This window comes from Pedobacter sp. CFBP9032, from assembly GCF_034045265.1.
Lineage (GTDB): Bacteria > Bacteroidota > Bacteroidia > Sphingobacteriales > Sphingobacteriaceae > Pedobacter.
Map to the genome: position 1 here is coordinate 1 of NZ_JAXCWE010000010.1, position 57,671 is coordinate 57,671.

General features: G+C 37.5%; 52 protein-coding genes (1 of these 52 running past the window's edge). 26 read left to right on the forward strand and 26 right to left on the reverse strand.

The genetic code is table 11. From position 1 onward, the window contains the following. The first annotated feature begins 530 nt into the window (after positions 1-530). Entirely contained in the window at positions 531-845 is a 315-nt protein-coding gene (locus SOM16_RS17025) for a hypothetical protein (protein ID WP_320465200.1), read from the forward strand. A 196-nt stretch (positions 846-1,041) separates the two neighbouring features. After that, positions 1,042-1,362, forward strand: coding sequence for a hypothetical protein (locus tag SOM16_RS17030; RefSeq protein WP_320465201.1), 321 nt, complete (start codon positions 1,042-1,044; stop codon positions 1,360-1,362). A gap of 559 nt (positions 1,363-1,921) precedes the next feature. Here the strand turns inward: SOM16_RS17030 and SOM16_RS17035 are convergent. The 4 genes from SOM16_RS17035 to pyrR all read right to left on the reverse strand — a co-directional run bounded on the left by SOM16_RS17035 (position 1,922) and on the right by pyrR (position 8,507). Then, positions 1,922-3,622 carry a hypothetical protein gene (locus tag SOM16_RS17035; protein ID WP_320465202.1) on the reverse strand — a complete coding sequence of 567 codons (1,701 nt, stop codon included), beginning with the start codon at positions 3,620-3,622 and terminating at the stop codon, positions 1,922-1,924. 1 nt (position 3,623) lies between these two features. Beyond that, on the reverse strand, positions 3,624-6,647 hold the full coding sequence (locus SOM16_RS17040) for a tetratricopeptide repeat protein (RefSeq protein ID WP_320465203.1): 3,024 nt from the start codon (positions 6,645-6,647) through the stop codon (positions 3,624-3,626). A gap of 285 nt (positions 6,648-6,932) precedes the next feature. Then, a complete protein-coding gene (locus SOM16_RS17045) occupies positions 6,933-7,862 on the reverse strand; it encodes an aspartate carbamoyltransferase catalytic subunit (RefSeq protein ID WP_320465204.1) in 930 nt (309 codons plus the stop codon). 90 nt (positions 7,863-7,952) lie between these two features. Beyond that, positions 7,953-8,507, reverse strand: coding sequence for a bifunctional pyr operon transcriptional regulator/uracil phosphoribosyltransferase PyrR (gene pyrR, locus SOM16_RS17050; protein WP_320465205.1), 555 nt, complete (start codon positions 8,505-8,507; stop codon positions 7,953-7,955). A gap of 356 nt (positions 8,508-8,863) precedes the next feature. Here pyrR and SOM16_RS17055 point away from each other — a divergent pair, with 356 nt between their 5' ends. Then, entirely contained in the window at positions 8,864-9,718 is an 855-nt protein-coding gene (locus SOM16_RS17055) for a PPC domain-containing protein (RefSeq protein ID WP_320465206.1), read from the forward strand. Positions 9,719-9,762: 44 nt separating this feature from the next. Here the strand turns inward: SOM16_RS17055 and SOM16_RS17060 are convergent, their stop codons facing one another. The 3 genes from SOM16_RS17060 to SOM16_RS17070 all read right to left on the reverse strand — a co-directional run bounded on the left by SOM16_RS17060 (position 9,763) and on the right by SOM16_RS17070 (position 12,062). Beyond that, entirely contained in the window at positions 9,763-9,975 is a 213-nt protein-coding gene (locus SOM16_RS17060) for a hypothetical protein (RefSeq protein WP_320465207.1), read from the reverse strand. 104 nt (positions 9,976-10,079) lie between these two features. Beyond that, positions 10,080-10,454 carry a DUF779 domain-containing protein gene (locus SOM16_RS17065; protein WP_320465208.1) on the reverse strand — a complete coding sequence of 125 codons (375 nt, stop codon included), beginning with the start codon at positions 10,452-10,454 and terminating at the stop codon, positions 10,080-10,082. 102 nt (positions 10,455-10,556) lie between these two features. After that, on the reverse strand, positions 10,557-12,062 hold the full coding sequence (locus SOM16_RS17070; protein WP_320465209.1) for an aldehyde dehydrogenase family protein: 1,506 nt from the start codon (positions 12,060-12,062) through the stop codon (positions 10,557-10,559). A gap of 242 nt (positions 12,063-12,304) precedes the next feature. On the opposite strand from SOM16_RS17070, the gene SOM16_RS17075 reads away from it, so the two are divergent. Continuing rightward, complete coding sequence (locus tag SOM16_RS17075; RefSeq protein WP_320465210.1) at positions 12,305-13,231, forward strand: AraC family transcriptional regulator; 927 nt, start codon at positions 12,305-12,307, stop codon at positions 13,229-13,231. Here SOM16_RS17075 and SOM16_RS17080 read toward each other — a convergent pair. The 6 genes from SOM16_RS17080 to cmk form a co-directional block, all read right to left on the reverse strand. After that, positions 13,228-14,898, reverse strand: a complete 1,671-nt coding sequence (locus tag SOM16_RS17080) for a beta-N-acetylhexosaminidase (RefSeq protein WP_320465211.1) — start codon at positions 14,896-14,898, stop codon at positions 13,228-13,230. The genes SOM16_RS17075 and SOM16_RS17080 overlap by 4 nt on opposite strands. 417 nt (positions 14,899-15,315) lie before the next feature. Then, complete coding sequence (gene rpsA / locus SOM16_RS17085) at positions 15,316-17,250, reverse strand: 30S ribosomal protein S1 (RefSeq protein WP_320465212.1); 1,935 nt, start codon at positions 17,248-17,250, stop codon at positions 15,316-15,318. A 507-nt stretch (positions 17,251-17,757) separates the two neighbouring features. Further along, on the reverse strand, positions 17,758-18,729 hold the full coding sequence (locus SOM16_RS17090; RefSeq protein WP_320465213.1) for an SH3 domain-containing protein: 972 nt from the start codon (positions 18,727-18,729) through the stop codon (positions 17,758-17,760). Positions 18,730-18,857: 128 nt separating this feature from the next. Then, the gene (locus tag SOM16_RS17095; RefSeq protein ID WP_320465214.1) at positions 18,858-20,354 is read right to left on the reverse strand and encodes a TPM domain-containing protein; all 1,497 of its coding nucleotides are present in this window, start codon (positions 20,352-20,354) and stop codon (positions 18,858-18,860) included. Between the two features lie 43 nt (positions 20,355-20,397). Next, a complete protein-coding gene (locus tag SOM16_RS17100) occupies positions 20,398-21,234 on the reverse strand; it encodes a DUF1080 domain-containing protein (protein ID WP_320465215.1) in 837 nt (278 codons plus the stop codon). 60 nt (positions 21,235-21,294) lie between these two features. Beyond that, positions 21,295-21,975 (reverse strand): (d)CMP kinase, encoded by a 681-nt coding sequence (cmk, locus tag SOM16_RS17105; RefSeq protein ID WP_320465216.1) that lies wholly within the window; start codon positions 21,973-21,975, stop codon positions 21,295-21,297. 74 nt (positions 21,976-22,049) lie between these two features. On the opposite strand from cmk, the gene arfB reads away from it, so the two are divergent. Then, positions 22,050-22,457: an alternative ribosome rescue aminoacyl-tRNA hydrolase ArfB gene (gene arfB, locus SOM16_RS17110; RefSeq protein ID WP_320465217.1), complete on the forward strand. Its 408-nt coding sequence runs from the start codon at positions 22,050-22,052 to the stop codon at positions 22,455-22,457. Positions 22,458-22,570: 113 nt separating this feature from the next. Beyond that, positions 22,571-23,605, forward strand: a complete 1,035-nt coding sequence (locus SOM16_RS17115; RefSeq protein WP_320465218.1) for an MAC/perforin domain-containing protein — start codon at positions 22,571-22,573, stop codon at positions 23,603-23,605. A gap of 45 nt (positions 23,606-23,650) precedes the next feature. Here SOM16_RS17115 and SOM16_RS17120 read toward each other — a convergent pair whose 3' ends face one another. Together SOM16_RS17120 and lon are read right to left on the reverse strand one after the other, a co-directional pair. Continuing rightward, the gene (locus tag SOM16_RS17120) at positions 23,651-24,598 is read right to left on the reverse strand and encodes a lipid A deacylase LpxR family protein (RefSeq protein ID WP_320465219.1); all 948 of its coding nucleotides are present in this window, start codon (positions 24,596-24,598) and stop codon (positions 23,651-23,653) included. Between the two features lie 83 nt (positions 24,599-24,681). Further along, complete coding sequence (lon, locus tag SOM16_RS17125) at positions 24,682-27,153, reverse strand: endopeptidase La (protein WP_320465220.1); 2,472 nt, start codon at positions 27,151-27,153, stop codon at positions 24,682-24,684. Positions 27,154-27,460: 307 nt separating this feature from the next. On the opposite strand from lon, the gene SOM16_RS17130 reads away from it, so the two are divergent. Continuing rightward, positions 27,461-28,081 (forward strand): tetratricopeptide repeat protein, encoded by a 621-nt coding sequence (locus SOM16_RS17130; protein ID WP_320465221.1) that lies wholly within the window; start codon positions 27,461-27,463, stop codon positions 28,079-28,081. Between the two features lie 49 nt (positions 28,082-28,130). Here the strand turns inward: SOM16_RS17130 and SOM16_RS17135 are convergent, their stop codons facing one another. Beyond that, positions 28,131-28,664 (reverse strand): hypothetical protein, encoded by a 534-nt coding sequence (locus SOM16_RS17135; RefSeq protein WP_320465222.1) that lies wholly within the window; start codon positions 28,662-28,664, stop codon positions 28,131-28,133. Beyond that, on the reverse strand, positions 28,664-30,187 hold the full coding sequence (gene gpmI / locus SOM16_RS17140; protein WP_320465223.1) for a 2,3-bisphosphoglycerate-independent phosphoglycerate mutase: 1,524 nt from the start codon (positions 30,185-30,187) through the stop codon (positions 28,664-28,666). The genes SOM16_RS17135 and gpmI overlap by 1 nt, the downstream gene beginning before the upstream one ends. Before the next feature lie 205 nt (positions 30,188-30,392). Here gpmI and SOM16_RS17145 point away from each other — a divergent pair, with 205 nt between their 5' ends. The 4 genes from SOM16_RS17145 (at position 30,393) to SOM16_RS17160 (ending at position 33,303) form a co-directional block, all read left to right on the forward strand. Continuing rightward, the gene (locus SOM16_RS17145; RefSeq protein WP_320465224.1) at positions 30,393-30,758 is read left to right on the forward strand and encodes a DUF4783 domain-containing protein; all 366 of its coding nucleotides are present in this window, start codon (positions 30,393-30,395) and stop codon (positions 30,756-30,758) included. A gap of 110 nt (positions 30,759-30,868) precedes the next feature. Next, entirely contained in the window at positions 30,869-31,711 is an 843-nt protein-coding gene (gene nadC, locus SOM16_RS17150) for a carboxylating nicotinate-nucleotide diphosphorylase (RefSeq protein ID WP_320465225.1), read from the forward strand. Between the two features lie 50 nt (positions 31,712-31,761). After that, positions 31,762-32,409, forward strand: a complete 648-nt coding sequence (plsY, locus tag SOM16_RS17155) for a glycerol-3-phosphate 1-O-acyltransferase PlsY (RefSeq protein WP_320465226.1) — start codon at positions 31,762-31,764, stop codon at positions 32,407-32,409. A gap of 87 nt (positions 32,410-32,496) precedes the next feature. Continuing rightward, positions 32,497-33,303 (forward strand): M48 family metallopeptidase, encoded by an 807-nt coding sequence (locus SOM16_RS17160; RefSeq protein ID WP_320465227.1) that lies wholly within the window; start codon positions 32,497-32,499, stop codon positions 33,301-33,303. Between the two features lie 425 nt (positions 33,304-33,728). On the opposite strand, the gene SOM16_RS17165 is transcribed toward SOM16_RS17160, so the two are convergent. The 5 genes from SOM16_RS17165 to SOM16_RS17185 all read right to left on the reverse strand — a co-directional run bounded on the left by SOM16_RS17165 (position 33,729) and on the right by SOM16_RS17185 (position 40,162). After that, positions 33,729-34,985 carry an anthranilate synthase component I family protein gene (locus SOM16_RS17165; RefSeq protein WP_320465228.1) on the reverse strand — a complete coding sequence of 419 codons (1,257 nt, stop codon included), beginning with the start codon at positions 34,983-34,985 and terminating at the stop codon, positions 33,729-33,731. 32 nt (positions 34,986-35,017) lie between these two features. Further along, a complete protein-coding gene (locus tag SOM16_RS17170; RefSeq protein ID WP_320465229.1) occupies positions 35,018-35,854 on the reverse strand; it encodes a Bro-N domain-containing protein in 837 nt (278 codons plus the stop codon). 163 nt (positions 35,855-36,017) lie between these two features. Continuing rightward, positions 36,018-37,298, reverse strand: a complete 1,281-nt coding sequence (locus SOM16_RS17175) for an adenylosuccinate synthase (RefSeq protein ID WP_320465230.1) — start codon at positions 37,296-37,298, stop codon at positions 36,018-36,020. A gap of 34 nt (positions 37,299-37,332) precedes the next feature. After that, positions 37,333-37,830: a transcriptional repressor gene (locus tag SOM16_RS17180; protein WP_320465231.1), complete on the reverse strand. Its 498-nt coding sequence runs from the start codon at positions 37,828-37,830 to the stop codon at positions 37,333-37,335. A 124-nt stretch (positions 37,831-37,954) separates the two neighbouring features. Continuing rightward, positions 37,955-40,162 carry a bifunctional (p)ppGpp synthetase/guanosine-3',5'-bis(diphosphate) 3'-pyrophosphohydrolase gene (locus SOM16_RS17185; protein ID WP_320465232.1) on the reverse strand — a complete coding sequence of 736 codons (2,208 nt, stop codon included), beginning with the start codon at positions 40,160-40,162 and terminating at the stop codon, positions 37,955-37,957. 110 nt (positions 40,163-40,272) lie between these two features. Here SOM16_RS17185 and SOM16_RS17190 point away from each other — a divergent pair, with 110 nt between their 5' ends. The 4 genes from SOM16_RS17190 (at position 40,273) to SOM16_RS17205 (ending at position 43,753) form a co-directional block, all read left to right on the forward strand. Further along, positions 40,273-40,887, forward strand: a complete 615-nt coding sequence (locus tag SOM16_RS17190) for a DUF4294 domain-containing protein (protein ID WP_320465233.1) — start codon at positions 40,273-40,275, stop codon at positions 40,885-40,887. A 5-nt stretch (positions 40,888-40,892) separates the two neighbouring features. Beyond that, positions 40,893-41,408: a glutathione peroxidase gene (locus SOM16_RS17195; protein ID WP_320465234.1), complete on the forward strand. Its 516-nt coding sequence runs from the start codon at positions 40,893-40,895 to the stop codon at positions 41,406-41,408. Between the two features lie 2 nt (positions 41,409-41,410). Next, entirely contained in the window at positions 41,411-42,127 is a 717-nt protein-coding gene (gene bshB1 / locus SOM16_RS17200) for a bacillithiol biosynthesis deacetylase BshB1 (RefSeq protein ID WP_320465235.1), read from the forward strand. A 264-nt stretch (positions 42,128-42,391) separates the two neighbouring features. Continuing rightward, on the forward strand, positions 42,392-43,753 hold the full coding sequence (locus SOM16_RS17205; RefSeq protein ID WP_320465236.1) for an acyl-CoA dehydrogenase family protein: 1,362 nt from the start codon (positions 42,392-42,394) through the stop codon (positions 43,751-43,753). Between the two features lie 35 nt (positions 43,754-43,788). Here the strand turns inward: SOM16_RS17205 and SOM16_RS17210 are convergent, their stop codons facing one another. After that, positions 43,789-44,190 carry a hypothetical protein gene (locus tag SOM16_RS17210; protein WP_320465237.1) on the reverse strand — a complete coding sequence of 134 codons (402 nt, stop codon included), beginning with the start codon at positions 44,188-44,190 and terminating at the stop codon, positions 43,789-43,791. A gap of 2 nt (positions 44,191-44,192) precedes the next feature. Continuing rightward, the gene (gene lat / locus SOM16_RS17215; protein ID WP_320465238.1) at positions 44,193-45,524 is read right to left on the reverse strand and encodes an L-lysine 6-transaminase; all 1,332 of its coding nucleotides are present in this window, start codon (positions 45,522-45,524) and stop codon (positions 44,193-44,195) included. A gap of 278 nt (positions 45,525-45,802) precedes the next feature. Here lat and SOM16_RS17220 point away from each other — a divergent pair, with 278 nt between their 5' ends. The 7 genes from SOM16_RS17220 to SOM16_RS17250 all read left to right on the forward strand — a co-directional run bounded on the left by SOM16_RS17220 (position 45,803) and on the right by SOM16_RS17250 (position 51,639). Further along, the gene (locus SOM16_RS17220) at positions 45,803-46,006 is read left to right on the forward strand and encodes a hypothetical protein (protein ID WP_320465239.1); all 204 of its coding nucleotides are present in this window, start codon (positions 45,803-45,805) and stop codon (positions 46,004-46,006) included. Positions 46,007-46,394: 388 nt separating this feature from the next. Next, a complete protein-coding gene (locus SOM16_RS17225; RefSeq protein WP_320465240.1) occupies positions 46,395-47,054 on the forward strand; it encodes a hypothetical protein in 660 nt (219 codons plus the stop codon). 3 nt (positions 47,055-47,057) lie between these two features. After that, positions 47,058-47,258: a hypothetical protein gene (locus SOM16_RS17230; protein ID WP_320465241.1), complete on the forward strand. Its 201-nt coding sequence runs from the start codon at positions 47,058-47,060 to the stop codon at positions 47,256-47,258. 330 nt (positions 47,259-47,588) lie between these two features. Further along, the gene (locus SOM16_RS17235; RefSeq protein ID WP_320465242.1) at positions 47,589-47,978 is read left to right on the forward strand and encodes a transposase; all 390 of its coding nucleotides are present in this window, start codon (positions 47,589-47,591) and stop codon (positions 47,976-47,978) included. A gap of 214 nt (positions 47,979-48,192) precedes the next feature. Continuing rightward, positions 48,193-48,555 carry a hypothetical protein gene (locus SOM16_RS17240; protein ID WP_320465243.1) on the forward strand — a complete coding sequence of 121 codons (363 nt, stop codon included), beginning with the start codon at positions 48,193-48,195 and terminating at the stop codon, positions 48,553-48,555. A 573-nt stretch (positions 48,556-49,128) separates the two neighbouring features. Further along, positions 49,129-49,611: a hypothetical protein gene (locus tag SOM16_RS17245; RefSeq protein ID WP_320465244.1), complete on the forward strand. Its 483-nt coding sequence runs from the start codon at positions 49,129-49,131 to the stop codon at positions 49,609-49,611. A gap of 516 nt (positions 49,612-50,127) precedes the next feature. After that, positions 50,128-51,639 carry a glycoside hydrolase family 32 protein gene (locus SOM16_RS17250; RefSeq protein ID WP_320465245.1) on the forward strand — a complete coding sequence of 504 codons (1,512 nt, stop codon included), beginning with the start codon at positions 50,128-50,130 and terminating at the stop codon, positions 51,637-51,639. A 35-nt stretch (positions 51,640-51,674) separates the two neighbouring features. Here the strand turns inward: SOM16_RS17250 and SOM16_RS17255 are convergent, their stop codons facing one another. Both SOM16_RS17255 and SOM16_RS17260 read right to left on the reverse strand, forming a co-directional pair. After that, positions 51,675-52,553: a 1-aminocyclopropane-1-carboxylate deaminase/D-cysteine desulfhydrase gene (locus SOM16_RS17255; RefSeq protein WP_320465246.1), complete on the reverse strand. Its 879-nt coding sequence runs from the start codon at positions 52,551-52,553 to the stop codon at positions 51,675-51,677. A 63-nt stretch (positions 52,554-52,616) separates the two neighbouring features. Further along, positions 52,617-53,642 (reverse strand): DUF6588 family protein, encoded by a 1,026-nt coding sequence (locus SOM16_RS17260; protein WP_320465247.1) that lies wholly within the window; start codon positions 53,640-53,642, stop codon positions 52,617-52,619. Between the two features lie 101 nt (positions 53,643-53,743). On the opposite strand from SOM16_RS17260, the gene SOM16_RS17265 reads away from it, so the two are divergent. From SOM16_RS17265 to SOM16_RS17280, 4 genes are all read left to right on the forward strand, one after another. Next, positions 53,744-54,772 carry an RluA family pseudouridine synthase gene (locus SOM16_RS17265; protein ID WP_320465248.1) on the forward strand — a complete coding sequence of 343 codons (1,029 nt, stop codon included), beginning with the start codon at positions 53,744-53,746 and terminating at the stop codon, positions 54,770-54,772. 3 nt (positions 54,773-54,775) lie between these two features. After that, positions 54,776-55,615: an aminotransferase class IV gene (locus SOM16_RS17270; RefSeq protein ID WP_320465249.1), complete on the forward strand. Its 840-nt coding sequence runs from the start codon at positions 54,776-54,778 to the stop codon at positions 55,613-55,615. Between the two features lie 317 nt (positions 55,616-55,932). Next, on the forward strand, positions 55,933-57,273 hold the full coding sequence (locus SOM16_RS17275) for a hypothetical protein (RefSeq protein ID WP_320465250.1): 1,341 nt from the start codon (positions 55,933-55,935) through the stop codon (positions 57,271-57,273). Continuing rightward, positions 57,270-57,671, forward strand: the 5' portion of a protein-coding gene (locus tag SOM16_RS17280; protein ID WP_320465251.1) for a hypothetical protein. Its footprint extends 69 nt past the window's final position; only the first 402 of its 471 coding nucleotides appear in the window; it begins with the start codon at positions 57,270-57,272; its stop codon lies beyond the right edge, outside the window. Before SOM16_RS17275 ends, SOM16_RS17280 begins: the two co-directional genes overlap by 4 nt.

Consider the following 57,671-nt stretch of genomic DNA (forward strand, 5'->3'; position numbering starts at 1 on the left):
GGACTAACTTTTGCATTATGTTGGAAGAATGTTCACACCCCAGCGATCGACCTTCTGCTCGCTTAAATAATTTTCCCGCAGATTAAAAAGATTTACGCATAATCACGATGGTAAAAATCTGCGGTAATCATTTAGATTTGCGGGACTAACTTTTGCATTATGTTGGAAGAATGTTCACACCCCAGCGATCGACCTTCTGCTCGCTTAAATAATTTTCCCGCAGATTAAAAAGATTTACGCAGAATCGAGTGGTAAAAATCTGCGGTAATCATTTAGATCTGCGGGAGCAACTTTTGCATTATGCTGGAAGAAGGTTCACACCCTAACGATCGCCACCCTGCTCGCTTAAATAATTTTCCCGCAGATTAAAAAGATTTACGCAGAAGCATGGTGGTAAAAATCTGCAGTGATCATTTAGATTTGCGGGACTAACTTTGCATTTGCATTGTGCTGGAAGAAGGTTCACACCCCAGCGATTGATACCCTGCTATGACCACATGCTATTGCCACCCTGCTATCCGGCCTAGGAGATGATGGAAGGAGAAGCCGTTGAAATTTTTGCACCAACGTTCAAATACCTCCAACTCAAGGTAGCGCGAACGGCTCTTAAGATAAATCTTTTAATAAAAAGAATCGAGCCCTTGTGCTACCGCCATCAAAATTTCGACGCGCTAATCCAACATCAGATCCAAGCCTTGAGTTTTGCTTCTTTTTGTCAAGAAAAAGAAGAGAGCCCTTCGGTGGCCAGCCGAGGCAAGCCAGCGCAGAGGAAAAACAGCCAGTTCAAAAACCACCCCGCCCTGCGGGCACCCCTCCAATGGAGGGGAATTGCAATCGCAGCCTAGCTATCACCACCCTGCTCGCTTAAATAATTTTCCCTCAGATTAAAAAGATTTACGCTGAAGCGAGGGGTAAAAATCTGCGGTGATCATTTAGATCTGCGGGACTAACTTTGCATTATGCTGGAAGAAGGTTCAACCCCAGCGATTGATACCCTGCTATGACCACATGCTATTGCCATCCTGCTCTCCGGCCTGGGAGATGATGGAAGGAGAAGCCGTTGAAATTTTTGCACCAACGTTCAAATACCTCCAACCCAAGGTAGCGCGAACGGCTCTTAAGATAAATCCTTTATTAAAAAAACATCGAGCCCTTGTGCTACCGGCATCAAAATTTCGACGCGCTAATCCGACATCAGATCCAAGCCTTGATTTTTTTGTTACTTTTTTGATCAAGCAAAAAAGTAAGAGCCCTTCGGCGGCCAGCCGAGGCAAGCCAGCGCAGAGGAAAAACAGCCAGTTCAAAAACCACCCCGCCCTGCGGGCACCCCTCCAATGGAGGGGAATTGCAATCGCAGCCTAGCGATCGCCACCCTGCTCGCTTAAATAGTTTCCCGCAGATTAAGAACATTTACGCAGAATCGAGCGGTCAAAATCTGCGGTAATCATTTAGATCTGCGGGACCAAATTTGCATTATGCCGTAGGACGGTTCACACTCCAGCGATTGATACCCTGCTATTACCACATGCTATTGCCATCCTGCTTTCCGGCCTGGGAGATGATGGAAGGAGAAGCCGTTGAAATTTTTACATCTCCATTCAAAGTTCCCTACAACCCAAGGTAGCACGAACGGCTCTTAAGATAAATCCTTTATTAAAAACGAATCGAGCCCTTGCGATACCGCCATTTAAATTTCGACGCGCTAATCCGACATCAGATCCAAGCCTTGATTTTTTTGTTACTTTTTTGATCAAGCAAAAAAGTAAGAGCCCTTCGGCGGCAGCCGAGGAAAGCCAGCGCAGCAGGAAAAAACGGCACCTTTCCCAGCTACGCAGAACGCTTTCAAATACAAGCCAGGGGCTAACAAAAAAGAGGCGATATCGTAATGATACCGCCTCTTTTTGATAAATTCTAATGTTATTTAAAACGAATAAGTCAATCCGCCAAACACATTTAATCCGTTTACCTGGTAATATAAAAACCTGTTGTATTTACTATTTAATAGGTTATTCGCTTTTGCAAAAACAGAGAACTTGTTATTGATTCTATAATCTGCACCAATACCTAAATCAACAAAACCTTTAACGGTTTCAATCCTTTCGATTCCGGTATTAGGCACCAAATATTGCAATGGATTAACTGGAGTTTGAACGTTTACTTTTGCTTTAACATCATCCTGAATCACAACTGCTGCATTGAAACTTAATTTCTTGTTGTAGGTGTAAACGAAGTTAGAGCTAACTTTTAAACCTGGTTTAAACCAAGAGTAAGTTTCCTGCGCTGGTTTCCAGTCATCTAGATTTAATTTACCTGTCCATTTCAATGCATCACTCACTTGTACGGAAAGTTCTCCCTCAATACCAGTCAATTTTGTTTTACCGAAATCGTAGATCACATCAAATTTATTCAGGTTATCAAAGTTATTAATAAACAAAGGCATGTCATCAAATTGCTTAACATAAACCCTTGCTTTATAACCAAAACCCGGACCACCAGTACCTTTAATACCAGCACTGAAACTCAATTTTTCAACCGTGTTTTTAATCAGGATATTGCTATTTAACCATGGGTTTTCTTCTGTGAAACCTCTTAATGAATTACGGTTTACATCCCCTTTAACTTCTCCAAAAACTTGTAAATAATCAGGAATCAATGTGAAGTCGGCAGTTACTGCAGGGAAAATTCTGGTGCTGCTGAAAGCGCCAAATTCCTGAACGAAGTTTACACCAGCAGTTACTTTTGCACCTTTAACCTGCAAGCGGATGTATGGATTTAAACGAAGTAAGTTATTACCAACACTGGTCAGCGCATCTTTAGTATTTCCGAATTCCGTAGATGCTGCCAAACCTAAGTTAAAAGAACTGATTCTTTTATTTAAGTAACCATTTAGGGTTAAATAGTTCTCTTTTGCCTCAAACTTATCCGACCAGATGTAACCATTGGCTTTCAGGGCATAACTCAATGCATCCGGATCTTCGGTGAAGTTTTTCACCAATTCACCTTCCAGTTCAACGAAAGTTAATGCTTGTTTTTGTGGATCTGTATTAAATGTTGGTCTGTCGGTATCAATTCCGTAAAAGTTTGTGCCATGACGTTGAACATTAATACGGCCACTTACGGTGTGCTGGTCTAAGATGCTGCGGCCAAAAACACTTAATTGCTGGTCGCTACTGTTTTGCTTATTTAGTTTTCCTTCCTGACTAAAGTGCCTGAAATATCCACCAAACTGCAAACCCTCATCTTTTCCATTGTTGAAATAAGCTTCACCAAAAATAGTAGCCAGGTTACCTACGCCACCTTTTACATAATTATTAATCAGGATACTTTCCTTTTCATCGGCTACTGCTTGTGCCTGTAGTTTTTGGATATCGCTATTCAATTCCAGCTTTCTATCTGTAATGCTGTAATTAAGTTTTGCTTTGTAAATTTTAACATCATCCAAATTCGGACTTCTTCTCAACTTTACTGCTTCTGCAAGGATGGGTTTGTAGGGGCGAACCACTTCAATTTCCTCATTAACTACTGCTTTCTCTTCTGCCTTTTTCTCCTGCGCCTGAGCAGTCATTAAACCAGCAGCTAAAAAAAATAGTGAACTATATATATATTTAATCGACTTCATCATACTACTTCTTCTGGTTTAGTTTTTCTAGTTTTTCTTTGGCGGTAGGGATGATATCATCTTTGCCTTCATAATTATCAATGATACTTAACAGCGTACTTTTCGCCTGTAAGTTATCTTTCAATGCAACATAGTTATCAGATAAGAGGATAAACGCTTTTGCTACCCAATAATCATAAGAAGCCATGTTGTTAACCAGGTCGAAACAGGTTTTCGAAGATGTTTTGTAATCGCCTTTGTTATATTCTACCAGCGCAAGGTTGTATTTCGCTTCTGCTGCGGCAATTGTTTTGGTTTTAGCCACCACATTTTTGAATTCTTTTACAGCAGTAGTGGTATCGCCTTTTAATAGATAAGCTTTACCAGAAAATAAACCAGAACTATTTTTTTCCTCTTCCGAAGCTTTTTCTGATTCTTTAGTCAACTGCGCATATTTAATCATGTCATCGGGCATGTTCAGGGCAGTGTAAGCCTTTAACAAATTGTTGATGGCAAAACCATAGTGCGATTTATAATCAGTAGTGGTTTCCAAACGCTTCAAATAAACAATCGCTTCGTTGTATTTTTTCTGGTTCAGGAACAGTTGAGAAATGCTCACTAAAGAACGTTCAGTATAATCGCTTGTCCAGTCATTTAAAATAAATTCATAATCAGCAATCGCTTCATCCGGACGATTCATTTTTACTAAAGATTCTGCCCTGATAAATTTCGCCTCTTTCTGATGAATAGCTTTCGGGAATTTATCAAAGTAGGCATTTACGGCCTGAAAAGCACCGTTAGCATCACCCTTTAGGTAAAGGTTATTTGCCGCTGCAAAGATAATGTTGTCTTGCTCCGTGTTAGAATAATTTCCAAGCGGTGTGGTGTTTGCATAGGCGATAAATCCATTAGCATCACCACGGTCTATATAGATATTCTTGATAGATTCCATCGCTTGTTTGGATTCATCTACTGCAGGGTATTCGGTTACCACTTTTTTGAACGATTCCAAAGCCGCATCATCCTGATCCTGGTTATATTGAACCAAACCGATCGTAACCAAAGCTTTTGGTACATAACTGCTTCGTGGATATTTTGCAACCAAGGCCACTAAATCCGATTTGGATTTATCAAAATCACCTTTGTTAAAATAGGTATATGCCGTTTCGAAACCAGCATCATCAGCATAGTTTGAGTTTGGAAACTGTGATAACAAGCTTTGCATGGTTGCAATTTTTGCATCATACTGCGTTTCCAATCCCTGGATCATTCCTTTCTGGAAGGTTGCATAATCTTCTGAAGACGTGTGTCTGCTGATGATTTTGTTGTAATTTGTCATTGCCTGACCGTAGCTCTTATTCACAAAATATGAATCGGCTAAACGGATAGTCGCATCATCAATTGTTTTTTGATCTTTATCACTTCCGGCTAAAAACTTCTCGAAATAATTAGCGGCCTTGCTGTACTTTTCATCTTCGAAAGCAGCATAAGCCAAGGCATAATTTGCGAAGTTATAAACACCAGTTTTGTCAGCACCAGGCAGTTTAAGGAATTTCTCGAATGTAGTTACGGCTTCACCAAACTTGCGTAACTCATACATGGATTCTGCTTTCCAGTATGTGTTCAGCGCATAAATCTCATTATCTTCAGGATATTTATCCGAACGAAGGAACATAGATAAAGCATTCGGAAATGCCCGCTCATTATAAAATTCTAAACCACGGAAGTAAGTTACTTTTTGATAAGCCTCTTTTGCTTCCAACGTTTTATCAGGAATAGGTTCTAAGATATCTACCGCGGCCTGATAGTTTTTAGTAGTTAATAAAACCTCTCCTAATAACGTTTTAGCTTCGTTTATTTTGCGCGATTTCGGGAAAGCTTTTAAGAAACCTTGTGTAGCCTCTAAAGCTTGTTGGTGGAAATCTAATTCGTAACTCAGTTTAGCATAACTCAACCAAGCCTCTTCCTGAATTCCTTTGTCAAAATCTAAGCGGGAAGCCCTGAAAAAGGCACTTTGTGCTTTTTGTTTGTTCCCAAGCTGGATAAATGCTTTCCCCAATGTATGCATCCCGTTTTGAAGATAAACATCATCTGAGTTTAACTTCTCTAATACGGCTACAGATTCCTTGTATTTTTTATTTTGAAAAAGCGAATAACCATATTGGTAAATGAATAGGTTATTTTTCGTTTCGCTTTTATCTTTAGAATAGAATTCAGCGAAGTATTTTTCTGCATTTTTAAAGTCAGATTTTGCGAAATAGGAAGCGGCAACCAAACTTAACATTTCTGGCTCGAACTGTTGCTTTGTTTTCTGAATAGATTCCAGCGCATAGCTGATCACATCATCATAACGCTCATCTAAGTAATACATCGAAGTGATGTAGTATGGATAGCTCGCTTCATAAGTAGGAGAGCCCTTTAGCTTTTCGAAGTTAGCAAGTGCCGTTTTGTACTCCTTATTCAGGTAGTTGATATAGGCAAAATAATAAGTAGCACTTTCCTGGAAATCGCCTTCATCTTTTTTTACTTGCTCAAATAAAGGCTCTGCTTTTTCATAATCTTTAAGCTCGAAGTAAGAATAACCTTGTTTAAACTGATATTCATTACGTTGTTTGGCGGAAAGGGTAGAAGGATCTGTTTTCTCAAACCACTCTAATGCTTTTTTATAATTCTTCTGACCGAAATAAGTTTTTCCAACATAAAAATAAGCCAGTTTGGTATTCGGGTTTAAAGGATAATCACGAATAAAAGCCTGAAATAAACTTTCGGCATCACTATTGGTTAATTCGAGCGCACAAACTGCAGCATAGAACTTTGCATTTTCTTTTAAAAGGGATAATTCGGCGTTACTTTCAGTTTGGGTGGATGATTTGTATCGCAACTGCTCTACCAATTTAAACTGATGCGCTGCTGCGGTATACTTCTCTTTGTCTAATAATTCTAAGCCGGTCTGATAGTTTCTATTGAGGTTCTGCACCGCACTAACTTGCGCATACGTGCTAAAACTTCCTGCTAAAAGTAGCGGAATTAGTAAGTATTTTTTCTTCATTATTCTATATCTTTTTTCATTGTCAATACAAATATTCTGGTATTTCAGCAGTAGCTGAATTCATAAAAATTGCATTGATTTCAAATATGGTCGCTACGAAATTAGAAATTGTAATCGCGTTTATCAACATAAGTAATTAACATCTGTTAATAACACAATTAAACGATGCGTTTTTTGGTTTGGTATCAGACTGGATACGATTGTTGTAAATTAGGAAAATTTAGTCGTGATTGATTCAGTAGTTCAAAACTTTAGACTTATGACTTTAGACTCTGGACTCCAGCTTTAACCCTGGCTTGCCAGTAAATAAAGTACAGCCATTCTTACCGCTACGCCATTTTCAACTTGTTCGAGGATGATAGATTGTTTGCTATCAGCAACATCGCTGGTAATCTCTACCCCTCGATTGATTGGCCCCGGGTGCAGGACGATGATTTCCTTATCAAGGTTATCTAGAATCTGCTTGTTTAAGCCATACATCATGGCATATTCTCTGAGCGATGGGAAATATTTAATGTCCTGACGCTCCAGTTGGATGCGGAGCATATTGGCAACATCGCACCAGTTCAATGCTTTAATCAGGTTGTGCTCTACTTTCACACCCAGTTGGTGTATATGTTTTGGAATTAATGTCGTCGGACCGCAAACCATAACTTCGGCACCTAAACGCTGTAAGCAAAGGATGTTGGAGATGGCTACCCTGGAGTGCAGAATATCGCCTACGATAAGCACTTTCTTACCAGTTACATCACCTAATTTCTGGCGGATGGAGAAGGCATCAAGCAAAGCTTGCGTAGGATGCTCATGTGCACCATCTCCGGCATTTACAATTTGTGCCTTTACGTGTTTGCTTAAAAACTGACCAGCGCCAGCATAAGGATGCCGCATGACTACCATATCAACTTTCATTGAAAGGATGTTGTTTACGGTATCAATCAATGTTTCGCCTTTACTTACGGAGGAGGAAGATGCGGCAAAATTAACCACATCGGCCGAAAGTCTTTTTTCAGCAAGTTCAAATGAAAGCTTCGTCCGGGTAGAGTTTTCAAAGAAAATATTGGCGATGGTAATGTCTCGAAGAGAAGGAACCTTTTTAATCGGCCTGTTAATTACTTCCTTAAAATTGTCTGCAGTTTCGAAAATCAATTCGATATCATTCCGGTTAATATCTTTAATGCCTAAAAGATGTCGGGTTGATAGTTTGTCTGCTGCCATTTTCTATATTAGTTTTTATCTGTGTATTATAATGTTATTAATTGTCAGATAGCGCTTCCAGGCCAAAATACCCTCTGTAGGTATTTATGCTTATTTTGGTAAAGGTGGTTCAGATAATAAAATTACCTTGTCTTCTGCGCCTTCGCTCGCCCAGGTTACTTTTACCTGCTGTGAGTTTAAACTATCTACCTTGTGGCCGATATAATCTGGCTCAATTGGTAAATGTCTGCTAAACCTACGGTCAATTAATACGAGTAATTCTACTTTTGCTGGTCGGCCGTAAGCCAATAAGGCATCAAGTGCTGCACGGATGGTTCTGCCTGTCCAGAGTACATCATCAATCAGGATCACTTTTTTACCTTCGATAATAAAATCGATTGAGTTGCTACTGGCGGTTACCAGGCCGTCTTTCCGGCGGAAGTCATCTCTGAAAAAAGTGATGTCGAGATTTCCTTTCAGGATTTTTTTATTCTTTAAGATGATCTGAAGTTCATGTTGAATTCGATCTGCCAAAAAGATTCCCCTTGGCTGGATGCCAATTAAAACCGTATTCGCGAAATCGTCGTGGTTTTCAATTAACTGATGGCAAAGCCTCTTAATTGTTATTTGAATTTTTTGTCCGTCAAGAAGTGTTTTCTTTTGCATTGAAGAAGGATTGGGCAAATATATAAAAATGTTTTAAGGTTGGGAAGCCAAGGCTAAATTGTTTTATGGTTTCTCTGCTAAATTATTCTGTTACAACATTTAAAATTTTATTTTTTGTTTTTCGACCGGTATGACATGGAACCGATCGGTAGATCCGATTTTCATTATTAATTGCTTGGTGTGGAATTGATCTATAGACCAAAGTTGCCGGATGCTTCCTTCTATGTTGAAAAGTAAGATTTTATATTGGTGATAGCTGATTCGCTATTCGTCTTTCATCAGCTGGTGTAAATACCCGGTAAAGGGTATTGATTAAGCCTTGCGAGCGCGATAGTTTTGTTATAAAATCAAAGATTATGACCAGCAAACTTTCTAAAATCTCGCTCTTAGCCTTTTTAGTATTCAATTTATTCATCATCTCTTCTTGTAAAAAAATAGATGACGCACAAGCAGCTTTGAAAGAAGCATTTGAAGAAATGCTCGGCATTAGGGCATTAGCCGAAGAACTTGATAAAACGGCTTCCAATTTTAACAATATAGAAGAAATTGTTATTAATGGAAAAAGTGTATCTACAACGGCTTTGCAAATGGAATTTCCATCAAGTGTGCCTTATTCATTTAAGAAAAAAAGATATAATTTGGTTGGATCTGCATGGACGATTACCACCACAAGTTATTCGGGCAATTTTCCCAAATCATCTCTAACCAACAAAAGCATAGCCAATACTTTCAAGGTTACGGTTCAAAATAATACACCTCAGGTCTCGGTTAATAATGTAACAGTTGGTAATCCGGTTAACGGTGGTGCCACTGGCGGTTCAGGCGGTGGAACGAATCCCGGTACAGGCAATTCTACCACCACTTTGGTAGATCAGGTGGTTTCTGGTACTGATTATGAACTTAAAACCTTCTCATTCAGTGTTCCGGCAGGAGTTAGGAGTATGACAGTAAAAACTACAGAAAGTACTGTCGCTTATCGCAATACCGCAGATTTATTTGTTAGGAAAGGTGCTGCGCCAGTTGTGGTAGGGCCAAAGCCACCAACTTATCAACCTGCTTATAAATGGACAGCCGATTGCAGTGGGATCTTGGAAAACCGTTCAGATGAAACCTGTATTTTTAGTAATCCAGACGCTGGAACATGGTATGTTTCACTTTACGGTTACAATACCTATTTCAGTTCGCGTGTACTGATTACCATTACAAAATAGATTTATGCATTTGATATCTTTCACCTTTAATGAGGTGAAAGATGCTATTTATTTTCTATATTTTTATTGCTGTTTCTCGGTGCCCATAACCAAATTGTTAAAATGGTAAATGGAATAAAGATGCTTAGCCAGATGACAATAAAAATTCCACGTTGTTTAATAATATCGGCCTCATCAGTAAAAAATACATTAATGGTTTCTTTTAAAACGAACAGGGTAATTAGTGTAGAAATTACGGCAAAAACTTTTCTCATCATTTAAATTTGATGTAAAGATTGTATTTATTTTTAACACCAATTGCTATAAAATGAAAAAGTCAGCCGGATTGCTCCGAACTGACCTTAAATTAATAATATTAAACCTAATCTGCCGTTTTTACAGGCACAAGATTTTGCAGCTCCGCTTCAGTAAAGAGGCGATAATGTATCTTAAAGGTTTTTTGTAAAGGTGTTTCCAAAGAAAACCCGCCTACGCCGAAACCATCCAAAACATCCAGCGTAAAGTGCGAGAATTTCCAGTATTCAAAAAGATCTCTGTCTACCCAAAATTCACAGCCTTCCACTTCGCCCAGGCAAACATCCCGCATCCTTAAATAATAGCCTCCTTTTTCAAAACACTGCGGTTGCGTACCTTCACAACAGCCACCGGCCTGGTAAAACATCAGTTCGCCATGTTTCTCTTTGAGGATGGCAATTAATTCATTCGCCGCTGTGGTGCTGTCAATTCTGCTGATCATAAATTATACTTTAGGATTTGAAAAAACCGCAGTCAAGCTTATTTAACTGCGGCACACTCAATAGATCAACGAGTCGATCGCTGTTTTTGTTCTTTCAGCTAATTAAAAGAATCCTAATTTATTTTTATCGTACGAGATCAACATGTTTTTCGTTTGGCGATAATGGCCGAGCATCATTTTATGATTTTCCCTTCCAACGCCCGATTGTTTATAACCACCAAATGGCGCACCTGCAGGATAAGAGTGATATTGATTTACCCAAACACGACCGGCTTGGATAGCCCTCGGCACTTGATAAAGTTCATGTGCATCTCTAGTCCATACGCCCGCACCCAAACCATAAAGCGTATCATTTGCGATCTCAATCGCCTCTTCTACCGTTTTGAAAGTGGTTACGGCCAGCACCGGACCAAAAATTTCTTCCTGGAAAATTCTCATTTTATTATGCCCTTTGAAAATAGTAGGCTTGATATAATATCCACTGCCAAGCTCACCTGGTAGTTCGTTTACTTCGCCGCCTGTTAATACTTCGGCACCTTCTTCTTTTCCTAATTTAATGTATTGCGCAATCTTTTCGAACTGAATTTTCGATGCCTGGGCACCCATCATTACCGTTCTATCCAACGGACTACCGATTTTAATAGATTCGGTCCGCTCAATCACCTTGGCAATAAATTTTTCATAGATATCTTCCTGGATCAATAAACGCGATGGACAGGTACAGATTTCACCCTGATTTAATGCAAACATCACCGCACCCTCTACCGCTTTATCTAAGAAAGCATCATCCTCATCCATCACTGAGCTAAAGAAAACATTCGGCGATTTTCCACCCAATTCTAAAGTAACGGGTATAATATTTTCAGTGGCATATTGCATTACCAATCTTCCGGTAGGGGTAGAACCTGTGAAGGCCGCTTTAGCTACTTTGGGATTAGTTACCAATGCCCGGCCAAGTTCTGCTCCAAAACCGTTCACCACATTGATTACACCTGGAGGTAATAAATCGCCAATTAATTCCATTAAAACCATAATGGAAATGGGTGTACTCTCTGCAGGTTTCAATACCACACAGTTTCCGGCGGCAAGTGCTGGTGCAAGTTTCCAGATGCCCATTAATAGTGGGAAGTTCCACGGAATAATTTGTGCCACTACGCCAATTGGTTCGTGTACAATTAGCGAAACGGTGTTGGCATCCAGCTCAGAAAGGGAGCCTTCTTCTGCCCGGATTACCCCTGCAAAATACCTGAAATGGTCAATGCCTAAAGGTAAATCTGCTGCTAAGGTTTCGCGAACGGCCTTACCGTTATCAATGGTTTCTACGGTGGCAAGATATTCTAAATTATCTTCCATACGTTGAGCAATTTTATTCAGAATGATGCTCCGCTCTGTTGATGAAGTTTTACTCCATGTTTTGAAAGCCTCATGTGCTGCATTTACAGCGAGCTCCAAATCTTCTTTTGTAGAATGAGCGGCTTTGGTAAAAACTTTTCCGTCAATCGGAGAGATGTTATCAAAGTAAGCACCTTTAACTGGTGCTACGAATTTCCCCCCAATATAATTATCGTAATGGGATTTGAATGTTGGTTTCTCAATTAAATTTTCCATAATTATTATTGATTTTTTAAATGATAAAAACACAAAAGCATTTTACTAAATCGAATTTAGATCGAACGGCTCATCATGATTTTTAGCGAATAAAGATTTGGTTAATGCAAACCTAATGGAAAGTGCTTGAGAGAGATAGTATAATTGAGTCAATGTATAGCATTATAGTTGCACAGTATGTTACCTTACTGAAATACTGTTATATTTGATTAATCGAATTGCGCTAACCAAATTGTAACATTATGCCACATTTACTAAATCAGGTTGGCTTAAGTAAAAAAGAAAGCCTGCAAACGCTTGTAGAAAATAGAACTGCCTACACATTATCACATTGCGAATTAAGTGTGTTTGAAACCTACAAAGAATCTTATAAAGTTCCTTTAATATTTAATGATTTTGTAATTACCAGCATGTTGCGGGGAAAAAAGGTGATGCATTTATTCGAGAAAAAAGGATTCGACTATTTTCCTGGCCAAACGGTTATTGTTCCGCCATCGGTTACCATGAAGATTGATTTTCCGGAAGCAACAGATCATAATCCAACTCAATGTATTGCTTTAGCAATTGATCAGGAAGAAATCAGGAAAACCATCGCTTACCTGAACGAATTTTTCCCGAAGGAGGGAAGCAATGAAAAATGGTTGCTTAATTATGAAGAATATCACTTTCATAATAATGAAGAGATTGCTTTTTTGATTAATAAAATGATTAGGATTTGTGCTGAAAGATCTCTGGAAAAGGATGTGCTGGCAGATTTAACATTGAAAGAATTATTGGTGAGGATAATGCAAACGCAGAATCTGAAAATGATAACGGAGGAAACCTATAACACTTCGCAAAATCCACTGGCCTTTGTATTAAATTATATTAAATCAAATCTGAATGAGAAGATTAGTATCAATAGCCTGAGTGAGAAGGCCTGTATGAGTAAAGCAACTTTTTATCGTTTATTTAAGCGGGAATTGGGGATTAGTCCGAATGATTTTATCCTGGCGGAGAAGATGAACAAAGCAAAAGTTCTATTGTTGCAACCGGGGGCGAAGGTAGCTTCAATAGGTTACGAACTTGGTTTTAACGATGCAAATTATTTCATCAGAACTTTTAAAAAAATTATGGGTACTACGCCAGGTGCCTATCAGTTAAAAGTTGCACATCAACTGGTTCACTAATTCTCCAGGTATCTTTTTGAGTACGTAATGCCCATTAAATCATATCTTTTAAATTGAGTTTTTAATCGCTTTTGAAAATCAGGATAATTTCGTTTCTCTTTGGGGCTCCATAAAACTTCACTCAGTGCATCCAATCTCGGGAAAAGCTGGTATTGAACTTTGGCTGGATTGGTGACGTATTCACTCCAAAGACAACCTTGCGCACCCCAGATATATTTGGCTTCGGTTGGTGTTAATTGCATAGGAATGGGTTCATAGTTATATACCTCAATTAATGGCGAAAGTTTATTAGCTACCAAACTGTCTTCTTTTACAAACTGAGCGTGGTTAAAATATAATTTCATTTCTGGTGTCATAATGGCTTTATGCTGTAACCTGGCCGCATCAATGCCTCCTTTTTCACCCTGCCAACTCATTACTATGGCATTTGGTGCGAGGCCTCCTTGTATAATTTCATTCCAGCCAATCATCGTTTTACCTTTACTGCTGATAAACTTTTCCATCCTGCGGATGAAGTAACTTTGTAATTCACTTTCAGTTTTTAAACCGTTTATTTTCATCATCTGTTGAGAAACCGCAGATTGTTTCCACCAAACTTTTGAGGCCTCATCACCACCAATGTGAATGTATTGCGACGGAAATAATTCCATTACCTCAGTTAATACATTTTCCAGGAATTTGAAGGTCGTATCAGAAGCCTGCAACACATTGTTGTATTTATTCATCATTCCCCAGGTTTGTGCAACTTCGTATTTTTTATTGGGCTCGGTGCCCAATTCAGGGTAAGCTGCCAGTAAAGCCATGCTATGTGCAGGCATTTCAATTTCAGGAATGATGGTGATGTAGCGTTTAGCAGCATAATCAACCACATCTTTAATCTGTTCTTGTGTGTAAAAACCACCATGGCGAATTCCATCAGTCTTGATCATAGCACCATTCGGCGTAATTTTTACTTCTGTTGGTAATACCTGATATTTGATGTTTTCGTTGCCTTTTCCAGGCCATAGGCCAACAATACTTCCATCACGCCAGGCACCAATCTCCGTAAGCTTCGGGTACTTTTTAATTTCTATTCTCCAGCCATGATCATCAGTTAAATGCCAGTGGAAATAATTCATTTTATGAAGCGCTAAATAGTCAATGTACTGCTTTACAAAAGCCACATCGAAAAAATGACGGCTGACATCCAGGTGCATGCCTCGGTAATCGAAACGGGGATAATCAACAATCGATACTGCCGGGATTTGTACAGGAAATGCTTTGTTTGAATAAGGTAAGAGTTGAATGAGTGTTTGAATGCCGTAAAAAATGCCTTTAGCTGATGAAGAGGTAATCAAAATTTGTTTGTCATCTGAAGAAATTTCATATCGATCTGGATTTGTAGTTCTAACTGCGTTTATTTCCAGTTTGATTACGTTACTTTTTTTATTGAATGTACTATCTCTGCTCATTACAATTCCATAATATTTTGAAAGGTAATCAGTAAAAAAGGAGATGCTATTGATTAAAGAATCCGGTGCTAGGAAATGCGTGTTTTTATCGATAGTGAAGGGAGCGACCTTTGATTTTATATCCAGCTTAACCGGAAGCGGGATGAGATTTACTTCCTGAGCAGATGACGATAGAACGGTTAAAATCAAAAATTTAAAAACGATATATTTCTTCATAGCAAAAATAGATGAGTTCAAAAGTAAGAATTATAGGCGGATGAAAGGAAAAGGTTTGCTAGAACGAACTGCTTATGTTACATAAACCCGATAGTATGAATGCCGTTTTTCACGGCAGAAAGTATAGCGGGGCGGGAGTTACCGATAAGCGCTTGCTTTCGTTTTCTAATTATGATTTATTATATAAGGTATTGGAGAAAATATAAGCTCGTTCATTTCAATCTTAAATAATCTTACATTTCTTATATGGTTAAGAATTGAGATTGCTTCCCTGAGAAGTAGGAGTAGACTGTTCTTTAGTGCAATGACGGGTTCATTAAGGAAATCAATGCATTCCGTGTTTCCGTAGCAAAAAATAACCACAAAAAAATCCCGATAACTTTCGCTATCGGGATTAATATATTCAGTTAAAAAGAACTAGCCTTTTTTAGCTTTGCTTTCTTCGCCTTCTAATTGCGATTTCAATTGAGCCAATACGTCTAAATCTCCTAAAGTAGATTTCTCTACAGAATCTTTAACTTTTTTCACTGCTGTGACAGATGCTTTAGCTTCTTTTTTCTTAGTAGCACGCTCTTCTGCAAGAACTTCAGCTTTAACTTCTTCCCAAATACGGGCGTGAGAAACAACGATGCGTTTAGCTTCTTTGTTAAACTCGATGATTTTGAAGTCGTTAGTTTCTTCAGCTTTTACTGAAGTTCCATCTTCTTTAACCATGTGTTTAGTTGGTACGAAACCTTCTACACCATATGGTAAAGCAATAACAGCACCTTTATCAGTTACTTTAACAACAGTACCCTGGTGAACCGAATCTAAAGTGAAGATCGTTTCAAAAGTATCCCAAGGATTTTCTTCTAATTGTTTGTGACCTAGGCTTAATTTGCGGTTATCAACATCTAACTCTAAAACAACTACATCTAATACGTCACCAACTTTAGTGAATTCATTAGGGTGGTTTACTTTTTTAGACCAAGATAAATCAGAGATGTGGATTAAACCATCAATACCTTCTTCGATTTCAACAAAAACACCGAAGTTAGTCATGTTTTTAACCGTTGCCTGGTGCTTGCTTCCAACTGGGAATTTAGCAGCAACTTCTTGCCATGGATCGTTAGATAATTGTTTAATACCTAAGCTCATTTTGCGGTCGTCTCTATCTAAAGTTAAAACTTCAGCTTCGATCTCATCACCAACTTTTAAGAATTCTTGTGGATTTCTTAAGTTTTGTGACCAGCTCATTTCAGAAACGTGGATTAAACCTTCAACACCTGGGATGATTTCTAAGAAAGCACCGTAATCTGCAACAGTTACGATTTTTCCTTTTACTTTAGAACCAACAGCTAAGTTAGCATCTAGATTTTCCCAAGGGTGTGGCGTTAATTGTTTTAAACCTAAAGCGATACGTTTTTTCTCATCATCGAAATCTAAAACAACAACGTTGATTTTTTCATCTAATGACAATACTTCTTTCGGATGCTCTATGCGGCCCCAAGAAATATCAGTAATGTGAAGTAAACCATCAACACCACCTAAATCGATGAATACACCGAAATCAGTAATATTTTTAACAGTACCTTCTAATACCTGACCTTTTTCTAATTTAGAAACGATCTCTACTTTTTGGCTTTCTAAATCGTCTTCGATTAACACTTTATGAGAAACGACTACGTTTTTAAACTCATGGTTAATTTTAACAACTTTGAATTCCATTGTTTTACCCACGTATACATCGTAATCGCGGATAGGTTTGATATCAATTTGAGATCCTGGTAAGAAAGCTTCAACGCCCATGATATCAACGATTAAACCACCTTTAGTACGGCTCTTAACGAAACCATTGATGATTCTATCATTTTCAAGCGCCTCATTAATTGCTTCCCATGATCTTTGGGTTTTTGCTCTTTTGCGAGAAAGGATCAATTGACCGTTAGCATCTTCTGGTGCTTCAACGAAAACGTCAACTGAATCGCCGATTTTAAGATCTGGTGTATCACGGAATTCTGAAGTAGATACTAAACCGTCTGATTTAAAACCTACGTTTAATACTACGTCTTTGTTGTTAATAGAAACAACGATACCGCTAATGATTTCACCTTTAGTGATCTGATTGAATGTTCCAGCATACATATCTTCAAACTTTTTACGGTCTGCATCATTGTAATTACCGAAAACTTTTTCATCTGCATCCCAATCGAAATCTTCCGTTGGTGTAGCTAATGATGATTTGATCGATTCGATCGAAACTGAATCAGCTTCTGATTCAATCGTTTCTTTTTCAGTCAGGCGTCCGCCTTCTCCCTGAAGTTCAGCTGTTTTAGCTGCTAATTCTTTTTCTGCTACTTGTTTTTTAGCCATTAATTAATTATCTCCTTTTTTCCCTATTTAGGGACTGCAAAGGTAAAAATTTTTTAATTAATAGAAAAGATATTTTTAATAAATGTTGCTGATTTTAAGTTGATTAGTAAAATAGTATTAAGTATTTAGTATATAATATCAAGATTAGACGCTCAAAGCGGTAAATATGGGATAGGAATAGAGAAATGAAAGAGCGGAATAGGAAACAGGTATTGGGACCGGATAAGTACGAATCAAGATAAGCACTGTTTGCATAAATTAAGATGTAGCTTCAAAAAAGAAATATTACAGTTAGCTGAAAGCTGGAGGTAGCGATTTGGAAAGAATATCATAAATCATCCAGCATTTCCCTTGCTGATATTCTCTTCAATTTACCTTACTTTATCAATTTAATTCTTCAACAGCTTCTTTTATTTCTGCTATTAAAATTTCATTAACTAAGAAGCTTTATGATCTGAAATTTCTAATAACACTTTCATACGACCAAATATACAAAGCCTAAAAACGCTATTTTTTTGTAAAAGTTCCTCTTGTAAAGCCTTCACCAACGAGCGTTTGCTCATCTCTGATTAACAGCATAATCATATTTTGCTGATCGTAAAGTTTAATCATATCGCCTTCGATTACATATTTTGCCGTGAAGGTAGAGTCAGTGTAAGTATCTTTAACGACAACAGAATCGTTAGCTTTGAATTCGAAGGTCTTATATTGCGTATCGCTATCGCTTACAAATGTTCCGGAAACAGTTTTCGGTTGAATAAAGGTAACAAAGCAAAAATAAACGACTACCAATACCACTATTGCAGAGATACCAATTAAGATTTTGTTTTGATTAGAATATTTAAAAATAAAGAATAGGATGGTTCCAAAAACTAATGCTACAATCACAAACAAGATGATATTGGAATAATCCTTTGCAATCTTGGGTACTTCTACTGATACTGCATTTTTCTTCACCACTGCCTTTACAGGAGATACTCTAACTAAGAATTCTTTACTTACCCAACCTTCACCATTGGTTACTTTAATTTTAAAATAATTGGCATTTGTCGAATCAATAACGGCGACATTTTCATTTTCAGGTAGATAACCAGTTACTTTACTTTTTGGATCTGCCTTTTGCCTAACCCTTAAGTTATCAGTTGTTACCCGATAGATCACATCTTCAGAAGGTGTAGCAGTTGTATTTGGTTGAGCTGCATTTGATGGTGCGGTTGACGTTGCAGCTGGGATTTTTTCCAGAAAATCTTTACTCGCCCATCCTTCTTTATTGCGAAGTTTGATCTTATAAAATTTAGCATCACTGGCATCTAAAACGGTCACCTTTTCATTTTGGATGATATTGGCAATTACTTTACTGTTTGCATCTTTGGTTTGTCTAACCCTCAATTTATCCGCAGTTACACGGTATAAATCCTGAGCCATTAGCTGACTGGAAAAAATAAAAAGCGCAATAACTAAGAAGAAAATTCTGGTCATAATATTGGGATTCTGCAAATCTGTAAAGAATGATTTTGCGATTATGCCCAGCACAAACATCGTGCTAAGCGTTCCAAAATTATAAAATAGTTTTGATTAGCGATATAAAAGAATTGAAATGTATTTCTTTACCAACTTCCCCCGGTACCACCTCCACTACTTCTGCCGCCGCCCCAACTACTCGAAGAAGACGAAGAAGAGCTGCCACTTGATGAAGATGATCCTGATGATGAACTAGACTTGACTAACATGGCCAGTGTTATCGTTCTGATAAAATCAGTTTGTTTGCAGAAGCTACACTCATTAATAATCTTTGCCTGTCCTTCATGAGTATACGTAGCCGATTTTGTCGTAACTTGTTTATTTAGTTTATAGGCCCTGAAGCCGCAGGATGGACATTCCGTATACTCGTCATAATGCTCTGCAGGCCAAGCTTTAATGATATGTTCTTTTTGATCAGCACTTTGCCAGATATCGTAATCGTATGTTTTCAAAACCTCCTCTTTTCGCTGTCCTTTACTTAGAAAGGGCTTTCCTTCCAGATTAACATCTCTATCAACGCGGATCATCTTTCGATTTTTACTATCAAGAATAGGTTTGAAACGATCGATCTGTTTTTTGCGGTTTAAAAGACTGAGCAATAATGGAATTAAGATAATGGGTGAAAATATAAGGAGCCAGAAATTCTTTCTCTGAAATTTCTTAACGGCTTCAAAATAGTTTTCATCATCGTTGTAAATTTTCCGCAATTCAGAAATATAGTATAAATACCTAAAAAGAAGGCCTATCGATAAAATTGCAAACAGAATATATGGAATAGAGGTGATTTCGAGTTTTTGGAATAGTCCGGTAGCGCCGGTAAAAACAAAAATGAACACCAAAATAAAGAAAATGCCTACACATCCAGTTACTATGCCTTTATTATATTCAGTTTTAACTTTTGCATTCGCTTTGGGTAATTGTTTTGCCTGTCTGTTTAACAATTTAAAAACACCCAAAAAGGCCAGTATTATGATGCCAACTGGCAGCCAGATTTTTTCCAATGCATTACTGCCGTTCTCTTGCTGGGTAAAGCGCTGGTTTAATTCTGATTTATTTTCAGGATTTAAGATAATTGTTCCAATAGCGTTAATGGTATTGACTATTCCAATGCCAAAATCATTTTGACGGAAGGCGGGGAGCAAATTTTGTTCAGCAATGTGCTTGAGTGTAACATCAGGTAAAACACCTTCAGTTCCTGTGCCAGTTATAAACCGGTATTTCCTTCTATCCTTCGCGATAAAAAGTAATAGGCCGTTGTTGCTGGTTTTTTGGCCAATTCCCCATGTGTTAAATAACTCGTAAGCGAAGTCAAAGTCTTCCTGATTGTGGTCAAAATCTTTCACAATCACTACCGCAACCTGAACATTCGTTTTTTGTTCGAGATCAGAAACAGCGCTATTTATCTCTTCAATATTAGTAGATGAAAGTATTTTATCGGGATCGCTCACCCAGCCACCACCATTTTTTTTAGGATCTGGAATTTCTGCAACCGTGTAGGCTTTTTGGCCAAAGGCATTAACAGAAATAAATAGAAGAAATAAAATGGTGAGGTATCTTATCGAATACGGGTTGTGGAGCATCATTCTGAAATATAGTAGATTAACCTGCCTAGCAAAAGCAATTGATTTATTTTGAGTTTTTTAGCAAGCCATCTATAATCTGATTAAGCTTTTGTTTATTTTTAGTGTAAGGAGCCAGGTCAAAAAGCTTAACTGTTTTAAATTCTATCGGGTGACTTTCGCTTTGCAGCGAGATGTAGCCAGCTTTCAGTGGTGTGCCGTCTACCTTTACTTTTGGATCAAAATTGGTAACATTGCCACCACCAATTTGTGGTTTGGTATATTCTAAAACCACTTCATTGTCGATGATATGTTTGATTACAGAATCACCAAGAACGAGGAAATCTGCAGTTACCCATTGGTCACCCGCATAAGTTTTTGATTTAGAATCCAGGCAATGTGTAGTGAAGAGTTTATCCTGGTAATTAATAAGTGTTCCGGGGGTGCACACGTTACTGGTATGGCGAACATGCTCTCCATCTCCTCCGAGAATTTGGGCTTCAATCGAAATTGGAAAATCCTGATCTTTTAACATCGTAGCCGGATTCTGGCAGTGTAACATGGCACCACTGTTTCTGATTGCCCAACCTTCGCCGCCTTTCGCCTGATTACCTACGAAACGATAAGTTACCCGTAATAGATAAGCAGAAAATGGCTTTTTATAAAAGATGTGCCCGTATTGCTGATCAAATTCCTGGTAGCCATCATAGCTCACTTTCATTAAGCCCTCTTCCACGCGAAAAGTATTGGCGTAATTTTCTTTGTAGTTATGCTTGGCAATTTTGATATTCCAGTCTTTCAAATCTTTTCCATTAAAAAGATTAATCCAGCCTTTTTGAGCATTAGCAGTAATGGAAAAACAAGCGGAAATAAGAAAGGACAGGGTGATGTGTTTTAATTTCATAGTAGCTTAATTGTTGCCACTAAATGTATGAAATTAAAATAAACAGATAAATATAAAATGCTATCCTGCCATTAATGGTTCAACTTTTCCGATAGCAAAATTAAGCTGTTCTTCCTGAGTTAAATTCGTATTGTCTAAAATAATGGCATCATCAGCCCTCACTAATGGACTTTCCTTCCGGGTTGTGTCAGCATAATCACGATGGGCCAGATTTTCAAAAACTTCTTCTAAAGTCGTTAGGTTATTTCCTTTACTTTCGAGCTCCTTAAACCTTCTTTCAGCCCTGATTTTAGGATCGGCAGTCATGAAAAACTTTAGTGGTGAATTTGGAAAAACAGTGGTTCCAATGTCACGGCCATCCATAACAATGCTTTTTGATTTACCCATTCGCTGTTGTTGTTTAACCATTTCATGGCGAACAATTTTATGGGCAGATACTTCGCTCACATTTTGCGAAACAGGCATCAAACGAATCTCATCAGATACTTCCTCGCCGTTTAACGTAATATGCGATTCATAATCTCTCGAATGGAAATTTAATTCGATGTGTTGCAGTGCATCAATAACTGCGGCATCGTTGCTTATATCTATATTGTTCCTTAAAAAATATAAGGTAACAGCACGATACATCGCACCGCTATCTACATAAATAAAACCTAATTTTTTAGCCAGCGCCTTTGCCAGGGTGCTTTTTCCACACGACGAATAGCCATCAATAGCTATAACCAAGTTCTTTTTCATTCGGCTACAAAGGTAAAAAAAGACTGTTTAGTTACTAGCTTTTTTAGATGGATTATCTTTTATAATTTTGCAATATGTTACCCACAAGAGAAGAAATTTTAAGATCTGTTACTTTCAAAACATCCAGAAGTGGAGGTAAAGGTGGGCAAAATGTAAATAAAGTTTCCAGTAAAGTTGAATTGATCTTTGATTTATCAGCAAACGAATATTTAAGTGATGATGAGAAAACGTTACTAAAATTCCAACTTGAAAACAGGTTGGATAGCGAGGGCTTGCTGCATATTGTCTCTCAAGAAGATAGAAGTCAGCTCTTGAATAAAGAAAAAACAGTGGCAAAGCTGCTTGAACTTCTTAAAAAGTCTCTTCACGTACAGAAAAAGAGAAAACCAACCAAAATTCCAAAGGGGGTGATAGAAAAGCGCTTGAAAAATAAGGCTTACACTTCCGAAAGAAAGAAAAATAGATCGATGCCCGATTTTTGATTGGCTAATAGCTTTTGGTATCTCTATTCAAATTATTCATCAATATTGTTACTTCTATCGCTCATATATCCTGGTGTTTTTGTTAGTTTTGAAGACACACAAATAAAACACAAATGAAAAAAATTCTATTAACGTTGGCTGTAATCGCCACACTTTCTTCCTGCAAGAAAGACTCCGAAGAAATTCCTTCTCCTGTTCCTGAAGAAAAACTATCGCCAGATATCGCCTTTACGGTTAAGGGGGCAACACAGGATACTCAACCTTTGTATCCATCATCTGAAAACTTTAATTTTTTAGGATATGGATATGATGTTACAGATAAGTTTAATGATCAGGCTTCTATAAGAGCGAATGTCGTTGATATTCCTACTTATGCTGCCAGTGGATCTTCCAGTATTTTCGTAAACGGAACTACAGAAGGTTCATGGACAACTATTCTGGCTGAAGATGCGGTAGATCTATCGAAAAAATTTTCCGGATTCTTTAAGGAAACAAAAGGTTTAAGTCTTTTTGGGAACACCATCGATAAGGTATTCGCAGGAAAAGATGCCACTAATAAAAAGTATGTTTACGGGTACTATTCCTATTACATGATTTGGAAAAGGTACAAGTTGTACTATGAACAACCTGTAAATAATTATCTAACAGCCAGCTTTAAGAGTGATATTGGATTGTTAAGTGCTCAGGAACTCGTTAAGAAATATGGTACACATGTTTTAACGAATATAAGGATAGGTTCAAAATTTGATGTAGTTTATCAGGCAGAAGCACCTGAAAACGATAGAAGAGAAGCTATTATTATGGAAGGGTTACGTTATACGATTAAAAGAACATTTGGCTTGCCTACTGGTTATATGGACGAACCTAAACTGCGTGATTTAAATGATAATACTTCAGCCCAGATCTATTATCGTTCAACCGGAGGCGATATCAGTAAATTAAAAACTGAAACCATAAATAACAGACTGGTTTTAAACCTTAACAACTGGGTTTCTTCTACCACAGAAGATAAAGCCCGGTTTATTGGGGCCTCGGATGATGGTTTGGTTCCCCTTTATAAATTTGTTGATGATCAAGAGAAAAAAGCTGCGGTTAAGGGATATGTAGATCAATACCTGGCAGAAAAAGCAGTTAAACTGTCAAATTAAGGAATAAAGAAGGGCGATCTGATCGCCCTTCTTTATTAGAGAAATTTAGCTTCCGAAACGGTAATATAAACTCAATCCTCCATAATTCTGTGCTTTTGCAACACTTTTCACTTCTTTGGTTTTGAAGATAATATTGAAATCTGCTGTAAATCTTTTTGAACTATAGTTCACACCAAACTGCTGTTCAAAAACAATTGGTTTTACGTCGAAAGTTAAGGGACTATTATTTTTAAATAAACTTCCCTGAATCGTCGCATCGTAAGCCACTACATTTAATTGTGGTTTCGCGTAAAAGAACAACTCGGATTTATTAAGGCTGGCTGTTCTTGAATCACCAATTACGGCATTATGGTAAGCACTGTTAAACAACTGGTTCAACCTCCCAGCTCTAAATAATGCCGATGCACCCAAACCAGAAAAAGTAGTTCCTAAGTTAACATATCCTTGGCCGCTTAAATCGATTATCTGATCGCTCGAGCGAAGTAGTAGTTTGCTATAATTTGCAGCCAGATTAACAGCAACCTCATTTTTAATTTGATATTCCCATCCGGCAGGTGTATAGAAACCTACTGTTTTATGAAGAAACTCCTGCGCATCCTGTGCCAAAGAATTCGGACCAACAGTACCAACTTCAATACTGGTTTTTAACACGCTTTCATTTTTGTAAAAAACCGAATAAGCACCGCCAGCATATAAATAGCCAGCAAAAGGTCTATCCTGATCTTCTCGTTTAGCCACTTGTCCCCAATAAGGCGTATACATTTTCTGGCCAGCAGAAATTTCATAGGTTTTCTTTTCTATTTGATCAGAAAACTTAGCAGGATCTATCGCCCTGCGGAAATAAAGGAATAATCCGTTGGTATAGTACCGATCATTTAAGGTAGCTAAATAAGCATCGTTTTCGGTTTTAAAACCAAATTCGTTTTTAAAGGATTGCCCAAAACCCGACAGGCAGATTAAACAAAGAATAGCAGTAGTAAAAAATGATCTCATAAAAAAGCCCGGGCGATTAACCCGGGCTATAAAAGTATTTATTGTTATTGGATATTTATTCACTCATCCAAAAGATTTACCATTTAATTGACAATCGGCGCAATTTTAATGCTCAGATCTAGAGGCTTTTTTACCTTATTTGTGGTTAAAGCCAATTCAATTACCTCGCTCATTTCCGTAACATAATGGAAAGTAAGGTCTTTAATATAGCTTTCTTTGATCTCTAAAATATCCTTGCGATTGCTTTTACAAAGAATAATTTCTTTGATATTGGCTCTCTTCGCTGCAAGAATTTTTTCTTTTATACCACCAACAGGGAGAACTTTACCACGAAGGGTAATCTCGCCTGTCATGGCTAAATGTTGTTTCACCTTACGTTGCGTAAATGCAGAGGTTAATGCCGTTAACATGGTTACACCAGCAGACGGACCGTCTTTTGGCGTCGCACCTGCAGGTACGTGTACGTGAACATCCCAGCTATCAAATAAGGTATACTCAATTCCAAATTCTGCTGCATGAGCACGTAAATAAGCCAGTGCAATAACTGCAGATTCTTTCATTACATCACCAAGATTACCCGTTAAGGTTAACTTCCCTTTTCCAGGACTTAAGCTAGATTCAATAAACAAGATATCGCCGCCAACACTTGTCCAGGCCAGGCCGGTAACCACACCAGCCACTTCATTGCCTTCGTACAAGTCTTTATCGTAGATAGGAGCACCTAAAATGCGTTCAACATCCTCGTTGGTTAAAGTTACATTGTATTCTTCTTCCATCGCAATTTTTGTTGCAACACCACGAACCAGGGAGCCTACTTTTTTCTCCAAACCACGTACACCACTTTCGCGGGTATAATCTTCGATTACTTTTTCAATTAAAGCAGGTTTAAGAACAATGTCTTTTAGTTTTAAACCATGATTTTCTTTTTGCTTAGGCAATAAAAACTTCTTGGCAATCTCTATTTTTTCTTCGATAGTATAACCATTAACTTCTATAATCTCCATACGATCTAGCAAAGCCGGTTGGATAGTACTTAATGAATTGGCTGTCGCGATGAATAAAATGTTAGATAAATCATAATCCATTTCTACATAATGATCATAGAAAGCATTGTTTTGCTCAGGATCCAATACTTCAAGCAATGCTGAAGATGGATCACCACGGTGATCTGTTCCAACCTTATCAATCTCATCCAAAACAAATACAGGGTTATCTGCCCCCGCTTTTTTAATGGACGAAATAATGCGGCCGGGCATTGCACCAATATAGGTTTTACGGTGACCACGAATTTCAGCCTCATCACGAATGCCACCTAAAGCCATTCGTACATATTTACGGCCTAATGCTTTAGCGATTGATTTTCCCAATGAAGTTTTACCAACTCCCGGAGGACCTACTAAACATAAAATTGGCGCCTTCATGTCACGTTTCAGCTTTAAAACAGCCAGATACTCAATAATTCGCTGTTTAACCTTTTCTAAACCGAAGTGGTCTTTATCTAAGATGCGTTGCGCTCTTTTTAAATCGAAATTATCTTTGGTAAACTCACTCCAGGGTAAGTCTAAAATTAATTCCAAATAATTCAACTGAACAGAATAATCCGGCGCAGCTGGATTCATCCGGCCTAATTTATCAAGTTCCTTATCAAAGTGATCGTTAACCTCTTTTGACCATTTTTTTAGCTTTGCTTTTTCTTGCAAAGCATCAAACTCCAAATCAGCAGAATTACCACCTAATTCTTCCTGAATTGTTTTTAATTGTTGATTAAGGAAATAGTCACGTTGTTGTTTGTCCAGATCAGTACGAACTTTAGATTGGATTTGATTTCTCAATTCCAGCATCTGCAATTCAATCATCAATAACTCCATTACCTTTTGCGCACGGTCTAGCAATTTATTCATTTCCAGAATCTTTTGCTTATCGGCCATTTCGGCATTCATGTTTGATGATATAAAATTTATCAAAAATGAATTGCTCTCTATGTTTTTTAAAGCAATACTCGCCTCACTGGGGATGTTCGGCGAAAGCTGAATAATTTGAGCTGACATTTCACGGATAGAAGCAATTAATGTTTTAAATTCTTTATCCACCTTGTGCTTTTGCTCTTCAAATTTCTTCACAACAGCCTTAATGTAAGGTTCATTTTGAACTTCTTCAATTAAGCTGAAACGTTGTTTACCCTGGATAATTACTGTTGTATTGCCATCTGGCATTTGCAGCAATTTAATGATATTGGCTACTGTACCCACAGTATTAAGTTGCTCAAATGTAGGGTCTTCGATAGAAACATCCTTTTGAGATACTACTCCGATAATCTTATTGCCTTTGTAAGCTTCTTTGATTAATTTTATCGATTTATCCCGTCCAACCGTAATTGGAATAACCACCCCAGGAAACAGAACGGTGTTTCGCAAAGGTAATATAGCCAGGATTTCTGGCGTATCCTCATTATTCATCTCCTCCTCATCTTGTTGAGACATTAAAGGGAAAAATTCGGTATCCTCATTTATAATTGGCATAGCAGAATGAAAATCAAATATATCTTGTTTACTCATTATCACGTTTCCTCTCACGACAAACTGGCAGTTTAATCGTATTCACATTGTTTAATTATGTTAGTAATATAATAATTTCAACTCTTGTGCCAAAGTAAAAACTATATTAATCTTATGTTAAAAAGGCAGATAAATATATTTATTAGTGACAATATCATATTTTTCGGTTTTCTACGTTTAAGCTATTATTAAGGGGTTTCCATTTAAGGTGAAAAAAATTAAAAACTATTAATTTGTCATAATAGGATTATATTGCAAAAAAATCACCCCCGAAAGGTGCTGGAATTATCTAAATTATTATTCATACATGAACTATTTCAAAAAAGCAATTTTAGGACTAATCATTTTCTCATCTACCGCAACGTTTGCTCAGAATAATTATGAGAAAAGTATGCAGGCCATGATGAAAGGGGATTATAAAACTGCTGTTACTCAATTAGAAAAAGCCGATGCCAAAACGCCCGATAACGCTGCTGTATTAAAAATGCTCGGTTATTCTTATTTTCAGAATGGAGAATACGAAAAATGTATCGCTACTTACAGCCGTTTACTTTCCGTGAAGCCTGCAGAAGTATCAGCCTATTATTATCGTGGCAAAGCAAGATTGAATATTGCGAACGATCCGAAAGAATCTTTAAATACGATGCGGGAGAACTTTTATACTGCTGCAATTAGAGACTTTACAAAAGCGATTGAAATTACTGGAGATGAGGATACGCAAATGTTTCAAAATAGAGGCTTAGCCTATAAGGATTATGCCATTTTTAAATCTTACAAAGTAAAGAAAAGTGTGGAGAAAGCGGCCTGTGTAGCATTATTTAATAACTCTATAGCAGATTTTCAGAAAGTGTTAACCATGCAACCTTTGAGAAAAGATATTATTGATTGGGTTACTTATGATAAAGCTCAGATAGCAAGTTTGAAGTAAATCTTTAAATAAAAAAAGCGGTCAGAAATTTAATTTCTGACCGCTTTTTTTATGGATTAAATTTGGCTACAATAGTATAGTCTTTTGGAGCAAGTAACCGTATTTTTTGTTGTTTCCTAATCTTATATAAAACATCAGGATAGTAGGTAAGTGTATCAAGCGATTGATATAAAATATTTTTATTAAGGATTATAATTTCAACCTTACTAATCTGTGAGCCATTTTTCTCTACTGAAACTTTCTTTACAGGAATTTTCTTACTGTCAGAAGTGTAAGTTTGAACACCATCTTGCTGGTTTATCTTAAAGCTTCCTTTCCAGGAGTTTTTATTAATATCAGAATTAACAAAAATCGCAAGTTCCTTATCCCAATCAGTAATTAATAACGATTTGGTTTCGCTCGTACCATTTATGCTAACCGTTTTATCTACGCTAACTTTAGCATTTTTCAACCGGATGATTTCTTTGCTGAAATATCCCTTCAAGTCAAAATATAATAAATCGGTATTTGCCTTGGCAGCTTCCCGTTGGTTACAAGAGAAAAAAGCCAAAGCAAATACCAGAATACCAAGTTTTCTCGTCATTATACCAATACGTTTCCTGTCATCTCTACTGGAATATCTACTCCTAAAATTCTCAATACAGTAGGAGCGATATCGCCAAGCTTGCCATCAGCAATAGTTTTATAATCGTTGTCGATCAATATACAAGGAACCAGGTTGGTCGTATGTGCTGTATTTACTGAGCCATCTCCATTCACCATGAATTCAGAGTTACCATGATCGGCCAATAAAATAAATGAGTAACCGTTTTCCAGGCCTTTATTTACAACCGTTTCTGCACATTGATCAGCGGTTTCTACGGCCTTAATCACTGCGTCAAAAACGCCGGTATGCCCAACCATATCCGGATTAGCAAAGTTTAAGCAAATAAAGTCTGCCCAACCAGTTTCCATTTCTGCAGTAATGGCCGCGGTAATACCAGCAGCACTCATTTCTGGTTGTAAATCATAAGTAGCTACTTTCGGCGAAGGAACTAAAATGCGTTTTTCATTCGGAAATTCAATCTCTCTACCACCAGAAAAGAAGAAAGTTACGTGTGGGTATTTTTCCGTTTCTGCAATACGGATCTGGTTTTTATTGTTTTCAGACAGCACCTCGCCGATTGTTTTTGTCAGATCATCTTTGGTAAACATTACATTTACTTTATCGAAGCTCTCATCGTAAGTGGTCATTGTAACATAATACAATGGTAGTTTATGCATCAATTGTTCAGGGAAATCTTTTTGGCTTAGTGCCGACGTAATCTCGCGTCCTCTATCTGTACGGAAATTGAAGCAAATCACCACATCATCAGGCTGGATAGTTGCAATAGGTTCACCATTAGTTTGTGTAAGTACTACAGGATTTAAAAACTCATCTGTAATGCCATTAAGATAGGAATTTTGAATTGCACTTAATGCATCCTGGGTTTTTTCTCCAACTCCGTTTACCATTACATCGTATGCTTGCTTAACACGCTCCCAGCGGTTATCGCGATCCATTGCATAGTATCGTCCAACCATGGTTGCCAACTTTGCATTCCCGTGCTGAAGATGATTTTGAAGATCGGTAATAAAACCTAAGCCAGATTTAGGATCAGTATCGCGTCCATCTAAAAAAGCATGAACAAACGTTTTTTCTACATGAGCTTCGTTAGCTGCATCACAAAGTGCCTTTAAGTGTTCAATGTGTGCATGTACACCGCCATTAGAAACTAGGCCGATAAAATGTACTGCTTTATTATTGGCTTTGGCATAATCAAATGCATCAAGTAAAACCGGGTTGCTGTGCAATTCTCTATCGGCAATTGCTTTATTAATTCTACCCAGTTCCTGATAAACAACTCGCCCAGCCCCTAAATTCATATGCCCAACTTCTGAGTTTCCCATCTGTCCTGCAGGTAATCCTACAGCTTCGCCAGATGCTTCTAGTTTGGAGTGCGGATAATTTTGTAATAAGGAATCAAAAAAAGGTGTTTTTGCAGCATATGCAGCATCAGAATTATCCTGACGTCCGTAGCCCCAGCCATCTAAAATTATAAGAGCGAGTTTTTTATTGTTTATCATATTAATTCAAAAATTTATTCGTCAATACCAAAACATTTTCTTTTAAAACATGTTTTAGTGTTTTATTCATATGGCAAATATAACTTTATTGAAGGTTATACAAATTAAGAAATCGTTTTTTGATACGCTAATGGCATAATTTTAGCTATACCGTTCTGTATAAAATACAGAAATGATCCGGAGCTTGTTTTTACTTGTTATTAGTTTGACATCATTATATCTACCTAGTGCTATCCAGGCTGATATTATCGATGATTTATCATCTTATTTTAAAGCTGGAAACACCAAAGAAATTGCCAGAAATTTCTCCTCAACAATCGAATTAATTATTATTGATGAGGAAGATGTCTATTCTAAAGCACAGGGTGAACAAATTTTGAGAGATTTTTTTACTAAACATCCACCTGTTAAAACAAGTGTTTTTCATAAAATTAACAATAGTCCAAACTATCGTTTTGGCGTTGTGATTCTTAATACTTCAAAAGAAACTTTCAGGGTTTCTATTACCATGAAAAAATTTAATAATAGTTTTTTGATCACGGAATTAAGAATCGAGCCTGCTAAAGATTAGTTTAATTCTTCCGAAACCCTTAATTTAACTTCCAATAACCTTTCTTAATATCTGCTGGTAAATTGTGTGCTAATAAATATTTCTTATTTTTGCAGCATAAAACCTATATTTTGGATATTCAACTGATACATCAATTCATAAAAAATGCCCTGGCTGAAGATGTTGGCGATGGTGATCATACTTCATTATCAACAATTCCTGCCGGTACTCAAGGTAGGGCAAAACTGATCATCAAAGAAGATGGTATTTTAGCAGGGATGGAATTGGCGCTTGAAATTTTTGCAACTGTTGACCCTGATTTGAAAGTAACTGTGTTATTGGAGGATGGTGTAGCAGTAAAAGTTGGCGATATCGGTTTAACTGTAAGTGGAAGTACCCATTCGATTCTGATTGCTGAGCGGTTAGTACTTAATTGTATGCAGCGAATGAGTGGCATTGCAACTAAAACCCATCATATTGTTTCCCTTTTAAAAGATTCCAAAACTAAGATTTTGGATACGCGCAAAACAACTCCTGGTTTACGTTATCTGGAGAAATGGGCGGTAAGAATCGGCGGAGGTGTTAATCATCGTATCGGGTTATATGATATGATTTTAATTAAGGACAACCATGTTGATTATGCTGGTGGAATTGCTAATGCAATTACATCTGCCAAAAAGTATCTGGACGATCATCACAAATCGTTGCAGATTGAAATTGAGGTGAGGGATTTAGATGAATTAGCTCAGGTATTGGCTGTTGGCGGTATAGACCGCATTATGCTCGATAACTTTAATTTCGACAATTTAAAAGCTGCTGTTAAACTAATTGATGGTCAGTTTACTACTGAAGCCTCAGGTGGAATCACCGAAGAAAATGTAGCAGAATATGCCGCTTGCGGAGTTGATTTTATCTCAATGGGAGCACTTACACATTCCGTAAAAAGCCTCGACATCAGTTTAAAAGCATTCTAAAAGTGATGTGTTATAAAATTGAAAGCTTATTTTTTGTATCATTGTAGGCTATGGTTACGGTTTATTCGCTCACTGCTTTATTATTTGCGTATCTATTTGGATCCATACCAACAGCTGTATGGCTCGGTCAGGCCTTTTACGGTATAGACGTTCGGGAGTATGGAAGCGGTAATGCTGGTGCAACCAACACCTTCAGGGTTTTAGGTAAAAAAGCAGGAATTGCCGTAATGGTAATCGACATTGCCAAGGGCTATACCGCTACCAATTTAGCCTATCTCATAGGGATGTCTGTTACCGGACCACAAAATTCAGTTGTTTTTGTTAACTATCAGCTTGCCCTTGGTGTTACTGCTGTAATGGGGCATTTGTTTCCCGTTTTTGCTGGCTTCAGGGGAGGAAAAGGTGTGGCTACACTTTTTGGAATGATTTTGGCAGTTAACTTCGAAGCATCTATGCTTTGCGTTCTGGTTTTTGTGATTGTGTTACTATTAACGAAGTATGTTTCATTAAGTTCGATCTGTGCCGGCTTTACATTTCCGCTCAGCGTGGTATTTTTGTTTCAGGTTTCGATAAAATCAGAAGTGCTATATGGCATGGTAGTCTGTGTTTTAATTTTAGTTACGCATCAAAAAAATCTCGAAAGATTGCTCAAGGGCAAGGAATCTAAAGTGTATTTGTTTAGGAAGAAAACTAATTAACAACAAAAACACAATCATTAAAACTAATTCAGTAGCTTACTGTTAAACAATCGGTTTGCCTGAAGGGTCACTAAACTAAATCACATTATGAAAAAGTTACTTTTAACAGCGAGTATTGCTGGCGTTTTATTATTTAATTCATGTTCTACTGTTCCGTTAACAGGACGTAGTCGATTTGATTTAGTGAGTAACGATCAGGTTTTGCCGATGGCATTTCAAGCTTATAGTACATTCTTAACAGAAAATAAAAGTACGGTTCTTTCTGCATCCAATGCGCAGGCGTTAAAGGTAAAAACCATTGGGAACAAGTTAATTGCAGCAGTAAAGTCTTATATGAATAGCAATAACTATGGCAACTTAATCGCTGATTACCAGTGGGAGGTTAACGTAGTACAAAATAACGAGAAAAACGCATGGTGTATGCCAGGTGGTAAAATTGTGGTCTACACGGGTATTTTACCAGTTACCCAGGATGATGCTGGCTTAGCTACAGTTATGGGGCACGAAATTGCTCACGCAATTGCTGGTCACTCGGCAGAGCGGATGTCGCAAGAAATGGTAGCTCAGGGCGTTGGTGCAGCAGCTGGTGTAGCATTATCTAAAAACCCTAAAACACAATCTATCTTCAATACGCTGTATGGTGTAGGTACACCAGTTGCAATGTTGAAATTCAGCCGTAACCAAGAATTAGAGGCAGATCGTTTAGGTTTAATTTTTATGGCAATGGCTGGTTACAATCCACAAAATGCAACTGCTTTTTGGAATAGAATGTCTTCAGCCTCAGCTGGTGCACAAAAACCAGCAGAGTTTTTGAGTACTCACCCAAGCGATGCAACACGTATAGCACAAATTCAAAAATATTTACCTGAAGCACAGCAATATTATAAAAAGTAAGATCTTTAAGGTAGAAGGCTAAAGGTTTAAGGTGGAGGGTTTTGCATAGAGCAGAAATCTCCACCTTTTTTATTTGAACTGGTTTAGGGTTTGGTTTATTTAAAGGTAGAAGGATTTAAAGGTTAAAGGCTAAAGGTTTAAGGTGGAGGGATTTGCATGTAGCAGAAATCTCCACCTTTTTTTTGAACTAGTATAAGATTTGGTTTATTTAAAAGTTTAAGGTGGAGGGGTTTGCATGGAGCAGAAATCTTCTCCTTTTTTATTTGCAAAAAAAAGGAGGAGAATTTGGTTTTTTATTAATAGCGAGATGCTACGACCGAGAAAGGTTTATTTATCATTTTTTAAAAAACAATGCTCCTGACCAAGCTGTTGACGACTAAAGACTAAAGACTAAAGACTAAAGACTAAAGACTAAAGACTAAAGACTAACCCTCCAGCACCTTTAACATCGCACTAGCTTTGAGCAAGCATTCATCATATTCTTTTAGGGCATCACATTGATAAGTAATGGCTCCACCAACCTGGAACGATAAATATTTTGTCTCCGCATTATAAAGTATACTTCTAATTACGACGTTAAAATCGAAATCTCCATCAGGATTAATGTAGCCAAAAGAACCAGAATACATTCCTCTCTTTGTTTCTTCGTATGCTTCGATTAATTCCATTGCTTTTAGCTTAGGTGCGCCCGTCATAGAACCCATTGGAAAAGCATTTTTAATCGCATCAATAAAATGAACATCATTGTTTAGCTCGCAACTAATGGTAGAAATCATCTGGTGCACTTGGGGGAAAGTGTAGATTCCAAACAATTCATCCACTTTTACCGTTCCCTTTACCGCCGACTTCGTCAGGTCGTGGCGTACCAGATCTACGATCATCACATTTTCAGACTGCTCCTTTAAATCATGTTTAAGCTGAGTCTTTATATTTTGGTCTTCCAGTAAAACATTGCTCCGTTTAGCTGTTCCCTTTATAGGTTGAGAGATTAGTTTATTATTGCGTTTGCACAGGAACCTTTCCGGAGTAGCTGATAAAATGTAATGATCTCCGATTTTAAAATAACCAGCAAACGGGGTAGGAGACAATTGATTTAGGGTTTCAAAAGTTTGAACAGGATTTATGATTGCATTTTCTGCAAAAAATTCCTGGCAGAAGTTAATTTCATAAATGTCTCCTCGTAGAATATGGCTTTTTAATGCTTCTACTTTATCTAGATATTGCACTTTCGATAATCGCTTTTGAATTTTTAATACCGCTTGCTTCTGATCATTGCTAATGATGAATTGGTTAATTTCATCAATAATGGAATCATTTCCAATCAGCACATTAATCAAACCGTTTTTAATGCCAATTAAATACTTAGGAATAAAGAAGTACAACTCCGGAAAGTTGAGGTAATCAGGATGATCTGATTTTAAATTTTCAACTTCGTTTTTGAGTTCATAACTAAACGTCCCGAAAAGCCAGGTATGATGCAATGATTGAAAGTTCTTAAGCTGTTCAAATGCATTCCCATCCGAGCATTTGAGCTCTAGTTGAACACCAGCTGCAATTAAACAATCATGTGATGAATATTGATCTTGGTATTGATTAGAATCCAGAAGGCAGCAAACCTCGAACTGGTTAGCCCAATGCAATGCTTTTTGTTTGAAATTGGTTATCTGATTTATGGTTTTCAATGATGTTATTCCTTGTTTGATATGATTTAAGACTACTCCAGGCTTTTGTCATCCCTTTTTTCGGTAAGCTCTTTAAAGTTTTGATTGCTTACTATTTTTTTGCCAGACTTTTGTTCCAAATCTTCTCGGGCTTTACCCGCAACACTGCCACCTGCTTTTGCCGCGGTATGATTTTCATCAAAGCCTTTAGCATCCCTATTCTTAGCAATTTCTGTTGTTGAAGCTTCGCCCAGCATTGAAAAAATCAATTCCAAATCCGTCATGTGGTCTCTCAAATTCTCATTGGCTTTTTTTAAACCTTTTAACTTCTTATAATCGCTTGGAATGATGCCAAAAGTTGCTTTGCTAATTTCGGCAGTTAGAATGGCGTATTCCCTGCCTTCCTTCACACCTCTCTGCTTCCATTCGTTGGTGAGTTCATCACGAACAAGAATGCCACGAATTCGCTTTTCTATCCATTCATCGCTGTATCCTTTGGCTTTATAAGTAGCTCTAATCCTGGCTTGTGCTAATTCGGGATTTTCTATTTCTGCAATTCTTTCTGCACCAACTTTTGCCAGCCACTGTTTAAATGGTTCGGCTTTTGGAGATGGAATAGATTGAATCAGGCGCAGCAGTTGTTCTGTGTTGGCCACGTCAGTCACCCTCATTTTCCCATCATCTGCCGGCATTTTCAACTGTCCCAATTTATGGGACAGTTCGCTGCCTTCATTTTGCAGTTTTGTTTTTAAAGCGTTCCAATATTTTCTAGGGCGCGGCGAATTCGTTAATACTTCAACAACATCAATGATTGAGAAATACCATTTTTCTTCTAGTTCATTCCACTCAGAACGTACTTTTTTGTCTTCAAATAACTTTAAATCACTCATTTTTATTTAAATTAAACTTGGTGTAATAATCGTATAGAGATGAGATTTCTTGTTATTAATAGGGAGTTCTAAGATAGATAAAGGCTGCTAAAAAACTAGAAAATGTTATAAACAGAAAAAGCAACCCGATAAAGGTTGCTTTTTCTGTAAGTATTTAAATATTTTAACCTAGTTCTAAAGTTTGTGCTCTATCGGGCCCTACTGAAAGGAATTTAATTGGCACTTCTAATTCTTTTTCCAAGAATGCAATGTAATCGTTCAGCTTCGCTGGAATCTGATCAACAGAAGTGATTTTAGTTACGTCTGTAGCCCAGCCATCAATTGCTTTCAATACCGGTTTTGGTTCGATAGAAATAATATCATAAGGCATATAGTCGATCGTTTCGCCATTATACTCATAGTGTGTACAAGCATAAATGGTTTCGAAAGTATCTAAAACATCTGCTTTCATCATAATTAATTCGGTTACACCGTTTAACATGATGGCATATTTTAAGGCGGGAAGATCAATCCAGCCGCAACGACGGGCACGACCAGTAGTTGCACCGAACTCATGTCCTAAAGCACGAAGATTTTCGCCAACTTCATTATCTAATTCCGTTGGAAAAGGACCTCCTCCAACTCGTGTACAATATGCTTTAAAGATACCATAAACAGCACCAACTTTATTAGGTGCAATACCTAAACCGGTACAAGCTCCTGCAGTTGTGGTATTGCTTGAAGTTACAAATGGATAAGAACCAAAGTCAACATCTAGCAAGGTTCCTTGTGCGCCTTCTGCCAGCACCGCTTTGCCTTCTTTTAAATAGCCATTCACAAAGTGTTCGCTATCTACGTGTGGAATTGATTTTAAGAACTCAATCGCTTCAAAAAACGATGCTTCTTTTTCTGCCAATTCATATTCAAAACCTTCGTAATGAGAAAGGATTTCGGTATGTTTTTCTACTAGTTTAGCATAACGCTCCTTGAAATCAGGTAGGGTGGTATCACCAACACGTAAACCATTACGTCCGGTTTTATCCATATAAGTTGGGCCAATTCCTTTAAGTGTTGAGCCGATTTTATTTTTACCCATGCGGGCTTCATTAGCCGCATCCAATAACTGGTGGGTAGGTAAAATTAAGTGGGCTTTACGGGCAATTACCAATTTGCCATCAGCAACAGGATCATGACCAGCTTTTTTTAAGTTATCTAACTCTCTTTTTAAAATGATCGGATCGATTACTACACCATTACCGATAAGGTTCATGGTTTTTTCGTTGAAAATTCCTGATGGAATAGTGTTTAGAACAAATTTTTTGCCATCGAACTCTAAAGTGTGTCCGGCATTCGGGCCACCCTGAAAACGGGCAATAAGATCATATTTCGGACTGAGTACATCAACGATTTTTCCCTTTCCTTCATCACCCCATTGCAGGCCGAGAAGTACATCTACTTGCGTCATTATTAAAAATTTAAGCTGGTTTTATTGTGTGTGTTTACTTAATTGCTTCAGGTTTCGTCACTTTAGCTGTTTCATTTACTTTTCTCGCCATGCTGCAATCTGAGCAAAAGCCATAAAGGTTTAATGAATGGTGTTTCACGTCGAATTTTAACAGATCGCCAACCATGGTTTGAATCTGGTGAATTCTGGGATCGCAAAATTCAACTACTTTACCGCACTCTATACAGATCACATGATCATGTTGACGGTAACCGTAAGATTTTTCGAATTGTGCCATATTCTTACCAAACTGGTGTTTGGTAACCAAATCACATGAAACCAATAACTCCAAAGTATTGTAAACCGTAGCACGACTTACGCGATACTTTTGGTTTTTCATGTGGATATAAAGGGTTTCAACATCGAAGTGATCGTTTCTAGAATATATTTCTTCCAATATGGCGAAACGCTCTGGTGTTTTGCGTAGATTTTTGTTTTCTAAATAAGCTTCAAAAATCTTGCGAACGAGCTCATTTGTTTTTTGTTCAGACATAGTATTTAAACTCCGTTCAAAGGTAGTTAAATTGTTTTTAAAAATGATTACACCAGTGAAATGATTACACCGATTTGGTAATTGTTTGATTGTTATGACTCCAGACTACAAACTCCCGACTTTTTTATGCATCAAACCTGGTTACCCCGGTAACCCCCCGGACTTTCATTAAATTTTTGATTAAATTTTCCAGATGTTCCGTATCATTAACGAAAATCATAATAGATCCATCAAATATTCCCTCATTCGTATCAACCGTAATGGAACGCATGTTTACTTTAAAATCCGTTGAAATAACGCGGGTGATATTATTGATTAATCCTACATCATCGATCCCGACAATTCTTAATCCGGTTAAGAAAGTTAATTCCTGCTGTTTATTCCATTTGGCTTTGACTACGCGATAACCGTAATTTGCCATCAGCTGCGCAGCATTAGGACAATTGGTTCGGTGGATTTTGATTCCATCACTTACCGTAATAAAACCAAAAACATCATCACCTGGAATAGGGTTGCAACAGGCAGCAAGGGTATAATCAATGCGTTGCATGTCTTCACCAATGAGCAGGATGTCAGATTCGCCACCTTTAATTTTACTCTTAATTCCATCTACCGATAAATTTTCCGGGCGCTCCGGACCTCGGCTTTCTACTTCTTTTTCGCTATTGAGATATTCTTTAATATCACGCAGCTCGATTTTGCCAAGGGCTACGTTTACAAAAAGCTCCTGGGTAGATGGTAATTTAAAGAAATAGCTTAATTTCTGCAGGTTATCTGTGTTGTAAGTGATTTTGAGCGATTTAAGTTTTCGCTCCAGAATTTCCTTCCCGTTATCCGCAATCTTCCGTTTTTCCTCTTTGAGTGATGATTTAATTTTGGATTTGGCTTTTGCCGTGACCACAATATTTAACCAATCCTCTTTAGGCGTTTGCTTATTTGAGGTAATAATCTCTACCTGGTCACCATTTTGCAACTTATAGGAGATTGGTACCAATTTATGGTTAACCTTTGCGCCGATACAGGTTGCACCCACACCGGTGTGAATTTCAAAAGCAAAGTCTAAAGCGGTAGCACCCAAGGGAAGTTGAAGTAAAGCACCTTTTGGTGTGAAAATGAAAATCTCATCAGAGAAAAGGTTCATTTTGAAATCATCAAGAAAATCTAAAGCATTTGCTTCCGGATTACTCAGCATTTCCCTCACTTTTTGGATCCATTGGTCAAGTCCGTTGTCATTACTTGATTCCTTATATTTCCAGTGCGCAGCAAAACCTTTTTCTGCAATCTCGTTCATCCGTTGCGTACGAATCTGAACCTCAACCCATTGTCCGCGAGGTCCCATTACCGTAGTGTGCAAACTTTCGTAACCATTTCCTTTTGGTGATGATACCCAATCGCGCAAACGATCCGGATTCGGGCGGTATAAATCTGTTACGATAGAATAAGCTTTCCAGCAATCTGCTTTCTCATTTTCGTAAGCACTATCCAAAATAATCCTGATGGCAAAAAGATCATAAACTTCCTCAAAAGGAATATTTTTCTTTTTCATTTTATTCCAGATGGAATGGATAGATTTTGGACGGCCATAAACATCGGCGACTAAACCCTGTTCATGTACGATTTCATCAATCGGTTCTACGAACTTTTTGATAAATAAAGCACGTTCGGCCTTTTTCTCATTAAGTTTCTTAGCGATAAATTTATAGGTATCAGGATCAAGATATTTCATTGAAAGATCTTCTAATTCTGATTTTATGGCATATAAACCTAAACGGTGGGCAAGTGGTGCATATAAGTATATGGTTTCGGATGCGATTTTAAGTTGCTTATGGCGTGGCATAAAATCCATCGTCCGCATGTTGTGTAAGCGATCGGCTAGTTTTATGAGGATCACGCGAACATCATCCGCCAGGGTAAGCAGCATTTTCCGGAAATTCTCTGCCTGTAAGGAACTATTGGTGTCAAAAACGCCGGAGATCTTGGTTAATCCATCGATAATTTTTGCTGTTTTCTTGCCAAATTCACGCTCAATGTCTTCCAGTGTGATGTCTGTATCTTCTACCACATCATGCAGGAGCGCACAAACAATAGAAGTAGTACCCAAGCCGATTTCTTCGGCAGCGATTTGTGCCACAGCGATAGGGTGGTAGATATAAGGTTCGCCAGATTTACGCCGCATGTCTTTATGGCTTTCCAGCGCCATATCAAATGCTTTCCTGATTTCTTTCTTATCTCCCTTTTGTAGCGTAGATTTGCTGGCCCGTAATAATGCCCTGTACCTTTTTAAAATCTCCTTCTTTTCCGCCTCTAAATCAATCACTAACTCTGTTTTCATTTGTTTTTTTTGCGTAAAAATTTGCGTCTTATTTATTAATAAAACTTATATTAGTTCTGTTAAACGACTAATATATGAAATAACACCTAACTTTGTCAAAGTATAAATTTATGAAATTTAAAGGGCTAATCATTCTGTTTATTGTCATGATTTTTAGTAGCACACTAAAAGCACAAGACCCTGTAGCACCAGTTTTCCCAAAACAAGGTAAAACTGATACAATAAGGGTAGGCTCTACGAATGATAATGGCATGATGATTCCATGGATGCAATTACAGGACGTCAGTATTTTTGCCCATAGAATTTGGAAATCTCCGGCTGAACAAGTTGCATATAGCAGATTGCGTTATAATGTTTTAAAGGTGATGCCTTATGCCTTATACGCCAAGCGACGTTATCAGCAACTGGAAGATGATATTGCCCGTACGCCTGAGAAAAAAGAGCAGAAGAAATTGGTTAAGCAATGTGATAAAGAAATCAAAGACATGTTTAATCGCGAGATAAAAGAATTAACCATTACTCAGGGACAAATTTTAACTAAACTGATTGACAGGGAGGTTGGAAGAACAACTTATGATATTGTAAAGCAAACTAAAGGTGGTTTTGCCGCTTTTTCTTATCAGATTGTTGCCCGTGTGGTTGGTCATAATTTAAAAAGTACTTACAATCCTAACGAAGATCGCGATATAGAATCTATTATTCGTACTTCAGGATTTTATCAATAAACATAATGCAGGAAAGCATTCCGAATATCTATTCTTTCAAGGTTAAGAAAATTAATGGTGAAGATCAGTTGCTCTCCGCATATCGCAATAAGGTTGTTTTAATCGTAAATACGGCATCAGGTTGTGGTTTTACGCCACAATTGGGAGAATTACAACAGCTGAAAGATGAAATTAATCATCCGGATTTTGAGATTTTAGGTTTTCCAACCAATGACTTTGGCAAGCAGGAACCCTTAGTAGGGAATGAAATCGCTTCGTTCTGCGAAATTAACCATGGCGTTAAATTTCCTATTTTCGATAAAATATTGGTTCGTGGTGAACATGCCCATCCACTTTATCAGTTTCTGAGTAATAAGAATCAAAACTCGAAACTTAGTTCTAAACCCAGGTGGAACTTCCATAAATACATTTTGAACAAAAGAGGCGAACTGGTTGATTTTTATCTGCCATTTACCAAGCCTTTAAGTGCTAAGATTAAAAAGAAAGTTCAGCAACTGCTGAATGAAAATCTCCAAAAATAATCATGAAATTAGATATTTTAGTTATCGCTGTACATCCTGATGATGCAGAACTTTGCTGTTCAGGAACAATTCTGAAACACATTGCTATGGGTAAAAAGGTTGGTATTGTAGATTTAACCAGGGGCGAACTCGGTACCCGCGGCACTGCTGAAACCAGAGATGAAGAAGCTGCAGATTCTGCCAGAATTTTAGGTCTGCATGCCCGTGAAAATCTTCGTTTGCGGGATGGCTTTTTTCAGAATGATGAATTTCATCGTTTAGAAGTAATTAAGGTAATCAGAAAATATCAACCTGAAATTATTTTAAGTAATGCACTGGAAGACCGACACCCGGATCATGGACGGGCTGGTGATTTAGTTTATGATTCGGTTTTCCTTTCTGGCTTACCGAAGATAGAGACGGAAGTGGAGGGCTTAAATCAAGCTGCTCACCGACCAAGATTATTGCTGCAATATATACAGGATCGTTATTTGAAACCCGATATCATAGTTGATATCTCAGCGCATATGGATCAAAAAATAGAATCGATCAAAGCTTTTAAAACCCAATTTTACAACCCTGATGTAGATGGTTTGCAAACCTATATCTCCTCACCAGAATTTTTCGAAACGGTAATTGGTCGTTCGAGGGAATTTGGTAAAAGTATTGGGGCAACCTTTGGTGAGGGATTTACCTCCAGGAAGTTATTGGGCGTGGATAATCTGTTTGATCTGAAATGATTTTGTGTGGTTTAACCGCAAAGAAAAAGAAGTAAATCGCAAAGCGCGCAAAGTTAAGTGGTCAACCTAAGCCTATTTTCTTCTTTTCTTTGCGCAACTTAGCGCCCTTTGTTGCGGTTAATTATTTATTTACAAAGTTCTTTTTCTTCTTCTTTTCTTTGCGTAACACTTGGCGCCTTTGCGGTTAAAACTGACGCACTTTGCGGTTAAACTCGCCTCTCCAACAAAATCACCCTTCGTTTGTTACTCTTCAAACGAATAATAATGGCGAATATATTCTCTTCAATCAAAAATGCATACAAACTTTTCAAACAGATAGATTTCGATAAGTTAGATGCTTTGTCCCAAAAAGTGGATCTGCCTAAAATGGTAGAAACAATTTCCAATCTGGATGAAAAGCAAATTCAGGGCATGATGAAAATGATGGGTGGATCTGGTAAAAAGAAAGAATTGCCGCCAATTGAGGGCGACTTTTACCACCTTGGCGATGAGGCTTTAAAAGATGAAGATCGCCAGTTGCAGTTGAAGGTCCGTGCGTTTTTAGAGAAGGAAGTTAAGCCAATCGTTAATCATTATTGGAATAAAGCAGAATTTCCGTTTGAAATTATTCCGAAACTTGCTGAGCTAAATATTTGCGGTTTAACTTATCAGGGTTACGGCTGCCCCGGTAAATCCAATTTAATGGAAGGTATTTTGGCGATGGAAATGGCCAGGATTGATACCTCCATCTCTACCTTTTTTGGTGTGCAAAGTGGCCTGGCGATGGGTTCTATTTATCTCTGTGGTTCTGAAGAACAGAAACAGCAGTGGTTACCATTAATGCAACAGTTTAAAGTTATTGGTGCTTTCGGGTTAACAGAACCCGAAGTGGGATCTGCTGCAGCAGGTGGTTTAACTACAACCTGCAGAAAAGTAGGGGAGAAGTGGGTTTTGAACGGACAGAAAAAGTGGATCGGAAATGCAACTTTTGCAGATATATTAATCATTTGGGCACGTAATGAAGGAGATGGTGAGGTTAAAGGCTTTATCGTAAAAAAAGATAATCCTGGCTTTGCAGTAGAAAAAATGCAGGATAAAATGGCCTTGCGTATTGTTCAGAATGGAATCATCACCCTTACAAATTGTGAAGTAGAAGAAGCTGATCGTTTACAAAATGCCAATTCATTTAAAGATACCGCAAAAGTTCTTCAGATGACCAGGGCGGGGGTGGCCTGGCAAGCGGTTGGCTGTGCACGTGGCGCTTACGAGAATGCCCTGGAATACACCCGAACCAGGAAACAGTTCGGAAAGCCGATTGCCTCTTTCCAGTTAATTCAAAACCATTTGGTAGAAATGTTATCCAACTTAACCGCGATGCAAACCTTATGTTTCAGGCTCTCTCAATTGCAGGACCAAGGCTTACTAAAAGATGAACATGCCTCATTGGCAAAAGTATTTTGCTCGTTACGTACCCGTGATGTAGTGAGTAAAGCCCGGGAGGTAATGGGCGGAAATGGTATCTTGCTTGAGTATAATGTAGCCCGTTTCGTGGCCGATGCCGAAGCCATTTACTCTTACGAAGGAACAAAAGAAATCAATACGCTGATTGTAGGACGAGCTATAACCGGATTTTCTGCATTTGTATAGTTGGTTCGTTTTTTGGTTATTTAGTTGATTGGTTGTTAAAAAGGATATTTATTAAATGCCACCTGGCTCATGGCACTTTTTTCATACAAACCAATGCAAGCTTTATTGAAAGCGGAATCAAAATTGATTTCACCGGGATGTAAAGCCTTTGGCACATTCGAATTCTGCATAAAGAAATAAACCTTGGTATTGCCGTATTTAGTATGAGGCATTAAATTGCCGTAATCTTCCAATTCCTTCCAAATAGAATCTTTAACCGTTACCACATAAATACGTTGTACCGGCCCGGTGTTGTTGGCATTTCTGAATTTCGCCACTTCTTTAAAGCCGGCTTTCATGTTTTCGATGCCAGGCTGATTGAACGTATCCCTAGCGATAAAGAAAACCAGAATTAAAACAATACCAGCAATAGCATACAGGAGTGATTTTCTGCTCATGTCTACAATAAAGGCAATATTTTTTCCATAACCGTCAAGCCTTCGTCAATATGTTTTTGTTCAATACAAAGTGCAGGTCTGAAACGAATTGTTTTTTCTCCACAGCCTAAAAACATCACATTTTGTTCCAGGCCCTTAGCTATAAATGTATTTCGCATCTCTTTGTTGGGAAAGTCAAAAGAACAAAGTAATCCACGACCGCGAACATTAGTCATTTTGTCGAATTTTTGTGCAAGATTAGCCAGATTGTCTTTTAGGTACGCACCCACATTTGCTGCGTTTTCACAAAGCTGATCATCTGCTATGATTTGTAGAATTTGAGAAGAACGTACCATGTCTACCAGGTTTCCACCCCAGGTAGAGTTGATTCGGCTGGGTACTTTGAATACATTTTTTTCAACCTCGTCTACTTTATTGCCTACCAGAATTCCACAAACCTGCATTTTCTTGCCAAAGGCTATAATATCTGGTCTTGCTTGCTCACTAAAATTCTGGTGACACCAGAATTTACCAGTTAAACCCACACCTGTCTGTACCTCATCATAAATTAAAAAGGCGTCGTTCTCATCGGCCAAAGTTTTCAATTGAATCAGAAACTCTTCACGGAGATGATTATCACCACCTTCTGATTGAATGGGTTCAATAATAATGGCACAGATATCATCCTTGTGTTCTGCGAAGGCTTTTTTGACCTGCGCAATTGAAGTCTCCTCCGTTTGAATAGCATGATTTAAATTTTCATCAGCAAGCGGGAATTTCACTTCAGGCACAGAAACCCTTGGCCAATCGAACTTGGCAAACCATTTTGTTTTATCCGGTAGGGTGTTGGTAAGGCTTAAGGTATAGCCCGTTCTTCCGTGAAACGCTTTTTCGAAATGCAGTACTTTAAAACCTTTTTCTTCCGTGTATCCCTTAGCAAAATTCTTTTGTACTTTCCAGTCCATGGCTACTTTAATGGCATTTTCTACAGCCAATCCGCCGCCAGCGATAAAGAAGGCATGAGGCAGATAATCTGGAATCCCAATTTTAGAGAAGGTATCTAAAAATTGCGCATATTGTTGGGTATATACATCCGAGTTGGATGGATTTGCCATCGCAGCGAGCAATAAATTCTTCTTAAAGTTTTCATCATTCACCATTTTAGGATGATTATACCCTAAAGGTACTGAGGCGAAACAGGTAAAGAAATCGAGGAGTGTCCGTTTATATTTCGCATCGTAGATATAGGCACCATGACTCTTTTCCATATCGTAAGTCAGGTCGAAACCATCGGCTAATATATGCTTGCTTAATGATTCTTTAACTTGGTCGGCTGGTATGGTTAACTGATACATAAATTTCGATTTGGTTTATTTCAAATTTAGTAAAATGTGCCTGGAATCAAAATTTAAGCACTTTTTGTGCTAGTGGGATAAAAAATAGGTTTAAACAGTTTAAAGTATGATTATAGACAAATTCAGGTTTTCGACTGAGGGAATGTGGAAAACTTTTTAATAAGAATTATTAAAATTGAAAGTTTGAAGAAGAATTTGCTGCACAAAAGTGCCGGTTTTGTATATTTCCAAAGAATCGCGAGGTCAATTAAAGAAAATAGGCAGGAAAGTAGAAAGGAATGGCTGCTGTGGATGTTGAGCGGGCAGGATTAAAAAGCAGTAATGTTAAAATCTATCAGTTTTGGCAGCACAATAATAAACTAGTAGCGTTATGGACTAGGGCCGTTATTGAGCAAAAGGCAGATTATTTGCTTGCCAATCCGGTAGCGGCAGGTTTTGTAATAAGTCCTGGTATTTGGAGATATAGTAGCGCAACTTATTAGTGGGGGGAATGATTGATTTAGATGAATTGTAAAGGATATATAGAAATGCACACGCGGCACGCGTGCGCCAGCGAGAGGATTTTGTTGAATTTAAAAGTGAGTTAATTCGATGTATTAATGAATCAGTATTTCTTTAACACCAGGTCAAAGAGAGACTTTGATTGAGAAGATTGAGAATATAAAAAAAATAATGATAAGTTGCAGTATAACGAGATATTCAATCAGATACCAATAGATGATTCTGATTTTGCGCATGCGATAGCCAAAGTCTGTAAAGATTATTGTAGATATGTACCGAAGGATGGCAAAACTAAAATTGGTTTTGCTATTATTTTAAAAGGAGGTAAATATGATGGCTTACCTGAACTACCATTAAAATTTTAATAATATGAGCATACAAATTAAATATAAAAATGAACTTAACAGTTTTGTGAGTATGCAACAGGTTCAAGGATTAAAAGAATACTCGAAATTAACTTATTATAACAATCAATTACAACAAATTGAAACACTTATTCCAATTAGAAATGGGAATAAAAAAACGGTTGAATACTTTTTAAGCGATGATCAAGTAAAAGAAAGTATAATACAAGGGATCATAAATGCAGTCATTAGTGATGATAAAATCACTAAGTTTTCATTAGTGATTTATTTCAGTAAACAAATACAACATGGTTTTACGTCTTGGGATTGGGAAGAATACTCTGTTGATAAAATTTTATTAAGCAAAGGAAAAAGTACCTATGATGCCAAAAATAGACTTGTATTTTATTGTTTTTTCGATTTACAAACAAATGCTTTAAAAAAAGGTGCATTTAAATTTTATTACGGGGGCAAATTTGATGACGAAAATGATGATTTATTATTAAAATTTAACTATTATGATAATGGAGAAGTGGAGTTGGTAACTGATTATAATGATTTTTTGGGTTTGCATGAAGCTATTTATCTAGACGAATTTTTATACTATGAAAATGAATTTAAATGGGAAGATCATCCATATTATCATTCTGCCTATACCATTTTACCAAATTCTCCAACCGTTTAAACCATGCCAAACCTATTAGATAAAATAATCATCATCGATGTAGAAGCTACCTTTTGGGAAGGAACAAACCCAGTTGGTATGGAAAGTGATATCATAGAAATAGGAATCTGCTTGCTGGATGTTCAAAGCGGAGAGATCACAAATAATAAAGGGATTTTAGTGAAGCCGGACGATCTATCATCAGTCCGTTTTGTACTGAATTAACAACCATTACCCCTCGCTGGCGCACGCGTGCCGCGTGTGCAATGTGGGTCGTAATTTCGCTGGTCTCTAAATGAAAGTATAGCAAAAGGAAACCCTTAACAAGTAGTAAAGTCATTTACAGTCGATACTCAAGCCAGCCAAAATATTTAAGAAAGTCCAATTTTATTTTGGGCATTTTCTTATATTTAATCTACAATCATCTCTATAAATAAAACCATTATCTGGCCAGCTACCCCAGCTAAAATGGTTAATTCATTCCTTTTTTTATTAAAAATAAAGCGCAAAAGCTTTTGCTGGCACAGATGTGTCGCACGTGAAAAACCTAAAGAAATGAGCCGTAAATATAAATTTTATAATAAGGAAGGATTATACTTTGTAAGTTTTGCAACGGTACATTGGATAGATATATTTGCGCGGCATTTATATTCCGATATCGTCGTTGATGGCTTAATTTACTGCAAGAAAAACCTAGGCTTAGAACTTTATTGCTGGTGCATTATGCCAAGTCACATACATTTAATATTTAGTGCGAAAAATCATAATCCAGATATTCTACTAGGAAGAATAAAAGAACATACTTCCAAAGAAATTGTCAAGGCAATTAAAGAAAACAGCCAGGAAAGCAAAAAGAATGGATGCTTTGGATGTTTGAGCGGGCAGGCTCAAAAAGTAGTAACGTTAAAGGATATCAATTTTGGCAACACAATAATAAGCCAATAGAATTGTGGGTTACGGCTGTTATTGAGCAAAAGGCAGATTATTTGCATAATAATCGGGTAGCGGCAGGTTTTGTTGATGAGCCTTGGCACTGGAAATACAGCAGTGCAATAGATTGTAGTGGGGGGTAAAGGATTGATAGAATTGGATGAACCTTAAAGGAGATGTAGAAATGCACACGCGGCACGCGTGCGCTAGCGAGGGGCAATTTTTTAATATGAATAAAGCAATTTTAAATAAATATGGTATCACATTCACTTTACAAAGTAATGGTACCATAAAAACAACTGCAATTTCCCCAAATTTAGATATTTATGTATACATGTACAGTAAGTCAATTAATGAATTGATTCGATTAGTAGATACATTGGATACTGTACTAGCAGGTAATTATAATTTAATCAATTATGATGATAGAGAGTGGAGTAGAGAGATAGGGTATAAGATCTACACTGGGATTATTCAGGATGATCTAACATTTGATCTTTTTTTGGAAGATCATTATGAAAATACACTTGAAACATTTCCTCTTTTAGATATTCGTGAAATTTTTAATTCATTATTAGAATTTATGCAGTAATGGTTTTTGGCTTGTCCGATGGGGTTGAATGTATAATTTATATGAGAAATGATTTTATCATTTTGATGATGTACCTTTTTCTATTCCAACTGCTGACTTTAAAGAAATTGTAATTGGATGGAGAGATTTTTTATTGCAGTCTCCATTAGATGGAATAAAACGGTAGATTTTTTATCAGGTTGGTTTCTTTTTATACTTTTCAAAAGAAAAAAAGTATTTGGTAGCCAAAACAGAAGAATACCCACTCGCTGGCGCACGCGTGCCGCGTGTGCAATATACTTCAGCAATTCACACTTTCGTTTATTAACGAGGTCGTAATTCTATCGGTCTCTTCAATAAAAGTATAGCAAAAAAGAAATTCGTAGCAATAGTAAACTCATTTACATTGTAGAAAGCTTACCACAATATTTACGAAATACAATATACTTACCATTCATTTTCCTATATTTAACTCATAACAAAATCCCGCAATAAAACCATTATCCCACCAGCTATCCCATGGTAAATGGTTAATTCATCCCAAATTTATTGGAGTGCCAATTAGCCTTAATATTTAATTAAAAACCATTTACTATGAGTTTAAGTAACAAGATTTCAATCGAAATCACTCCAGACCAATCAGCAGCCATTGCGGCAGCGTTTCAACAATTGAAAACGGTTTTAGCACCTGTATTGACTATTAATCTAACTGCAGAAGACCGTCAATCAACACTTAAGATGGGGGATAAAACCCTTGCTTTCGTAAATAAAACGCTCGATTATGCTGCACAAAATGAAACACTAGTGCCCAGTTATGTAGATTTATCAGAAGCCAGGAAAGACAACAAACTTGCAGCAGATCTTTATGTTATTTTTCAGCAGTTAAGCACCCTGCTTAGAGCTGTAGAAGATACCGGAATGGTTGCAGGCAGCGAAGCCTATGAAGCTGCACTCATTATCTATCACTCCATAAAAGGAGCCAGCCGTTCCGACATTCCTGGTACCCAGGTAATTTATAATGACTTGAAACAACGTTTCCCGGGCAGAGGGAAAGTCATTATAACTCCGGAACAATAAAACTTGCTTTTCAAAAACATGCTCCTTTGCTGTTTGAAAGTACCTCCGAACACCAATTTGGTATTCGGAGGTATAAAAAGGATCGATTGAACGACCAAGAATATGCCCGGAGATAAAAAAAGTTATCTGCTAGCAATAAAAAACATGCTCAACAATAGAAAAAGGTTTCCTGGAACTGCAAAAAAGCTATTTAAAGGTAGAAAAAGATATCGGTGAGGTATCTAAAACATCCACAAACAAAGAAAAAGTAAGCCCGATCGGTGTTGCTCTTATTGACCAATTTAAGTTCGAAACTCCGGGCTATGCAATAAACGCCGGTGGTTTAATTCAGCACGCTATAGGCTAATTTTTCCCTGGTTAATAAAAACAACTACCTCATTTCATATGATAATTGTGTATTTTGCAGAAGAAGATTGGCCTTCATTGTGGGCAGGGAAGTCGTAAATTTCGCTAACGACTTGTTTAAAGATTAATATTTTCTTTCTGCACTATAAAGCTTTATCAAAATTACTACGCATGGAACTCAAATTATTAAAACCAATACTGTTGCTCTTCATAGGATTAGGTGTGGTGAAATCACAAGCACAATCAATCACAGAAGAGAAATATAGACCTGCATTTCATTACTCGCCACAGGCACACTGGATGAATGATCCTAATGGTATGGTTTATTATGATGGGGTATATCATCTTTTTTATCAGTATTATCCTGGTGGTACAACCTGGGGACCAATGCATTGGGGGCATGCCACTACCCGAGATCTCTTTCATTGGGAAGAAAAACCAATAGCGCTTTATCCAGATAGTTTGGGTGCTATTTTTTCTGGGAGTGCTGTTATTGATAAAGATAATACTGCTGGCTTTGGAACAAATGCCATGGTGGCCATCTTTACCCATCATAATCAGAAAATGGAAGATGCTAAAACTGGTCGGCATCAATACCAGAGCCTTGCTTATAGTAATGATGAAGGAGTAACATGGCAAAAATATAAAGGTAATCCGGTACTGCCAAATCCAGGAATAACCGATTTTAGAGACCCTAAGGTAATGTGGTATGAGGCTGGTAAAAAATGGTTGATGACACTGGCCACTAAGGATAGAATTACTTTTTATTCATCGGCAAACCTCAAAACCTGGAAGCGGGAGAGTGAATTCGGTGCAAATTTAGGCGCTCATGGCGGGGTATGGGAATGTCCGGATCTCTTTCCGCTCAAAAGTAATGGAAAAACATTCTGGGTGTTGTTGGTTAGCATTAATCCTGGCGGACCAAATAAAGGATCGGCAACCCAGTATTTTATTGGCGATTTCGATGGGAAAAACTTTGTTCCTCAATCAAAAGCGATAAAATGGGTTGATTATGGTACTGATAATTATGCCGGAGTAACCTGGTCTAATAACGGTAGCAGGAAAATTTTTCTAGGCTGGATGAATAACTGGCTATATGCCAATCAGGTACCAACCCACACATGGCGTGGCGCTACAACGATTCCGCGGGAATTAACGCTTGTAAATGAACATGGTGATTTGTTTCTTCAATCCTTACCCGTAAAGGAACTTAATCCATTGCTTAAACTCGTTTACAGTAAGAAATTTTTATCAGAAGATAAGGAACTGGATCTATCAGCAAACTTTAAACCTTTAAAAGGGAAAGTTAAACTCAATGTTACACTCGAAAACAAGGGAAACTTAAGTATTATTTTGGCGAATAGCAAAGGCCAAAAACTGGTCATCGGTTATAATCAAAAGAAAAACACCTATTTCATCGATCGAAGACAATCTGGCGAAACAAGTTTTGCGAAAGGATTTGGAGCGAAACATTCTGCGCCAAGAATTTCCACTTCTCCACAGCTGAAACTCAGCTTAATTCTGGACGAAGCTTCTGTAGAGCTTTTTGCAGATGATGGACTAACGGTTATGACAGACGTTTTCTTTCCCGAAACGCCACTTGAAATATTAAAAATTCAGAAAACAAGTCAAAATAAATCCATTGGCATTTCTCTTTGGAGCATTAATAAAACTTATCGGTAGCAGTTTAGAAACCAGAGCACTTATTGGTGAGCATATTAGGGCAGGAGAAGTTTATCCTTCATGCCCAGTAAACCTAATAATCCACCGGTATGGACGGCCAGAATTTTATCAGTAGGAGTAATTTGATTTTGCTTGGCTAAATTTGTAATGGCATAAAACATTTTAGCCGTATAAACCGGATCAATGAGGATGCCTGTGCCTTTTACAAAATTTTTGATGAATTGCAGCAGCTCGGGTGTAGTTTTGGCATAGCCACCGAAATGATAATCGATATGCAGAATTAAGTGATTTGAAATTTCTGTATACGCCGCAATTTCATCAGCAATAAAGTTTCCACCCTTTAAAACAGGTATAACATGAAGTTTCGTATTTAAGCCTGCTTCCTGTATTCCTTTCAATAAACCAGCTGCAGTTGTTCCTGTGCCTGCTGCAACAAATATATGATCATAGGTTTCAGTTAGCTCATTAATGATCTCGCTACAGCCTATAACCGCATCGGCTGATGCGCCACCTTCATCAATAAAATAGGTTTCGCTATTCAGCTCAAAATATTTTTTATATAATTCAGCTTTATTTCGGTAAGATTCACGATCGGCAAAAATGAGCTCCATTCCATATAAAGAACAGATTAACAGCATTTCATTTTTCACTGCTTCACCTCTTACAAATGCTGTTGCCTTAAAACCAGACCGGGCAGCAGCCGCTGCCGTTGCCACCAGGTGATTAGAGTAAGCACCACCAAAAGTTACCAAATGGGTTTTAGATGCTGCTTTTGCTTTTTGTAAAATGTATTTCAGCTTGCGCCATTTATTTCCAGAAATATATGGATCAATCAGATCGTCCCTTTTTACAAATAAATTGCTAAAAGGATGGATATGGATTTGTTGTACCGGGCTATAGATTTCTTCAAACACGTGTAAAAGTAAAAAACACCTGACATAATCAGGTGTTTTTACGTAATTAACAGGAATGATAATTTACTCTCCAATGCCAAAGCCTATACCAGCATTTACCATGCTGTATTTGGCCTGGGTGTAAGAGCCGTAAAATTTGAAGAATCCAAACTTCAGCTGGAAACCTAAACTGCCGCGGATGCCATCAATATCGGTTTGTTTAACTGAAACAGGATCAGTGTAGCTAACTGATGTTAGCGGGCTGGTGTCAAAACTGTAGGTGCCTAGCGCTTTCAAATTGGTTTTGGCAGTTTGATAACCAATACTGGCGAACGGCGTGAAAAAGAGGATTTTTTTTGATACAATCGCGTCGATGTTTACACCGTTAAACCGGGCATCTATGCGCTGGTCTGAGTTTGACGTATTGTCAATATTTAAATTTAGGTTATACTTATATTGTGTAAAGCCACCAGCAAGGGCAATATCTACCGGAATCAGCTTATCGGTTGCGCCCAATATGAGCGGCAACAGTTCCACTTTGGCGCCAACGCCAATCATTGAAATGCTGCCAAAGTCATCACCGAAATTAATCTTTGGCATGGCCCGTAAAGAGATGTCGATGTTTTTTGGTAAACCTAATGTAGCCTGAATTTGCGGAGCCGGAACGGCATGGAAGCCAATTCCCCGAGGCAAATTAAAGAACCTTCCCGTAGGCAGGCCATCACTGGTGTAAACTTCCATCCGGCCACCATCTTCATCCTTACCGAAAGCTGTCGGACCGATAGAAGAGGAACCCACGGCGGGTTTAATGTTGCGTAAACCTAAGGTGTTTACATCATAACTTCTGGCGGATTGTGGAACAAAAGCAGCTGAAGTAGAGATCCTAACCTCAAATTTAAGAAAGCCTTTTGATTTCGCTGTGTTCGTCCAGCCATCGTTTAGGCCCTGTCCGAAGCCTTTGTAAAGTGGATCAAGGTAGGCGTTAACGAGTTTCGTTGCATCTTCCGGACCGGATACAAAGAGGTTGCCAACATCTTGTTGTGCATTCGCCTGTTGGGCAAAAGCAAATAGCGAGAAAGCCAAAATGGCTTTAGCATAGGAGTTTTTCATGGTAGAATGTTTTAGGACGGTTTGTAGCCCTAAGATACCTCAGTTTTTTTAATTATAAAATCATTTCAAGATTCTTGGTGTTAAAAGATTATTTTTGCAACATGGAAAATGTGGTAGAATTGCAGGAAGCAGAGGAGCAGGAATTATATGAACACTTAAAAATTATAGTAGATAAGGGACAATCCTTGTTGCGTATTGATAAATTTTTAATGGTTCGAGTAGAAAATGCCTCTCGAAATAGAATTCAAAATGCAATTGATGCCGGCAACGTTTTAGTCAACCAAAAACAGATCAAAGCAAGCTATAAGGTAAAGCCGCATGATGAAATTTCGATTGTTTTGCCACATCCGCCACGCGATACCGAAGTTTACCCAGAAGATATTCCACTTGATATTCTTTATGAAGACAGCGATTTATTAATCGTAAATAAGCCTGCCGGGATGGTGGTACATCCTGGTTTTAATAATTACAACGGCACCTTGGTAAATGCATTGGCCTTCCATTTCGAACAATTGCCACAATTGCCCGGGAATGACGGACGGCCAGGTTTGGTGCACAGAATTGATAAGGATACATCAGGTTTACTACTGATCAGTAAGAATGAAAAATCAATTACTCACCTGGCCAGACAGTTTTTTGACCACAGCATCACCAGAAAATACATTGCTTTAGCGTGGGGCGATATCGAAAATGATGGTACCGTTACTGGTTATATTGGCAGAAGTGTGAAAGATAGAAGGGTGATGGATATTTACGATGAGGAAGAAAAAGGTAAATGGTCGGTTACCCATTATAAGGTTTTAAAACGACTGGGATATGTAACGCTGATTAGCTGTGAACTCGAAACCGGACGTACCCACCAGATCCGGGCACATATGCAACACATTGGTCACCCGCTATTTAACGATGCCATGTATGGTGGCGATAAGATTTTAAAAGGAACCACGTTTAATAAATACAAACAATTTGTAGATAATTGCTTTGAATTGTTGCCACGACAGGCATTACATGCACAGAGTTTAGGCTTTATTCATCCAACAACAAAAGAATACATGCATTTTGAATCGCCTTTACCAGCAGATTTTAAAGCAGCATTAACGAAATGGGAAAATTACATCACCGCATCATAAAATATGTCTCAAGAGTACCTTTTATTTAATGATGAGTATCATGCCGTTGATGCGCCAGTTTTAACTACTTCCAATCGGGGGTTTAAATTTGGCGATGGCCTGTTTGAAAGCATGCGGATGATTAATCAGAAACTTCAGTTTGCAGATTTACATGCCGATCGGCTTGCTGCAGGTATGAAGGCTTTAAAAATTGATGGTCATGCCTTGATGGATGATTATTTCCTCCGGCAGAAAACAGCAGATTTAGCGAAGAAGAACAGGTGGAATGGAAATGTACGGTTTCGTCTTTCTGTTTATCGTCAGGGTGCTGGTGTATACACGCCAGAAAGCAATAAATCGGGATATGTTTTGGAGGGAATTCCATTAAAATCAATTGCTTACGAATTGAATTCGAAAGGCTTGATTATTGATGTTTTCGATGAAATGACTAAATCAATCGATAAGCTTTCCAACTTCAAAACTTCAAATGCCTTACTTTATGTAATGGCAGGGCTTTTTAAGACTCAAAATCGCTTAGATGAAGCTATAATTCTTAATCAAAGTGGTTTCTTGTGTGAAAGCATTAGTTCTAACATCTTTGTCGTGTATGATAAGCAAATTTATACACCTGCTTTAACTGAAGGTTGTGTTCGTGGGGTAATGCGGTCTACCATTATGCAGATCTGCAAAATGAACGATATTCCATTAATTGAAGCGCAGATTAGTCCGGAAGTATTGAAGGAAGCGGAGGAAGTTTTCATCACAAATGCTACGCAAGGCATCCAGTGGATTATGGGCTACGGCAGGAAAAGGTATTTTAATGAGTTTTCGAAATATTTAAATGAGAAGTTGAATTTAATGTAAATCTGTGTTACATTCTGTGAAACGCGGGATCTAGTATGGACTCTTCTCGTTAGATAAGACTAAATAAGCTGTCTGATGATCAAATAGCATTCTTTTGTGTTTTCAATTCTTATTCTTAGTAGCAGATATTAACTTTCACATTTTAATCTTAAATGTAGTATACACAGTTACATAAATATCTTTAATAAAATATTTTTTTGTCTTACAGTTTTGTATTACTTGTTTGCTTACTTCATTCTTTTTTGTTTTATAAAATATGTATTTTTGAAGCATCATCTCTCCAATAATTATTAATTCTTAAAATCTAAATTAACCAAATGAAGAATACATTTTCTTTTTTAAAGCAGTATGGCCTGGCTTTATTTTTATTATTCATAATAAGTATTCTTATTTATTCTTGCAAAAAGGATAGGGATACACCTGCTGTTTCTTCTTTGACACTAAATGAATTGCAATCATGGTATACTTTAAATTCCAAAATGAATTCAGAAAGTCACTTTAAAACGATGAAGCCGAAATGGGAAAGTGTTTTTGTTAATGAACAAGCGGATCAGACTATTTATGAATTAAATCTGGAAAATCCCGATCAAATTTTTCAGGTAATAAATTCTTCTAATGACGTTAAGGAAGAATCCATTAATAAGAATATCATTAAATTACTCCTATTCAAAAATAAAAATAGCCCAACCATTAATTATGGTGTTTATGTATCTATTCTGAATGAAGGTAATCAAATTAATTTAACCGAACTGCATTATAAGGATATGGATAAGTTGACAGGTAAGGTAATGTATTTTAATTTCGATGGTAGCTTTTCTAACGGTTGGAATTATATAGCAGGTAAAACAATAACTAGCATAATACCTATTAGTGAAACAGCCTATATTAATGCGAAGATTGATAAATTAAGTGCCCGGCAACCCAATAAGTTCACCGATAAAGAAAGATTGCAGAGAGAGATTTCGGGCGATTGCAATGGCACAATAACAGATTATGGGGTGGCGTGTGCTGGTGTAGAGGGATATATGGAATGTAAAATTTACGAAAAAGGAACATCTTTCTTTAGTGGCTGTGGCGGAGGAAATGGCACCGTTGGTGGAGGAGGATATACTGGTTCAGGAAGCACAGGAGGTCAGCAAGGTGGAGGGAGTGGTAGTAGTGGGAATAATATCAATAATTTTATTCTTGACAAAGCGACTCAAAATAAGTTCCCTAAGTTTTCAGAACTAATAAAAAAACTTGAAAGTTTTGTAGCTAATGATCAAAAGGTTTTAAATGCTTTAATCCAATGGTCAGGATACAATAAGGAGCAGATTATTGAAAAAGTAAAATTTGGAAATGGGCCAACTATAGTTGTTAAAGAACTAACAGGAAAATATGGTTATTTTGACCGAAACGAAAACCCTAATGTTATAAATATCGATGAAAGTTGGGTTAAAGGTTTGGAATCTGCAAATTTGCTAGAGACTAAACAGGCTACAGGATTTTTCCTTGCAGTAACTGTCTTACATGAATTCGTGCATCAGGCCAGAGCTGCAAATGGTTTGGATAGAAGCTATGAATATGGTTATGGCTTCGAAAATTCTGCCTTTGGATTAAAAATAGAAGATGATGGTATAACCCCATTTAATTATAGATTTAGGCTTTATAAGAAATGAAAAAATTAATCGAATTAACTTTTATCTGGAGCGCTTTCGTTACTATAGGATTATTCGCTTCGTGTTCTGGCATTGATAAAAACAATAATCTAGATGTTCGAGATTCAGTAGCCATAATAAATAGCACATTAAATCATATATTAAAAACAGCTGATCTTCCTAAAGATTATTTTAATCAGCCATTGAAATTAATAGTTCCAAAGGGTTTATCAACAAACGTAAACATAATAGTTAATGGGAAAAAATGTATCCTCTTGCCGAACGGGACATTGCCGTCAGAAATTATGAAAAACATGAACATCTTTAAACCTATTCCACTTGTGGAAATTCCGTTATTAAAGAATGAAAATGGTATTATATCGATTGAATTTATTTTAAGATCTACAGGGCATAATTTT

Excerpts from the sequence above, each read along its gene's own strand:
- SOM16_RS17025 (WP_320465200.1), top strand. The coding sequence starts at position 531 with ATGATGGAAGGAGAAGCCGTTGAAATTTTTGCACCAACGTTCAAATAC.
- SOM16_RS17030 (WP_320465201.1), top strand. The coding sequence starts at position 1,042 with ATGATGGAAGGAGAAGCCGTTGAAATTTTTGCACCAACGTTCAAATAC.
- SOM16_RS17035 (WP_320465202.1), bottom strand. The coding sequence starts at position 3,622 with ATGATGAAGTCGATTAAATATATATATAGTTCACTATTTTTTTTAGCT.
- SOM16_RS17040 (WP_320465203.1), bottom strand. The coding sequence starts at position 6,647 with ATGAAGAAAAAATACTTACTAATTCCGCTACTTTTAGCAGGAAGTTTT.
- SOM16_RS17045 (WP_320465204.1), bottom strand. The coding sequence starts at position 7,862 with ATGGCAGCAGACAAACTATCAACCCGACATCTTTTAGGCATTAAAGAT.
- pyrR (WP_320465205.1), bottom strand. The coding sequence starts at position 8,507 with ATGCAAAAGAAAACACTTCTTGACGGACAAAAAATTCAAATAACAATT.
- SOM16_RS17055 (WP_320465206.1), top strand. The coding sequence starts at position 8,864 with ATGACCAGCAAACTTTCTAAAATCTCGCTCTTAGCCTTTTTAGTATTC.
- SOM16_RS17060 (WP_320465207.1), bottom strand. The coding sequence starts at position 9,975 with ATGATGAGAAAAGTTTTTGCCGTAATTTCTACACTAATTACCCTGTTC.
- SOM16_RS17065 (WP_320465208.1), bottom strand. The coding sequence starts at position 10,454 with ATGATCAGCAGAATTGACAGCACCACAGCGGCGAATGAATTAATTGCC.
- SOM16_RS17070 (WP_320465209.1), bottom strand. The coding sequence starts at position 12,062 with ATGGAAAATTTAATTGAGAAACCAACATTCAAATCCCATTACGATAAT.
- SOM16_RS17075 (WP_320465210.1), top strand. The coding sequence starts at position 12,305 with ATGCCACATTTACTAAATCAGGTTGGCTTAAGTAAAAAAGAAAGCCTG.
- SOM16_RS17080 (WP_320465211.1), bottom strand. The coding sequence starts at position 14,898 with ATGAAGAAATATATCGTTTTTAAATTTTTGATTTTAACCGTTCTATCG.
- rpsA (WP_320465212.1), bottom strand. The coding sequence starts at position 17,250 with ATGGCTAAAAAACAAGTAGCAGAAAAAGAATTAGCAGCTAAAACAGCT.
- SOM16_RS17090 (WP_320465213.1), bottom strand. The coding sequence starts at position 18,729 with ATGACCAGAATTTTCTTCTTAGTTATTGCGCTTTTTATTTTTTCCAGT.
- SOM16_RS17095 (WP_320465214.1), bottom strand. The coding sequence starts at position 20,354 with ATGATGCTCCACAACCCGTATTCGATAAGATACCTCACCATTTTATTT.
- SOM16_RS17100 (WP_320465215.1), bottom strand. The coding sequence starts at position 21,234 with ATGAAATTAAAACACATCACCCTGTCCTTTCTTATTTCCGCTTGTTTT.
- cmk (WP_320465216.1), bottom strand. The coding sequence starts at position 21,975 with ATGAAAAAGAACTTGGTTATAGCTATTGATGGCTATTCGTCGTGTGGA.
- arfB (WP_320465217.1), top strand. The coding sequence starts at position 22,050 with ATGTTACCCACAAGAGAAGAAATTTTAAGATCTGTTACTTTCAAAACA.
- SOM16_RS17115 (WP_320465218.1), top strand. The coding sequence starts at position 22,571 with ATGAAAAAAATTCTATTAACGTTGGCTGTAATCGCCACACTTTCTTCC.
- SOM16_RS17120 (WP_320465219.1), bottom strand. The coding sequence starts at position 24,598 with ATGAGATCATTTTTTACTACTGCTATTCTTTGTTTAATCTGCCTGTCG.
- lon (WP_320465220.1), bottom strand. The coding sequence starts at position 27,153 with ATGAGTAAACAAGATATATTTGATTTTCATTCTGCTATGCCAATTATA.
- SOM16_RS17130 (WP_320465221.1), top strand. The coding sequence starts at position 27,461 with ATGAACTATTTCAAAAAAGCAATTTTAGGACTAATCATTTTCTCATCT.
- SOM16_RS17135 (WP_320465222.1), bottom strand. The coding sequence starts at position 28,664 with ATGACGAGAAAACTTGGTATTCTGGTATTTGCTTTGGCTTTTTTCTCT.
- gpmI (WP_320465223.1), bottom strand. The coding sequence starts at position 30,187 with ATGATAAACAATAAAAAACTCGCTCTTATAATTTTAGATGGCTGGGGC.
- plsY (WP_320465226.1), top strand. The coding sequence starts at position 31,762 with ATGGTTACGGTTTATTCGCTCACTGCTTTATTATTTGCGTATCTATTT.
- SOM16_RS17160 (WP_320465227.1), top strand. The coding sequence starts at position 32,497 with ATGAAAAAGTTACTTTTAACAGCGAGTATTGCTGGCGTTTTATTATTT.
- SOM16_RS17170 (WP_320465229.1), bottom strand. The coding sequence starts at position 35,854 with ATGAGTGATTTAAAGTTATTTGAAGACAAAAAAGTACGTTCTGAGTGG.
- SOM16_RS17175 (WP_320465230.1), bottom strand. The coding sequence starts at position 37,298 with ATGACGCAAGTAGATGTACTTCTCGGCCTGCAATGGGGTGATGAAGGA.
- SOM16_RS17180 (WP_320465231.1), bottom strand. The coding sequence starts at position 37,830 with ATGTCTGAACAAAAAACAAATGAGCTCGTTCGCAAGATTTTTGAAGCT.
- SOM16_RS17185 (WP_320465232.1), bottom strand. The coding sequence starts at position 40,162 with ATGAAAACAGAGTTAGTGATTGATTTAGAGGCGGAAAAGAAGGAGATT.
- SOM16_RS17190 (WP_320465233.1), top strand. The coding sequence starts at position 40,273 with ATGAAATTTAAAGGGCTAATCATTCTGTTTATTGTCATGATTTTTAGT.
- SOM16_RS17195 (WP_320465234.1), top strand. The coding sequence starts at position 40,893 with ATGCAGGAAAGCATTCCGAATATCTATTCTTTCAAGGTTAAGAAAATT.
- bshB1 (WP_320465235.1), top strand. The coding sequence starts at position 41,411 with ATGAAATTAGATATTTTAGTTATCGCTGTACATCCTGATGATGCAGAA.
- SOM16_RS17205 (WP_320465236.1), top strand. The coding sequence starts at position 42,392 with ATGGCGAATATATTCTCTTCAATCAAAAATGCATACAAACTTTTCAAA.
- SOM16_RS17210 (WP_320465237.1), bottom strand. The coding sequence starts at position 44,190 with ATGAGCAGAAAATCACTCCTGTATGCTATTGCTGGTATTGTTTTAATT.
- lat (WP_320465238.1), bottom strand. The coding sequence starts at position 45,524 with ATGTATCAGTTAACCATACCAGCCGACCAAGTTAAAGAATCATTAAGC.
- SOM16_RS17220 (WP_320465239.1), top strand. The coding sequence starts at position 45,803 with ATGGCTGCTGTGGATGTTGAGCGGGCAGGATTAAAAAGCAGTAATGTT.
- SOM16_RS17225 (WP_320465240.1), top strand. The coding sequence starts at position 46,395 with ATGAGCATACAAATTAAATATAAAAATGAACTTAACAGTTTTGTGAGT.
- SOM16_RS17230 (WP_320465241.1), top strand. The coding sequence starts at position 47,058 with ATGCCAAACCTATTAGATAAAATAATCATCATCGATGTAGAAGCTACC.
- SOM16_RS17235 (WP_320465242.1), top strand. The coding sequence starts at position 47,589 with ATGAGCCGTAAATATAAATTTTATAATAAGGAAGGATTATACTTTGTA.
- SOM16_RS17240 (WP_320465243.1), top strand. The coding sequence starts at position 48,193 with ATGAATAAAGCAATTTTAAATAAATATGGTATCACATTCACTTTACAA.
- SOM16_RS17245 (WP_320465244.1), top strand. The coding sequence starts at position 49,129 with ATGAGTTTAAGTAACAAGATTTCAATCGAAATCACTCCAGACCAATCA.
- SOM16_RS17250 (WP_320465245.1), top strand. The coding sequence starts at position 50,128 with ATGGAACTCAAATTATTAAAACCAATACTGTTGCTCTTCATAGGATTA.
- SOM16_RS17260 (WP_320465247.1), bottom strand. The coding sequence starts at position 53,642 with ATGAAAAACTCCTATGCTAAAGCCATTTTGGCTTTCTCGCTATTTGCT.
- SOM16_RS17265 (WP_320465248.1), top strand. The coding sequence starts at position 53,744 with ATGGAAAATGTGGTAGAATTGCAGGAAGCAGAGGAGCAGGAATTATAT.
- SOM16_RS17270 (WP_320465249.1), top strand. The coding sequence starts at position 54,776 with ATGTCTCAAGAGTACCTTTTATTTAATGATGAGTATCATGCCGTTGAT.
- SOM16_RS17275 (WP_320465250.1), top strand. The coding sequence starts at position 55,933 with ATGAAGAATACATTTTCTTTTTTAAAGCAGTATGGCCTGGCTTTATTT.